Below are 47,649 nucleotides of genomic sequence, written 5' to 3'. Positions count from 1 at the left end.
CCCTCCCCCCCTCCACCCCCCCCCCCACCCCCCAACCCCACCCCCCCCCCCCCCCCCCCCCCCCCCCCCCCCCCCCCCCCCCCCCCCCCCCCCCCCCCCCCCCCCCCGCCCCGTTTCCGTACCCGGGGTGCTTCCCGTCCGCCGCCGCGGGTGCGGCTCCCCTGCGGGGCCGATCCCCTCCCCGCTCCTTCACCACTTCTGCCCTCAAGCGCCGGGCGGGCTGGGGTGGCCCTCAAGCGCCGGGCGGGCTGAAAACGGCCCTCGAACGCCGGGCGTGGGGCGGTCCTGAAGCGTGGGGTGGGCTGGGGCGGCCCTCAAGCGCCGGATGGGGCTGGGGTGGCCGCAAGCGCCGGGCGGGCTGAAAACGGCCCTCGAACGCCGGGCGGGCTGGGGTGGTCCTGAAGCGTGGGGTGGGTGAAGCGACCCTCGACGCCGGGCGGGCTGGAGCGGTGCTCGCGGGCTGGGGTGGGTCTCGGGCGTGGGGTGGGGGCGTCGGTAGGGTGGGGTTGCGCAGGGGGCGGTAGCGCAGAGGTCGTCGCGCCTTCTCTGCAAGAGGGAGGACGCCGGTTCGAATCCGGTCCGCTCCCCTGCGTGCAGGAAGCCGGAAAGCAGAACGGCGCCCCGGGATCCGGGGCGCCGTTCCGGCGTGTCGGCCGTTACGCCTTGCGGAGGCGGAAGGCGAGGGTCAGGGGCTCGTCCGTGAACGGCGACCCGTACGACCCGTCGGCCTCACCCTGCGCGAAGTCCGTGGCCAGGACCTCGTCCGCGATCAGCCCGGAGTGGTCGGTCAGGGCGGTGACGACTTCCGGGTCCGTGGCGGACCACCGCAGGGCGATCCGGTCCGCGACGTCGAGGCCCGAGTTCTTGCGGGCCTCCTGGATGAGGCGGATCGCATCGCGCGCCAGGCCCGCGAGCCGCAGCTCGGGGGTGATCTCCAGGTCCAGGGCGACGGTGGCGCCGGAGTCGGAGGCCACCGACCAGCCCTCGCGCGGGGTCTCCGTGATGATGACCTCCTCCGGGGTGAGGGTGACCGGCTCGCCGTTCACCTCCACCGTGGCCTCGCCCGAGCGCAGCGCGAGCGACAGGGCTGCCGCGTCCGCCGCGGCCACGGCCTTCGCCACGTCCTGGACGCCCTTGCCGAACCGCTTGCCGAGCGCCCGGAAGTTCGCCTTCGCCGTGGTGTCGACGAGCGAGCCGCCGACCTCCGACAGGGAGGCCAGCGAGCTGACGTTCAGCTCCTCGGTGATCTGGGCGTGCAGCTCGGTGGAGAGCGCGTCGAAGCCGGCCGCGGCGACCAGCGCCCGCGAGAGCGGCTGGCGGGTCTTGACCCCGGACTCGGCGCGCGTGGCGCGGCCCAGCTCGACGAGGCGGCGGACCAGCAGCATCTGCTGGGACAGCACGGGGTCCACGAGCGCCGCGTCCGCCTCCGGCCACGCCGACAGGTGCACGGACTCGGGCGCGTCCGGGGTGACCGCGACGACCATGTCCTGCCAGACCCGCTCCGCGATGAAGGGGGTGAGGGGCGCCATCAGGCGGGTGATCGTCTCGACCACGTCGTGGAGGGTGCGCAGCGCCGCCTTGTCGCCCTGCCAGAACCGGCGGCGCGACCGGCGCACGTACCAGTTGGACAGGTCGTCGACGAAGGCGGACAGCAGCTTGCCGGCGCGCTGGGTGTCGTACGCCTCCATGGCGTCCGTGACCTCGCCGACCAGCGCGTGCAGCTCGGAGAGCAGCCAGCGGTCCAGGACGGTGCGGTCGGCCGGCGCCGGGTCGGCGGCGGACGGCGCCCAGTTCGACGTACGGGCGTACAGGGCCTGGAAGGCGACCGTGTTCCAGTAGGTGAGGAGCGTCTTGCGGACGACCTCCTGGATGGTGCCGTGGCCGACGCGGCGGGCCGCCCACGGCGAGCCGCCGGCCGCCATGAACCAGCGCACCGCGTCGGCGCCGTGCTGGTCCATGAGCGGGATCGGCTGGAGGATGTTGCCCAGGTGCTTGGACATCTTGCGGCCGTCCTCGGCCAGGATGTGGCCCAGGCAGACGACGTTCTCGTAGGAGGACTTGTCGAAGACCAGGGTGCCGACCGCCATCAGGGTGTAGAACCACCCGCGGGTCTGGTCGATGGCCTCCGAGATGAACTGCGCCGGGTAGCGCTTCTCGAAGACTTCCTTGTTCTTGTACGGGTAGCCCCACTGCGCGAACGGCATCGAGCCCGAGTCGTACCAGGCGTCGATGACCTCGGGCACGCGGACCGCGGTGTGCGCGCAGCCCTCCGCGGTGCAGGGGAAGGTCACGTCGTCGATGTACGGGCGGTGCGGGTCCAGGGCCGAGTGGTCCTGGCCGGACAGCTCCGACAGCTCGGCGCGGGAGCCGACGCAGGTGAGGTGGTCGTCCTCGCAGCGCCAGATCGGCAGCGGGGTGCCCCAGTAGCGGTTGCGGGACAGCGCCCAGTCGATGTTGTTGTTCAGCCAGTCGCCGAAGCGGCCCTGCTTGACCGACTCGGGGAACCAGTTGGTCTTCTCGTTCTCCCGCAGCATCGCGTCCTTGACGGCGGTGGTGCGGATGTACCAGGACGGCTGCGCGTAGTAGAGCAGCGCGGTGTGGCAGCGCCAGCAGTGCGGGTAGCTGTGCTCGTAGGCGATGTGCTTGAAGAGCAGGCCGCGGGCGTCGAGGTCGGCGGTGAGCTTCTCGTCGGCCTTCTTGAAGAAGACGCCGCCGACGAGCGGGACCTCCTCGGCGAAGGTGCCGTCGGGCCGGACCGGGTTCACGACGGGCAGGCCGTACGCGCGGCAGACCGCGAGGTCGTCGGCACCGAAGGCGGGGGCCTGGTGGACCAGACCGGTGCCGTCCTCGGTGGTGACGTAGTCGGCGTTGACCACGAAGTGGGCGGGGGCGTCGAAGGGGACCAGCTCGAAGGGGCGCCGGTAGGTCCAGCGCTCCATCTCCTTGCCGGTGAAGGACTGGCCGGTGGCCTCCCAGCCCTCGCCGAGGGCCTTCTCCAGCAGCGGCTGGGCGACGACCAGCTTCTCCTCGCCGTCGGTCGCCACGACGTACGTGACGTCCGGGTGCGCGGCGACGGCGGTGTTGGAGACCAGGGTCCAGGGGGTCGTGGTCCACACGACCAGGGCGGCCTCGCCGGCGAGCGGGCCGGAGGTCAGCGGGAAGCGCACGTAGACGGAGGGGTCGACGACGGTCTCGTAGCCCTGGGCCAGCTCGTGGTCGGACAGGCCGGTGCCGCAGCGCGGGCACCAGGGGGCGACGCGGTGGTCCTGGACCAGCAGGCCCTTGTTGAAGATCTCCTTCAGCGACCACCACACGGACTCGACGTACTCGGGGTCCATGGTCCGGTAGGCGTCGTCCAGGTCGACCCAGTAGCCCATGCGGGTGGTGAGCTCGGCGAACGCGTCGGTGTGGCGGGTCACGGACTCGCGGCACTTGGCGTTGAACTCGGCGATGCCGTAGGCCTCGATGTCCTGCTTGCCGTTGAAGCCGAGCTCCTTCTCGACGGCGAGCTCGACGGGCAGGCCGTGGCAGTCCCAGCCGGCCTTGCGGGCCACGTGGTAGCCGCGCATGGTGCGGAAGCGGGGGAAGACGTCCTTGAAGACGCGGGCCTCGATGTGGTGCGCGCCGGGCATGCCGTTCGCGGTGGGCGGGCCCTCGTAGAAGACCCACTCCGGGCGGCCCTCGGACTGCTCCAGGGTCTTGGCGAAGGTCTTGTTCTCGCGCCAGAACTCGAGAACGGCGTGCTCGAGGGCGGGCAGGTCGACCTGGGCGGGTACCGGGCGGTACTGCGGCGGTGTGGTCATGAGGCTGAACTCTTCCTCCGGCGGTGTGGCGCTTCCGTCCGGAGGGACGAGAGCCGCCGCCCCCTCCGTCGAGGACACGCTCCCGCGGTACCACCCTCCTTGGCCACCGGACGGGTCCGGCGGCCCCCTCATTGGGGTGCGAAGCCGGTTCTACTTGCCGCCGGGGGCTCGTGCGGGCCCGTGGCGGCTTTCTTCCGGCGGCTCAGGGGTGATCCTTCACGTCGCGCTCGCCCCCGGGCTCTCACCGTCCCCGGGTCGCTCACGGCTGCGTCCGACGCTACTCGTCCCCGTCCATGCCTTTCGCTGGGGCCAGTGTACGGGGCGGGGGCGGCCGCGGCAGACCGGATTTTCCGGGCGGGGCGCGGTGGGGGCCCGGCCGGGGCCGGTGCCGGGGCCGCGGTCGGGGCGGCGGCGTGACCCGAACGGTCCGACGCGCCGGCACGGGACGAGGCGGCAGGTCGGGGGCGGATTACCCGGCCGTGGGCTGGGCACAACGGATGCAGGTCGACCGGGGCGGACGCGTGCCCCGTTGCCGAGGAGCGGGAGGCGATTTATCGTTCCGGCACGATTCGCGAGCAAGGTCACAGTATGTGAAGGGGCCGCGGCCATGGTGGCGAAAAAGACCGCCGGGAGCACTCCCGAGAAGGCTGTCGGAAAGGCCGCCGCGAAGGCTTCGGCGGCCAGGGGCGCGGCTTCGGCCCGGAAGGCGGACGGCGCGGTGGAGAAGGCCGACGGGGCGACCGCGAAGGCGGCCGGCAAGGCGTCGGTGAAGGCCTCCGTGCAGTCGGCGGACGCGAAGACCGCGGCCGGGACAGCGAAGGCGGACGCGAAGAAGGCCGGTGCGAAGAAGGCGGACACGAAGAAGGCGGACGCCAGGGCGCCCGTCAAGGAGGCGGCGGTGGAGCCGGCGGCGAAAGGAGCCGCCCGGACCGCCGTGAGGACCACCGCCCGCAAGACCGCGGCGGTCGCCAAGAAGGCCACGAAGACGACTGCGACGACCGCGAGGAAGGCCCCGGCCGCAGCGGCCGGGGCCCAGGGGGCGGCGCAGGCCGCGCAACAGACGGGAGCCCGGAAAGTGGTTGCCAGGAAGAGCACCGGCACGGCCAGGAAGACGGCCGGGGCCGCCACCAGCGGGCTGCCGAAGGCGAGGGCGACGGCCGCCCCCGGCGAGCTCGCCGTACGGCCCGGCGAGGACCCGTGGACCCCGGCGGAGGTCGCCGAGGCCCGGACCGAGCTGGAGACCGAGGCGGAGCGGCTGCGCGACGAGCTGCTGGCCTCGGAGGAGGCCATCACCGGCCTGATGCGGGATTCCGGCGACGGCGCGGGCGACGACCAGGCCGACACCGGGACCAAGAACATCACCCGCGAGTCCGAGATGGCCCTCGCCGCCAACGCCCGCGAGATGCTGGAGCAGACCGAGCGGGCCCTGGAGCGGCTGGACGCGGGCACCTACGGGCTCTGCGAGAGCTGCGGGCAGCCCATCGGCAAGGCCCGCATGCAGGCCTTCCCGCGGGCCACGCTCTGCGTGGACTGCAAGCAGAAACAGGAGCGCCGGCACTAGCCCGGACGTGCGGGTCCGCCCCGGTCCCCGGTCCGGCCCGGGGGGCGCGCCCGGGGCGACCCTGACGTACTCTCGTGTCTGGTCAGGGTCCAGGAACCTGACAGGGCTGTGTCATCGCAACCCGGTTCGCGCTAGTTCGAGGGACTCACGTGGCAGAGGCGGAGCGCATCATCGGTACGCCCGAGGTCGGGGACGAAGCCCAGCCCGAGCCCGCGGCGCCCAAGGGGCGCCGGCGGATCGCGGCGCTGCTGGTGGTGGCGGTCCTCGCGTACCTCGTGGACCTCGGCACCAAGATGGTCGTCGTGGCGAGGCTGGAGCACCAGCCGCCGATCCGGATCATCGGTGACCTGCTGAAGTTCGAGGCGGTCCGCAACCCGGGAGCGGCCTTCGGCTTCGGCGAGGCCTTCACGATCATCTTCACCGTGATCGCGGCCACCGTGATCGTCGTGATCGTCCGGCTCGCCCGCAAGCTCTACAGCCTGCCCTGGGCGATCGCGCTGGGCCTGCTGCTCGGCGGTGCGCTGGGCAACCTGACCGACCGGGTCTTCCGCTCGCCGGGCGTGTTCCGGGGCGCTGTGGTGGATTTCATCTCGCCCGCGCACTTCGCCGTCTTCAACCTCGCCGACACCGCCATCGTGTGCGGCGGCATCCTGATCGTGCTGCTCTCGTTCAAGGGCCTGGACCCGGACGGCACGGTCCACAAGGACTGAGGGCGGCAGCGGGCCGGACCCGGGGCCGCGCCGCGTCCGGCATACTCGACGGGTGAGCACGATTCCCGAGATCCGCACCCTGCCCGTTCCCGACGGCCTCGAAGGCGAGCGCGTCGACGCCGCCATTTCCCGCATGTTCGGGTTCTCCCGGACCAAGGCCGCCGAGCTCGCCGCCGCGGGGAAGGTCTCGGTCGACGGCAGCGTCGTCGGGAAGTCCGAGCGCGTGCACGGCGGTGCCTGGCTCGAAGTGGAGATGCCCGCCCCGCCCCGCCCGGTCGAGGTCGTCGCCGAGCCGGTGCCCGGCATGGAGATCGTCCACGACGACGACGACATCGTGGTCATCATGAAGCCCGTCGGCGTCGCCGCCCACCCGAGCCCCGGTTGGACCGGCACCACCGTCATCGGCGGCCTGGCCGCCGCCGGCTACCGGATCTCCACCTCCGGCGCCGCCGAGCGCCAGGGCATCGTGCACCGCCTCGACGTCGGCACCTCCGGTCTGATGGCCGTGGCCAAGTCGGAGCGCGCCTACACCTCGCTGAAGAACCAGTTCCGCGAGCGCGTCGTGGACAAGCGCTACCACGCGCTGGTCCAGGGCCACCCGGACCCGATGAGCGGCACCATCGACGCGCCCATCGGCCGGCACCCCAGCGCGGACTACAAGTGGGCCGTGATCCAGGACGGCAAGCCGTCGGTCACCCACTACGACCTGATCGAGGCCTTCCGGGCCGCGTCGCTGCTGGACATCAAGCTGGAGACGGGCCGCACGCACCAGATCCGCGTGCACATGTCCGCCCACCGGCACCCGTGCGTCGGCGACCTCACCTACGGCGCCGACCCGACGATCGCCAAGCGCCTGAAGCTGACCCGCCAGTGGCTGCACGCGGTGCGCCTCGGCTTCGAGCACCCGGCGGACGGGCAGTGGGTGGAGTTCGAGAGCAAGTACCCCGACGACCTCCAGCACGCGCTGGACGTCATCCGCGCCGAGAGCGAATGAGCGGGCGGCACACGGCCTTCACCGTCCGGCGGGCCGTCTCGCCTGAGGACCTGAAGGCCTGCTTCGCCGTGCGGACCGAGGTGTTCGTCGTCGAGCAGTCCGTGCCGGAATCGATCGAGTACGACGCGTACGACGCCGGGGCGGTCCACGTGCTGGCCGTGGCGCCGGACGGGACCCCGCTCGGCACCGGCCGGCTGCTGCACGGGCCGGCCGCCCTCGGCAAGACCGGGGACCCGGCGGTCGGCTCGCTCGGCCGGCTCGCGGTGACGGCCGCCGCCCGCGGGCTCGGCGTCGGGGCCGCTCTGGTCCGGGCGATCGAGGTGGAAGCGGCCGAGCTCGGGCTCCGCGCGGTCGACCTCGGGGCCCAGACGCACGCCCTGGGCTTCTACGAGCGGCTCGGATACGAGGCCTACGGGCCCGAGTTCGAGGAAGCGGGCATCCCGCACCGCTCGATGCGGCGCACCCTCCCGTAGCACACGGGCCGCCGCGCCCGACGGGCCCCCGCGCCTGACGGGTGCCGGGCGCCGGATGCGGCAGGGTGGGCGGGTGGAACAGCTCGCCCTGCTCTTCGTGCTGCTGCTCGGCGCGGTCGTCACCGTACCGCTGGGGGACCGGCTCGGCCTCCCCGCGCCCGTCCTGATGACGATCGCCGGGGTGGTGCTCGCGCTCGTCCCCGTCGTGCCGAACGTGGACATCCCGCCCGACTTCATCCTGCCGCTGGTGCTGCCCCCGCTGCTGTACGCCTCCGCGCAGCGCACCTCCTGGCGGCAGTTCGCCGCCAACGTCCGGCCCATCCTGCTGCTGGCCGTCGCCCTGGTGTTCGTCACGACCGCGGCCGTCGCCGCCGTCGCGCACGCCGTCGTCCCCGGGCTGCCGGTGGCCGCCGCGGTCGCGCTGGGCGCGCTCGTCGCCCCGCCCGATCCGGTCGCGGCCACCGCGGTCGCCGGATCGCTCGGGCTGCCCCGCCGCCTGGTGTCCATCCTGGAGGGCGAGGGGCTGTTCAACGACGTCACCGCGATCGTGCTCTACCACGTGGCCGTCGCCGCCGTCGTGAGCGGCAGCTTCTCCTGGCCGGACGCGGTGGGGGAGTTCGTCCTGTCCGCCGTGGTGGCCGTCGCCGTCGGCCTCGGCCTCGGTTGGGCGGCGAACGCGCTCATGGGGCGGCTCGGCGACGCCACCTTGCAGATCGGGCTGACGCTCCTGGTGCCGTTCGTGGCGTACGTGCTGGCCGAGGCGTTCATGGGGTCGGGGGTGCTGGCCGTGCTGACGACCGCCCTGTTCCTCGCCGAGTACGCGAACGACGCGGACGACGTGCTGGGGCGGCTGGCCGGGCACACCTTCTGGGAGGTCGTCGACACGCTCGTCACGGGCGTGGCGTTCGGACTGATCGGGCTCGAACTGCACCACGTGCTGGGCGTGGCGAGCGGCCGCGCCCTGCAGATGGCGGGCTGGGCCGCCGCGGTCGTGGCCGTGGTCGTCCTGGTGCGGCTGGTGTGGCTGCTGCCGGCCGCCTGGCTCGCGCAGCGGCTCCACACGCGGCGCGACTACGCCGAGGAGATCCCGCTCACCTGGCGGGAGAGCGTGGTGATGTGGTGGGCGGGGATGCGCGGGGTGGCCTCCGTGGCGCTCGCGCTGGCCCTTCCGTACACGGTGGACGGGGGCGGGCCCTTCCCCGCGCGGCAGGAGATCGTCTTCATCGCCTTCGCCGTGATCATGGTGACGCTGGTGTGCCAGGGGCTGACCCTGCCGTGGCTGGTGCGCCGCCTCGGCGTGGAGGCCGACACCGACGCCGAGCGGGAGATGCGGCGCCGGCTCGCGATCCGCGCGGCCAGGGCGGCGCGGCGGCGGCTGAAGGAGATCGAGGAGGTGGAGGAGCTGCCGGAGGACCTGATGGAGCAGCTCCAGCGGCGGGCGTACGACATGGGGGCCAGGATCAGCCCCGACATGGTGGACGAGGAGCGGCGGGAGGCGTACGTGCAGCGGGTCCAGCGGTTGCGGGACGTCCAGCGGATCCAGCGGGAGATGATGTCCGCGGCCCGGCACGAGGTGCTGGCCGCGCGCAGCGAGCCGGGTGCGGACCCGGAGGTGGTGGACCGGGTGCTGCGCCACCTGGACGTGCGCAGCCTGCGCACCCCGTAGCCGGCCCGCGTCCGCTCGGCCGGTCCGCGGATCCCGGCCGCTCAGCCGGATCCGGTCGTGCCGGGGCCGTCCACCGCGTCCGGGACGTCGGCGGCGTCGGCGGCGCCGTCGCCCCCGCGGGTGCGGGGCGGGGGCGGGGCCGGGGCCGGGGACGTCGCGATGCGGGGCAGGGCGTACGGGTGCCGGTCCGCCAGCCAGGCGATCATGCGCTCGCGGACCGCGCAGCGGACGGTCCAGATGTCGGAGGCGTTCCCGGCGGTGACGACGGCGCGGACCTGGATGGTGTGCGGTGTGGTGTCCGTCACGGCCAGGGCGGCGGTCCGGCCGTCCCATTCGGGCACCTCCTTCAGGATCTGCCGGAGCCGTTCGCGCATCGGCTCCAGCGGGGCGCTGTGGTCGAGGTGCCAGAACACGGTTCCGGTCATCTCGGCGCCGCCGCGCGACCAGTTCTCGTACGGCTTGCTCGTGAAGTACGACACGGGCATGGTGATCCGGCGCTCGTCCCAGGTGCGGACCACGAGGAAGGTGAGGGTGATCTCCTCGACGGTGCCCCACTCGCGGTCCACGACGACGGTGTCGCCGATGCGCACGGTGTCGCCGAAGGCGATCTGCAGTCCGGCGAAGAGGTTGCCGAGCGTGGACTGGGCGGCGATGCCGGCGACGATGCCGATGATGCCCGCCGAGGCCAGCAGGGACGCGCCGACCGTCCGCATCGCCGGGAAGGTCAGCAGCATGGCACCGGCCGCGATCACGACCACCGCCGCCGTGACCACCCGGTGGATGAGGGTCACCTGGGTGCGGACCCGGCGCACGCGCGCCTCGTCGGGGGTCCGCAGGGCGTAGCGGGCGTACGTGGCGTCCACGACCGCCGTCGCGATGCGCACCAGCAGCCAGGAGGCCGAGCCGATCAGTACGAGGGTGAGGGCGCGGCCGACGGCCCCGCCATGCGCGGGCAGGATCCGTGCCTCGCGGTAGGAGCCGTGGAGCAGGGTGGTGGCCAGGGTGAGCCGGAACGGGGTGCGGCAGTGGCGCAGCAGCCCCCACAGCGGGGTCTCGCCGTGGCGGGCGTCGGCGCGGCGCAGCAGCAGGTCCAGCAGCCAGCCGGCGAGGAGGGTGACGGCCAGCACGCCGCCGACGACCAGGGCCGGGCGCAGAACGGTGTCCGTGTCCATCCCTCGATCTTCGCAGGGAATCCCGACCCTCAAGTAGCGGGAGCTGACGCCCTTCACGCGGGCCGACGTGCCGCCGCGAAGCTCGAAGCCGCGCAACGGGCGCTGTCCCGTTTTCCCCGGGTCCGGCGGGACAAGCGCACCAAGGACCACCAGCGTGCCGTTGCGCGCGTCGCCGATCTGCACCGAAAGGTCCGCCGACAGCGCCTGGACCACGCCCACAAGACCGCCCTCGGGCTCGTCCGCGAACACGACGTGATCGCGTATGGGGACCTCAAGATCCGTCACATGAGCAAGGCCCCCGTGCCGAAACCCGACCCCGGTCGGCCGGGCAGATCTCTGCCCAACGGTGCGCGCGCGAAGGCCGGGCTGAACCGCTCGATCAACGATGCCGGATGGGGGGTGTTCCTCGCGGTCCTGAACGCCAGGGCTGAAAGCGCCGGACGGGAAATGATCGCCGTGGACCCCCGCAACACCTCCCGGACCTGTCCCGCATGCGGGCACGTCTCAGGGGAGAACCGGCCCACACGGGAGAAGTTCCACTGCGTTGGCTGCGGCCACCAGGCGCACGCGGACACGGTGGGCGCTCTGAACGTTCTACGGGCCGGGCTGGTCCGTCGCGAAGCCCAACCGGCATAGCGAGAAGCCCCCTCATCCATGAGGGGGAGGAGTCACGGACGTGTACCTCACCGCAACGACCGGGGGGAAACTGGCACGATGGTGGGCATGAACATCGTGCTCTTCCATTCGACGTACGGGCTGCGGCCCGCGGTGCACGCGGCGGCCGACCGGCTGCGCGCGGCCGGACACCGGGTCCAGGTGCCCGACCTCTTCGAGGGGCGCACCTTCGAGACCGTCGAGGAGGGCATGGAGTTCCGGGACGAGACCGGCCGGGACGAGCTGCTCCGGCGCGCGGTGCTGGCCGCCGCCCCGCACTCCGACGAGGGGCTCGTGTACGCGGGCTTCTCCTTCGGCGGCTCCCTCGCCCAGCACCTGGCGCTGGCCGACGAGAAGGCGCGCGGGCTGCTGCTCCTGCACGGCACGGCCGACCTGGAGGAGGACACCGCGGTCGACGACCTGCCGGTGCAACTGCACGTCGCGGACCCGGATCCGTTCGAGCCGCACGACTGGCTGACGGCCTGGTACCTGCGGATGCAGCGGGCGGGTGCGGACGTCGAGATCCACCGCTACCCGGGGGCCGGGCACCTGTTCACGGACCCGGACCTCGACGACTACGACGCGGAGGCCGCGGAGCAGACCTGGAGGGCGGCGCTCGCCTTCCTCGACAGCCTGTAGGAAGACGCCGCGCAAGACGCCGCGCAAGACGCCACGAGGGGCAGGGCACACGGCGTGCCCTGCCCCTCGTGCGTCAGTCGTGGCCGGTTCAGCCGCGGTAGGCGCTCCACATGCTCTGCATGCGGGCCACCTGGCCGGCGGTGAACTGGTACATGCAGGAGTCGTACGTGTAGTCCATGAAGTTGTGGATCGGGTCCTTGCCGGCCTTGGTGGTGCAGCTGTCGCGGCCGGTCGGGCACTCGTACGCGGCGGTCTTCTCGGCCGGCGTGTCGGAGACGGAGTCGCCGCTTCCGTTGCAGCCGCCCTGGAAGGTGTGGTAAAGGCCCATCCAGTGGCCGACCTCGTGGGTGGCGGTGTCACCCTCGTTGTAGTTGGCGGAGGAGCCGCCCGGCAGCGAGGAGTTGAGGAGGACGACGCCGTCCATCTTCGGCTGGGAGGCGTAGGAGCTGGGGAAGGTCGCCCAGCCGAGCAGGCCGCCGCCCAGGTTGGCCGTGTAGATGTTCAGCGCGTTGGCGCCGCCCTTGCGCAGGGCGTTCTTCATGTCCTTCTCGGCCTGGGTGCCGTCGGAGACGTTGTACCAGGAGGCGTTGTCCGTGTAGTCGGTGGACACCAGCTGGAACTGGTAGCCGGAGTTGACGTTGCCGCTGCCCTGGCCGCTGTACGCGGCGTTGAGGACGGCCAGCTGGCTGTTGATGTCCGTGGCGGACAGCTTGCCCTCGCTGCCGCTGTGGATGACGTGGACGTACACCGGGATGGTCGTCGCGGTGGTGGCCTCGGCGGCGCGCATCTGGCGCTGCGGGCCGAGCTGGGCGAGCTTCTTGGCCAGGTCCGCCTCCATGGACTTGACCTGGGCCTCCGTCACCTCGTTGGGCTCGGCGGCGTGCTCGTCCTTGGGGCGGGCGACGCGGGCGCCCGCGGGGGCCGAGGCGTCCTGGGCGCACTGCTCGGCGCCGGTCGGCGCGGCGGCGGCCAGGGTGGTGGGGGTGGAGACGGGGGCGAACGCCAGGGCTCCGGCCAGGACGGCGGGGGCCATGAGGCGGCGGCGGAGCATGGGGGATATGCGGGCGGAAGCGCGCACGTGGAACTCCTCGCAAGCGTGGTGGGGGGTGAGGGATTTCCTCACGCTGGCGCGAAGCTTATGTGTCCATGTCATGCATCTAGCAAGACCTGGAAGTAAAAGATTTGTTGCTTCTGTGCTTCAAGGGGCGCCTGGTCTGCACCAAGCGCCCCCTGCAACAATATTTTTGACGAATCGTCAGGAGATTCCGGTTACTGGACCGGAGCCCAGACCCGTTCCACCTTCTGAGTGCCGTTCAGCGTGCGGTACGAACGGGACCACCACGACGACGCGTCCTGCCTCCGCTTGTCGGAGACGACGTAGTAGTCCATCTGCGAACGCTCGTTCGTCACGTCCAGCACGCCGTAGCCGTGCGCGTCCATGTCGAGCCACTTCACGTGCCAGTTCGCGGCCTTGATGGCCGTCTCGGCCGCCAGCGAGACGGTGTCCGCCGGCACGTGCAGCAGGTCGTCGATGTTGTCGGAGGTCACCGACGTCACCACGAACTCGGTCGCGGCCGTCCCCGAGCCCGGGTACGTCGCCATGTTCATCGGGACCTCGGTGGCCCAGGCCATGTGGATGTCGCCGGTCAGGAACACCGTGTTCTTGATGTTCCGGTCCTTCAGGTGGCCCAGCAGTTCCTTGCGGTCGTCGGTGTAGCCGTCCCACTGGTCCACGTTGATGGCGATCCCGCCCTCGGGCAGGCCGAGGAGCTTCGCGAGCGGCCCGAGCAGGTGCGCCGGCAGGGAGCCGAAGGCGACCGGGGAGATCATCACCGAGGTGCCGACCAGCTTCCAGGTGGCGTTCGAGCTCGCCAGGCCCGACTTGAGCCAGTCCAGCTGGGCGCGGCCGGTGATGGTGCGCTCCGGGTCGTCCACCGCACCGCTGCCCACCTTGGCCTGCTGGGAGCGGAAGCTGCGCAGGTCCAGCAGGTGCAGGTCGGCGAGGGAGCCGAAGCGCAGGCGGCGGTAGACCGTGCCGGCGGTCGAGGGGCGCACCGGCATCCACTCGAAGTAGGCCTGCTTGGCGGCGGCCGCGCGGGCCGCCCAGTCGCCCTCGGTCCCCGGGGTGTGGTTCTCCGCGCCGCCCGACCAGGCGTCGTTGGCGAACTCGTGGTCGTCCCAGATGGCGACGATGGCGTGCGCGGCGTGCAGGGCCTGGAGGTCGACGTCCGTCTTGTACTTGCCGTGCCGGGCCCGGTAGTCGGCGAGGGTGGTGATCTCGTGCAGCGGCTCGTGCCGGCGTACGACGTACTTCTCCTCGGGGTAGCCCCCGCTCTGGTACTCGTAGATGTAGTCGCCGAGGTGGAGGATCGCGTGCAGGTCGCTGCGGGCGGCCAGGTGGCGGTAGGCCGAGAAGTAGCCGGCCTCCCAGTTGGCGCAGGAGACGACGCCGAAGCGGACGGAGGGGGTCGTCGCGTCGTGGCGGGGGGCGGTCAGGGTGCGCCCGACCGGCGAGACGGCGCTGCCGGCGGTGAACCGGTAGAAGTACGCGGTCTGCGGCTGGAGTCCGCGGACGTCCGCCTTGACCGTGTGGTCGGAGGCGGCGGTCGCGGTCACCGCGCCACTGGCGACGACCCGGGAGAACGCGCGGTCCTCGGCCACTTCCCAGCCGACCCGGGTGGCCGGGCCGACGCCGGAGCCGGGGACGGCCTCGGGGACGGGGGTGACGCGGGTCCACAGCAGGGTCCCGTCGGGCAGCGGGTCACCGGAGGCGACACCGTGCAGGAATGCGGGTCCGCCCGTGGCTGCGGAGGCGGGGGATATGCCCAGGGCGGCCGTTGCGAAGGGCGTGAGCGCCGCGGTGGCGGCTGCGGCCTTGACGACCGTACGGCGGCGGGGAGTTGCCGCGGTGGGGGAGGTGAGTTGGCTGGTCACGGGGCGTCATATTACTGACAGGTATAACCGTGGGTACAGCCCTGGGAAAGCAACGAGCGGACGAACTCTGGGAGTCCGCCCGCTCGTTGCGCGCCGGAGGTTACCGGCGGTTCGTGATCAGCCCGCGATGGCCTTGTCGACCGCCGCCGTGAACTCGTCCGGGGTCATCTTGATCTCGATCTTCTTGCCGTCCATCTTCAGCGACGGCGTGCCCTCCAGGCCCGCCTTGTCGAAGACCTTCGACATCTCGACCGCCCACCGGTTGTACGTGCCGTCCTCGACGGCCTTCTTGAACTCGGCGTTGCCCTTGAGCGCCGGGACCTGGTCGGCGACCTTCAGCAGGTACTCGTCCTTGCCGAACTTGTCGTCCCGCTCGTCCGGGTGGTTCTCCTGCGAGTACAGCGCCGCCTTGTACTCCGCGAACGCCTCGGGGCTGACGTTCAGGGCCGCGCCCAGCGCGCTCAGGGCGTTCTTCGAGCCGCTGCCGCCGAAGCCCTTGTCCAGGAAGGTGGCGCCGACGAACTGGAGCTTGTACTTGCCCGCCTCGACGTCCTTCTTGATCTGCGGGCCGACCTTCTGCTCGAACTGGGAGCAGATCGGGCAGCGGGCGTCCTCGTACAGCTCCAGCGTCTTCTTGGCGTCGGGCTTGCCCAGGACGACCGTCGTGCCGTTCTCGCCCGAGGTGTTCTTCGGGGAGACCAGTTCCGCCGTCGCGGCCTTCTCCCACTCGTCGGGCTGGTTGGCCTGGACGACGGCGTAGCCTATGCCGCCGGCCAGGGCCAGTACGGCGACGACGGCGCCGGCCACGACGACCTGGCGGCGGGCCTTGTCCTTCTTCGCCTGCTTCTCCCGCTCGATGCGCAGCCGCTCGCGGGCCGCCGCCTTGTTGGCCTGGTTGTTGCGTGCACTCATGGTGATCTCCGTGGGGTGTGACGGGTGATGAGGGGGTTCCGTACGGACGTCCTACGGACGTCACGCGCGCACGAGCGCGCCGTGTACGGGAGGCCCCCGCAGCCCCACGGAGTGGACGGGGAAACGGGTCCGGGCGGCCGGTCCCGCATGGCCCGGGCGCGGGCCGGGCCCGGCCGGGCGGCCGGAGCCCACCCCCGCCGAGGCCGCCGCCAGCCCCAGCGGCCGGAAGGCGAGCGCGGCCACCGCGCCCAGCAGCTGCCCCAGCGCCCGCTCGCCGTACCCCAGCCAGACCGCGGCCAGCAGCCCGACGCAGACGTGGGCGGCGAGCAGGAGCCACGGCGTCCACGCCCCGGCCGCGGCGGGCAGGACCGCGGAACGGCCGGCGGCACCGGACAGCTCGGCCAGCGGGCCGCCCAGCGGGGTCCCGGCGCACAGCTCGTGCAGGCCCAGCGCCCGCAGCGGGCCGGAGACCGGGCCGCCGGAGGGCCCGTAGCAGACGTGCTGGCCGGCGGTGAAGACGGTGTCGGCGGCCAGCTCCAGGGGGACCAGCAGCCCGGCGATCGGGCCGAAGCCCCGCTCCCGGCCCGCCAGCGCCCAGGCGATCAGGAACACGGAGGCGAAGGCCCCGGCGGCCGGGGCCGGCGGCAGCGGGACCCCCGCGATGAGGACGTGCGAGCCGGCCGACAGCAGCACGACGACCGCGCTGAACAGCGCGGCCCGCAGCCCCCTCAGCCCTGCTCCTGATATGTCCATCGCCGCGAGTGTGCCATGACTTTCTGTGAACGCAGGGCCCCGGGTCCGGGCGCGGCCCCTGCTACGGCCGGATCCGGCCGTTGCGGAACAGGTCCACGAAGAGCTGGTGGTCGGCGCGGGCCCGGGCCCCGTAGGCGTGCGCGAAGTCCACCAGGAGCTCGGCGAAGCCCTCCTCGTCGGTGGCGATCGCGGCGTCGATGGCCCGCTCCGTGGAGAAGGGGACGAGGCTGTGGCCGCTCTCCGCCTCGTCGGCCGAGGCGTGCATGGTCGCCGTGGCCCGGCCCAGGTCCGCGACCACGGCCGCGATCTCCTCCGGGTCGTCCAGGTCCGACCAGTCCAGGTCCACCGCGTACGGGGACACCTCGGCGACCAGCTGGCCGGCCCCGTCCAGCTCGGTCCAGCCCAGCCACGGGTCGGCGTGCGCCTGCAGGGCGCGCTGGGAGATCACCGTGCGGTGCCCCTCGTGGCGGAAGTACTCCCGCACCGCCCGGTCGGTGATGTGCCGGGACACGGCCGGGGTCTGCGCCTGCTTGAGGTAGATCACGACGTCGTTCTCCAGGGCGTCGCTGTGGCCCTCCAGCAGGATGTTGTACGAGGGCAGCCCCGCCGAGCCGATGCCGACGCCCCGGCGGCCCACCACGTCCTTGACCCGGTAGGAGTCAGGGCGCACCAGGGACTCGTCGGGCAGGGTCTCCAGGTAGGAGTCGAAGGCGGCCAGCACCTTGTACCGGGTCGCCGCGTCCAGCTCGATGGAGCCGCCGCCGGAGGTGAAGCGGCGCTCGTAGTCCCGGATCTCGGTCATGGAGTCCAGGAGGGAGAACCGGGTGCGGGAGCGGGCCGAGCGCAGGGCGGTCAGCAGCGGGCCCTGGGAGGTGTCCAGGGTGAAGGAGGGGAACTCCGACGTGTCGGAGGGCTTGGTGCCGGTGGCCAGGACGTGGATCCGCTCGCGGTAGGCGGCGGCGTAGATCCGCACCAGCTCGCCGATCTGGTCGTCGCTGAGCGCCTTGGTGTAGCCGATCAGGGCCACGGAGGCCGCGAAGCGCTTGAGGTCCCAGGTGAAGGGGCCGACGTACGCCTCGTCGAAGTCGTTCACGTTGAAGACGAGGCGGCCGGTGGAGTCCATGTAGGTGCCGAAGTTCTCGGCGTGCAGGTCGCCGTGGATCCACACCCGGCCGGTCCGGTCGTCCAGGTAGGGGCCGCCGTGCCGCTCGCGCTCCAGGTCGGCGTAGAAGAGGCACGCCGTGCCCCGGTAGAAGGCGAAAGCGGAAGCCGCCATCTTCCGGAATTTCACCTCGAAGGCGGCGGGGTCGGCGGCGAGCAGCTCGCCGAAGGCGGTGTCGAAGACATCCAGTATCTGTTCGGCGCGCTGTTCGCTCGCCGTCTCGGGGACCGCCATGGCGGGGTGCCTCCTGGTGCACGGGCTGGTACTGGTTCCGACCGACTGGACGCCGTGCGGGACCACCTGGTTCTGCAACGCCCGACCGTACAGTCAGGTGCCCGGAATGTGTCACCCGTGGGACGTAGGATTCGAAGTTGCCCCCCTACACCCGCCCCCGGAGGTCCCGCGCCGTGGCCAAGACGCCGTTCACGCACCTGCACGTCCACACCCAGTACTCGCTGCTGGACGGTGCCGCGCGGCTGAAGGACATGTTCGCGGCGTGCAACGAGATGGGCATGTCGCACATCGCCATGTCCGACCACGGCAACCTGCACGGCGCGTATGACTTCTTTCACTCCGCGCAGAAGGCCGGGATCACCCCGATCATCGGCATCGAGGCCTACGTGGCCCCCGAGTCCCGCCGCAACAAGCGGAGGATCCAGTGGGGCCAGCCGCACCAGAAGCGGGACGACGTCTCCGGCTCCGGCGGTTACACCCACAAGACGATCTGGGCGGCGAACGCCACGGGCCTGCACAACCTCTTCCGGCTGTCCTCCGACGCCTACGCCGAGGGCTGGCTCACGAAGTGGCCCCGCATGGACAAGGAGACCATCGCCCAGTGGTCGGAGGGCCTGATCGCCTCCACCGGCTGCCCCTCCGGCGAGGTGCAGACCCGGCTGCGCCTCGGCCAGTTCGACGAGGCGGTCAAGGCCGCCTCCGACTACAAGGACATCTTCGGCGAGGGCCGCTACTTCCTGGAGCTGATGGACCACGGTATCGAGATCGAGCGCCGGGTCCGCGACGGCCTGCTGGAGATCGGCAAGAAGCTCGGTATCCCGCCGCTGGTCACCAACGACTCCCACTACACGTACGCGCACGAGGCCGGCGCGCACGACGCCCTGCTGTGCATCCAGACCGGCAAGAACCTCTCCGACCCGGACCGCTTCCGGTTCGACGGCTCCGGCTACTACCTGAAGTCCACCGAGGAGATGTACGCCATCGACTCATCGGACGCCTGGCAGGAGGGCTGCGCCAACACCCGCCTGGTCGCGGAGCAGGTCGACACCGAGGGCATGTTCACATTCCGGAACCTGATGCCGAAGTTCGACATCCCGGAGGGCTACACCGAGGTCACCTGGTTCCGCGAGGAGACCATGAGGGGGATGCACCGCCGCTTCCCGGGCGGCATCCCGGACGACCGCATGAAGCAGGTCGAGTACGAGATGGACACGATCATCTCGATGGGCTTCCCCGGCTACTTCCTCGTGGTCGCCGACTTCATCATGTGGGCCAAGAACCAGGGCATCGCGGTCGGCCCCGGCCGAGGCTCCGCCGCCGGCTCGATCGTCGCCTACGCCATGGGCATCACCGACCTCGACCCGATCCCCCACGGCCTGATCTTCGAGCGCTTCCTCAACCCCGAGCGCGTCTCCATGCCCGACGTCGACATCGACTTCGACGAGCGTCGGCGCGTCGAGGTGATCCGGTACGTGACCGAGAAGTACGGCGCCGACAAGGTCGCCATGATCGGCACGTACGGCACCATCAAGGCCAAGAACGCGATCAAGGACTCCGCGCGCGTCCTGGGCTACCCGTACGCCATGGGCGACCGGCTCACCAAGGCCATGCCCGCCGACGTCCTCGGCAAGGGCATCCCGCTCTCCGGCATCCTCGACCCCTCGCACCCCCGCTACGGCGAGGCCGGCGAGATCCGCGGGATGTACGAGAACGAGCCGGACGTGAAGAAGGTCATCGACACCGCCCGCGGCGTCGAGGGCCTGGTCCGCCAGATGGGCGTGCACGCCGCCGGCGTCATCATGTCCAGCGAGAAGATCACCGACCACGTGCCCGTCTGGGTGCGGCACACGGACGGCGTCACCATCACCCAGTGGGACTACCCGAGCTGCGAGTCGCTCGGCCTGCTGAAGATGGACTTCCTGGGCCTGCGCAACCTCACGATCATGGACGACGCCGTCAAGATGGTGAAGGCCAACAAGGGGATCGACATCGACCTCCTGGCCCTCCCGCTCGACGACCCCAAGACCTTCGAACTGCTCCAGCGCGGCGACACCCTCGGCGTCTTCCAGTTCGACGGCGGCCCCATGCGCTCGCTGCTGCGCCTGATGAAGCCCGACAACTTCGAAGACATCTCCGCCGTGTCCGCGCTGTACCGCCCGGGCCCGATGGGCATGAACTCGCACACGAACTACGCGCTGCGCAAGAACAAGCAGCAGGAGATCACCCCGATCCACCCCGAGCTGGAGAAGCCGCTCGAAGAGGTGCTCGCGGTCACCTACGGCCTGATCGTCTACCAGGAGCAGGTGCAGAAGGCCGCCCAGATCATCGCCGGCTACTCGCTCGGCGAGGCCGACATCCTGCGCCGCGTCATGGGCAAGAAGAAGCCCGAGGAGCTGGCGAAGAACTTCACGATCTTCCAGGAGGGCGCCCGGAAGAACGGCTACACCGACCAGGCGATCCAGGCCCTCTGGGACGTTCTGGTCCCCTTCGCCGGCTACGCCTTCAACAAGGCCCACTCCGCCGCGTACGGCCTGGTCTCCTACTGGACCGCCTACCTCAAGGCCAACCACCCCGCCGAGTACATGGCGGGCCTGCTCACCTCGGTCAAGGACGACAAGGACAAGTCCGCCGTCTACCTGAACGAGTGCCGCCGCATGGGCATCAAGGTGCTCCCGCCGAACGTGAACGAGTCGGAGTCGAACTTCGCCGCCCAGGGCGACGACGTGATCCTCTTCGGCCTCACCGCCGTCCGCAACGTCGGCCAGAACGTCGTGGACTCGATCATCAAGACCCGCAAGGCCAAGGGGAAGTACAGCTCCTTCCCCGACTTCCTCGACAAGGTCGAGGCCGTGGTCTGCAACAAGCGCACCATCGAATCGCTGATCAAGGCCGGCGCCTTCGACGAGATGGGCCACACCCGCAAGGGCCTCGTCGCCCAGCACGAGCCGATGATCGACACCGTCGTCGCGGTCAAGCGCAAGGAGGCCGAGGGCCAGTTCGACCTGTTCGGCGCCATGGGCGACGAGGGCGGCGGCGACGAGCCCGGCTTCGGCCTCGACGTCGAGTTCTCCGACGTCGAGTGGGAGAAGTCCTACCTGCTCGCCCAGGAGCGCGAGATGCTCGGCCTGTACGTCTCCGACCACCCGCTCTTCGGCCTGGAGCACGTCCTGTCCGACAAGACGGACGCGGGCATCTCCCAGCTCACCGGCGGCGAGCACGCCGACGGCGCCGTCGTCACCATCGGCGGCATCATCTCGGGCCTCCAGCGGAAGATGACCAAGCAGGGCAACGCCTGGGCCATCGCCACCGTCGAGGACCTCGCCGGCTCCATCGAGTGCATGTTCTTCCCGGCCACCTACCAGCTCGTCTCCACCCAGCTGGTCGAGGACGCGGTCGTCTTCGTCAAGGGCCGCCTCGACAAGAGGGAGGACGTGCCCCGGCTGGTCGCCATGGAGCTGATGGTCCCCGACCTGTCCTCCGCCGGGACCAACGCCCCCGTCGTCCTCACCATCCCCACCCTCAAGGTCACCCCTCCGATGGTCACCCGGCTGGGCGAGATCCTCCGCCACCACAAGGGCAACACCGAGGTCCGGATCAAGCTCCAGGGGCCCCGGTCCACCACCGTCCTGCGCCTCGACCGGCACCGGGTCCAGCCCGACCCGGCGCTCTTCGGCGACCTCAAGGTGCTCCTCGGACCGTCCTGCCTGGCCGGCTGACGGCCGCCGGCCGGAGCGCGCGCCACCGGCGCACGACAGCAGAGGGCGCGCCCGGAACTCCTCCGGGCGCGCCCTCGCGCATCTGCCTCCGGCGCCCGCGGCGCCGGACGGCGGCGTCAGTTGTGGCCGAAGCGCTTCTGCTTGCCCTTGCGCGCCATATCCATCGGACTCGGCGACGAGGACGAGGACTCGGACGACGTCTCCTGCGTGCCCTTCGAGGACTCCGACGAGGAGCGCGTCTGCTGCTTCGGCTGCTTCTGGTTCTTGTTCTTGGCCATGGTGGAGCCTCCGTGAGGGTCTAGGGGCCAGGACCGCCTTCACACTCACACAGCACCACAAACCGCGCATTTTGGATCTTTCCCGGGCGTCGCCGACCGCCCGCGCCCCGAGAACCGTGAGATACGCCACGCCGATGATCCAGTTCCGGCCGTCAACACCCGTGTGGTCGGGCAGACTCGGGGAAAACCAGAGGATCCCCCCACGGAAGAGGTGGAACGCGTGGACCGCTGCGTCGTCCTGGTGGACGCCGGCTATCTGCTGGGCGCCGCCGCAAGCCTTCTCGCGGGGGAGCCCTCCCGCTCCCGCATCACCGTCGACCACGCCGCCCTCATCCACGGCCTGCGCGAGCGGGCCGAGGCCGACACCCAACAGCCCCTGCTGCGCATCTACTGGTTCGACGGTGCACCCGACCGGGTGCCCCAGCCCGAACACCGCCGACTGCGCGTCATGCCCCGCGTCACAGTGCGGCTGGGTGCCCTGACCCGTAGCGACGGCCGCTGGGCGCAGAAGGGCGTGGACGCCGCCATGCACGCCGAGCTCACCGAACTGGCCCGCAACCGCGCCTGCTCCGACGTCGTGCTCGTCACCGGCGACGGGGACCTCCTGCCCGGCCTGATGTCCGCCAAGGAGCACGGCGTCGCCGTCCACCTGTGGGCCGTCCAGGCCGCCGACGGCGACTACAACCAGTCCGAGGACCTCGTCGCCGAGGCCGACGAGCGCCGCGTCCTCGACCGCGCCTGGATCACCCGCGCCGTCCGAGCCAAGGACCTCGCCGGCCTGTGCTCCCCGCCGCCCGTGCCCCGCCCCGAGATCGCCGCGATCCTGTCCGCCCCGCTGCCCGAGGCCGCCCTTGCCGAGGCCGCCCGCAGCGCCGCCGCCAACGCCACCGCCCCGGCCGCCGCCACGGCCCCGGTCGTCCCCGAGGCCGGCGCCGCCCCCGTACCCGCACCCGCCGTCGGCGGCCGGGCCGTACCCACCCCCAAGGACCTCGCAGGCTCCCTGCGCGCGCCCGGCCACCAGCCCGGCCCCCCGCACGGGCACGCCGTCACCCCCTCCCCGGCCAGCGCCCTGCGCTGGTCCTCCGACCGGGGTTGGATCGACCGGCCCGGCCCGCTCGGCGAACCCGCCGAGACCGCCTCGCTGCCCACCCTCGCCCAGCTCACCAGCGCCGAACAGCGCTGGGCCGACCGCGAAGAGGACATCACCACCGTCGGCGGCGACCCCTTCGAGGTCGGCCAGGTCTTCGCCCGGCGCTGGATGGAACGCCTCCCGGAAACCGTCCACCTGCAGAAACTCGCCACCATGTACCCGCGCATCCCGCACCGCATCGACGGGGAGCTGCTGCGCTACGCCGCCCGGTTCGGCCTGCTCGCCCACAAGGACGACCAGATCGACGAACACGACCGCTACGCCATCCGCGCCGGGTTCTGGCGGGAGATCGACGTCCGCGCCGCGGCCGAGCGGGTACCGGGCGCACCGACCGCCGTGCCGGGCCTCCCGGCGACCCCGACGCCCGAGTAGGGCCCGGGGCCGCGTAGGCTGCTCCCTCGTGAGTACGGGCACAGCACCAGCGAAACCGCAGGGCAGCCGCAGCACGACGGCGGCCGCGGCGCCGCCGGCGGCCGACGGCGTCGTCTGCACGGTGCGTGACCTGGTCAAGACCTATCCCGCCGTACGCGGTCGGCGCGGGGCCCCCGCCCTGCCCCGGACCCGCGCCAACGACGGGATCTGCCTGGACGTCCGGCGCGGCGAGGTCTTCGGCCTGCTCGGCCCCAACGGCGCCGGCAAGTCCACCCTGGTCCGGCAGCTGACCGGCCTGCTGCGGCCCGACTCCGGCACCGTGACCCTGCTCGGCCACGACCTCGTACGCCACCCCGAACGCGCGGCCCGCCTCCTCGCCTACCTCGGCCAGGAGTCCACCGCCCTCGACGAGCTCACCGTCGCCCTCGCCGCCGAGACCACCGGGCGGCTGCGCGGCCTCGGCGCCCGCGAAGCCCGCGCCGCGCGGGACGACGTCCTGGAGGAGCTCGGGCTGACCCCGATCGCCGGGCGGCCCCTGAAGAAGCTGTCCGGCGGGCAGCGGCGGCTGGCCTGCTTCGCCGCTACCCTGGTCGGGGAGCGGCAGGTACTGGTCCTCGACGAACCCACCACCGGCATGGACCCCGTCGCCCGGCGGGCCGTGTGGTCGGCCGTGGACCGGCGGCGCGCCCGGCACGGCGCCACCGTCCTGCTCGTCACCCACAACGTCATCGAGGCCGAGACCGTCCTCGACCGGGTCGCCGTCATCGACCAGGGCCGGGTCATCGCCTGCGACACGCCCGCCGCCCTGAAGGCCCGCGTCTCCGACGAGGTCCGCCTGGAACTCGTGTGGCGGACCGCGCCGCCCCTGGACGTCCCCGAGGTCGCCGCGCTCGCCGCGACGGCCACCGAGTCGGGGCGCCGCTGGGTGCTGCGGCTCCCGCCCGACGAGGCCCGGGCCGCGGTGGCCGCGGTGACCGGCGGGCCGGCCTTCGCCGCCCTCGACGACTTCAAGCTGGCGACCCCGAGCCTGGAGGACGTCTACCTCGCGCTGGGCGGGCGCGCCACGAAGGGTCTGGTGAAGTCGTGACCACTGCCGACGCAGCCGCAGCCGCAGTCGTGCCGGCAGGCACCACCGCAACTGCCGCCGAGGCGGGCGCGCTGGCCCCCCGGGCCCGGTTCCTGCCCGCGCTGGCCGCCGTCTACCGGGCGCAGCTGTCCCGGGCCCGGGTGGCCCGGATCCCGCTGCTGTTCGTCGCCACCTTCCAGTCCGTCGGGATCATGGTCCTGATGCGGGGCGTGGTCGACGGCGGCACGGAGGCACAGGCCGTCGTGGCCGGCTCCTCGGTGCTGGTCGTCGCGTTCGTCGCGCTGAACCTGCTCGCCCAGTACTTCGGTCAGCTAAGGGCCGGCGGCGGGCTGGACCACTACGCCACGCTGCCCGTCCCGCCCGCCTCCGTGGTGCTGGGCGCGGCCGCCGCGTACGCCTCCTTCACCCTGCCCGGCACCCTGGTCACGGCCGTCTTCGGCTGCCTGCTGTTCGGGCTGCCCCTGGGCGGGCTGTGGATCCTGGCCGCGGTCGTCCCGCTGGCCGGGGCGGCCCTCGCCGGCCTCGGCGCGGCCCTCGGCCTGCTCGCCCCGCGGCAGGAGCTGGCCACGCTGGCCGGGCAGCTCGGCATGTCGGCGGCGCTGCTGCTGGGCGTGCTGCCCGCCGAGCGGATGCCCGACGTGATCGTGTGGGCGCGCGACCTGCTGCCGTCGACGTACGGGGTCGAGGCCTTCGCCCGCACCTTCGCACCGCACCCCGACTGGGCGCTCGTCGCCGCCGACCTCGCCGTGTGCGCGGCCGTGGGCGTGCTGTCGCTGTCCGTCGCCACCTGGGCCTACCGGCGGGCCGCCGTCCGCTGACGCCGGTTCCGCCCCGGCCCGGCACACCTGGCACGATGTGGGGGTGAGCGAACCCGTGACCACCCCGCCCCCCGTCGAACCGACGCCCGCCCGGCCGGCCGCACCCGGCGTCACCGCCGGGGACGTCCGAGACGGGGCCGCCGTCGCCCTCGTCGTGGGAGCCTCCGGGGCGTTGCTCGGGCTGCTGTGGGCGTGGCTGGCACCGCGGGCGCAGTACGTGTCCAACGGGCAGGCCGTCTTCCTGCGCAACACCGAGAGCGAGGCCCGGATAGGGGCCGACAGCACGTTCCTGCTGCTCTCCATCGGGATGGGCGTGCTCGCCGCCGTCCTCCTCTTCCTGTGGCGCCGCCGCGGCGGCGTCCCCCAGGTGATCGGGCTGGGCATCGGCTCCTGCGCCGCCGCCTGGCTGGGCTGGCACACCGGCGAATGGCTGGGCGGCTCCGGCGACGTGGCCGCCGCCGCGGCCGCGGCGGGCAAGGGCGTGCCGTTCGACGCGCCGCTGGAGCTCCTCGCGTACGGGGTGCTGCTGGCCTGGCCGATGACCGCGCTCCTCGTCCACCTCGGCCTGACGGCCCTGTGGAGCCCGTACGACCCGGAGCCCGACCACGACCCGGCCGACCCGGCCGTCGCCGGCGAGCCCGGTCCCGCCGCCGTCTACCCGCCGCCGCACGTCCACGCCGACCCGGCGCACCAGGAGCCCCCGCGGTCCTGACGGCCGGGGCGAGTAGCCGTCAGCAGTCCTTCGGGCCGGTCAGGGCCAGCGCCGTGAACTCGGGCGACCAGTCCAGGTCCCAGCGCTGCGCGTGCCGCCAACCGTCCCGCAGGCCCTCGACGACCTCGTCGGGGTAGCCGCGGCGGCAGCCGTCCGGCTGCCGCTCCCACACCTGCACCACCACGTAGACCACCCCGGTGCGTGGCTTCACCCAGCGGCGGGCGCCGGTCATGAAGCGGCACAGGTCCAGGTACGGCAGCACCAGCCGGCACGCCAGCACGTCCACGCTGCCCGGCACCAGAGCCGGCGGCCGGGTGTCGGTGAGGAAGTCGTGGACCTCGAAGCCCAGCCGCTCCTCGCCGGCCCAGGCCTCGCGGGCCCGCTCCACGGCGACCGGCGACCAGTCGTAGCCGGTCGTGTGCAGGCCTTCGCGGGCCAGCGCCGTCGTCAGCACCCCCCAGCCGCTGCCCACGTCCACGGCGGTCTTCATCCCCGTGCCCAGGACGTGCCGTCGGATGCCCGCCAGTTCCGCCTTCGTGAACGGCAGGTTCTCGTGCGGGTCCGGGTTGCTGTAGAAGCGGTCCCAGGCCATGCGCTTGGCCAGCGCATCGAGCGGGTCGGCCGGCACCCGGTGGGCCATGCCCGGCTCCGCGGTCGGCATCACCGGTTTCCGCCCCGGTCCGTGTTCCGGTTCCGGCCCGGGTCGATCGCCGAGAGGTACTCGCGGCCCGCGGCGGCGAACACGTTCTCGGTCACCGCCTCCAGCTCCTCCAGGAGCCTTCGCCGCCGCAGCTCCTGCTGCGGTGTCCGTACCGGGAGGGCGGTCGGCTCCGCCGCTCCGGTGTGCTCCACGTCCATCCCCATCTCCTTCGGTCGAGCCGTTCACCTGCCGGTCTCCGACAGCGCCAGCGCAAGGAAGTGGCCGCGGGCGGCCATGTCCTTGAGGAACCGCGCGTACTCGGCGAGATTCGGGCTGATGTGCTCGAACGCCGGCGCCAGCAGCCCGTCCGCGAAGCCGGAGCGCAGCAGCCGCCGTGCTGCCGACAGACCCGGCCGGTACTCCAGGAGCGCGGGCCCGCCCACGTCCAGGCACGTCTCGTCACGCACCAGGTAGTGCCGGGAGCGGGCGACGAGCTCCAGCGCCTCGAACTGGGCGTCCGCCGCGTGCGCGGGTGCCTGCACGTAGCGGACGACGCGCAGCACCCGCCCGTTCTCCCGGGCGAGGGCGGCGGCGGCCCGTACCCCGTCCGTGCGAACTCCCCACAGTCGTGAGAGCGGATCGGCCCGGGTGGCGTTCTCACGGTCCGTCCAGTCGTCGGGCTGCTGCTCGGTCATGGCCGTCACGGGGCGCTCCTCAACAGGCAGGGGAGATGGCAGCCGCCCAGGAACCGGGGCGTGTACGGCGGATGGACACCGGCTTCCCGGGCGGCCCGACTACCGTCCTACCAACTGGAGTTCACGTGCAACCGACTGTGACCAGTCGATTGCTCAGGGAAGTGAATTGGTATATGACGGGATACGCACAGGGGCCCGCATGAGGTCAACAGCAGGCGCGGTGAGACGAACAGGGCCCGTGAGGAAGCGCGCGGGGGCTGTCACCATCAGAGGAGGCGGCCCAAATCGGAGGGGAGGACACCCATGGCGGCACACGTAGGGTCGACGTTCCTACGCATCATGCTTGGAGCCGAACTCACCCGCTTACGTGACCAAGCCGGGTTGACGGGAGACCAGGCCGCAAAGGCGATCGGGCTCCGTTCGGCCTCGATGATCAGCAAGGTCGAGTCCGGGCAGAGCGGGTTCGAGCGCATAGAGCAGCTCAACAAGCTCCTCGAAGCCTACGGAGTGGATCTCGACGGCACGGAGATGCTCACCGACTGGTACCGGAACGCGAAGGGTCAGGACTGGTGGAGTCCCAAGTCCTCCACCTTGCCGTCCGGTATGAACCTGTACCTTGCGCACGAGTCCGGCGCGAAACGCGTGCGGGCATGGTGCCTCGGAGTCGTGCTCGGCCTGCTCCAGACCGAGGACTACGTCCTCCATCTGATGCGGTCGGCGCAGGCTGCCGACGAGCGCACCACGGAATTCGTGGAGAACGCCGTGGCGGTCCGCATGGAGCGGAAGAAGAGGATCACCGAGGAAGGCATGGAACTCGTCTGCATCCTGGACGAGTCGGCCCTCACCAACTGGGTTGGCAACCGAGAGGTGATGCGAGCCCAGTACCTGGAGTTGGCGGAGCTCACCGAGCTGCCCAACGTGGCAGTGCGGATCATCCCCGCCCGGGTACCGGCGTACCGGGTGCTGGGCGGCAGCTTCCACATCCTCCACTTCGATCGGAAGGAGCTTCCTCTCCCGGTCGTCTGCAACAGCACGACCGGCACCGTTCAGTTCATGTCCAAGGAGCGCATCGTCAAGCAATACGAGCGGCGCTTCGAGCACCTCGCACAGGGCGCTCTGCCCATCCACGAGACGCCCGACTTCCTGGCACGACTGGCACGAGAGGTTTGATCACCATGAGCACCAGCACCGGGCGCCCGTACGGCGAATGGTTCAAGTCTTCCTACAGCGGCGACCCCGACGGCAACTGCCTGGAGGCGTGCCCGCAGCCGGGCGCGGTCTTCGTCCGTGACTCCAAGCGCAACGAGGAGCCCGGGGCGCCGGTTCTCGGCTTCACCACGGCGGCGTGGTCGGCGTTCGCCGCGCATGTCGGCCTCGACCGCTGACCTCGGGGCGGGTGGCCTCCTCGCCCTTACCGAGGAGGCCACCCGCACGGACCGGCCCGCCGTACGGCACCGGCCCGGCTAGGCGCGGGCGATCGGGGCCAGGGTGGCCGCCGTCAGTGCGGCCAGCGTGGCGGGCGCCAGCTCGACCTCCAGCCCGCGCCGCCCGGCCGACACGCAGATGGTCGGGTGCCCCTCGGCCGAGGAGTCCACGACGGTCCGCAGCCGCTTGCGCTGCCCCAGCGGGGAGATCCCGCCCACCACGTACCCGGTGGTGCGCTCGGCCAGCGACGGATCCGCCATCACCGCCTTCTTCGCGCCGACGGCGGAGGCCAGGGCCTTCAGGTCGAGGCTGCCCGACACCGGGACCACCGCCACCGTCAGGACCCCGTCCGCGTCCGTGACGAGCGTCTTGAAGACCTGGTCCGGGCTCACGCCCATCGCCTCGGCCGCCTCCTGCCCGTACGAGGGGTGCGCCGGATCGTGCTCGTAGGCGTGGGTGGTGAAGTCCGCTCCGGCCGCGGTGAGCGCGACGATCGCCGGGGTCGCCGCGGACGCGGCCTTCTTCTTCGCCATCAGGCAGGGCTCCCGATCGGTTCTCGCTGTGCTTGGTCAGTTGGGGCTGGTCGGCATCCGCGTCAGGTCCACCGCGGGCAGCGACGGCAGGTGCCGGATCAGCGCCGTCTCCGCGCGCAGCAGCTTCAGCTCCTCCGCCAGCCGCGTCGCCGTGTCCGGTGCCTGCAGCAGCCGCTGCTTCGTCGGGGTGTCCAGCACCGCGGCCGCCGCCACCAGGTACGACACCACCGACGGCTCGTCGGGCAGCTCCGCCGCCGAGGCCAGCGACCGCTCCCGGGCCCCGGCCAGCCGCTTCTGGTACGTCCGGAACGCCCGAAGCACCCCCTCCGCCAGCGCGCCCGCGCCCTCGCCCGCCTCCTCCGCCAGCTCCTCCAGCTCGGCCACGAGGAACGGGCCCGAGGCGTCCACCGACAGCAGGCGCACCCGGGTCGTGCCCGTCGCCAGGACCTCGAAGCTGCCGTCCTGCCGCTCCCGGATCGTGGCCGCGTCGGCGATGCAGCCCACCCGGTGGAACGCCTGCACCGGGTCCGGGCCGAAGCCCGCGGTCGGGCCGCGCTCGGGCAGGGCCGTCTGGTCCGGCATGCCGGGGGCGGTCGGTGCGACCTCCCGGCCGTCGCGGATCGCGACGACCGCGAAGCGGCGCGGCTCGTCCTCGCCCGTCTTCAGCAGCTCCCGCATCATGGCGCGATAACGCTCCTCGAAAACGTTCAGGGGCAGCACCAGTCCGGGGAAAAGCACCGAGTTCAGCGGGAAGAGGGGCAGGCGAACGGTGGTCACGAGGCACAGGGTAGTGGCCGGGGGGAGGGCCCTGTCACCTCGGTTCTGCCTGGTCCGTCAGCCACGGCGGAGCAGCCGCGAGGCTCCTGCCGCCACCGTCGTCGCCAAGATCCACCCCAGCAGGACCAGTACTGCCGAGCCCCACTGCCAGTAGCCCTTCATCATCCACTGGCCCTGCTGGCCCAGGTCGATGACCGGAAGGAGCAGGTCCAGGGCGTAGAGCAGCGCGTTCCACTCGGGGTGCTCGTCCGGCTTGATCGCCGCCGGGGTGATCTGCGCGAACAGCAGCGCGCCCGCCGCCCACAGCAGCACCATCCACAGCGCGGCCCGGCCCGGCCGGTACCCGTAGGCCACCGTCCAGTCCTGCAGGTACCCCCAGGCCTTCGCCGCCGGCGGCAGCGTCGCCCGCCGCCGGCGCTGCTTGGCCAGCAGCACCTCCCGCGCATCGGCGTCCTCGCCGCTGGCCCGCAGCACGGCGGCCAGCCGCTCGTAGGGTTCCGGCGAGTACTCCCGGGTGGCCGCCGCCACCCACTCCAGCCGCCGCGCCAGCGGGAAGTGGCCGCGGGGCGCGAGGTTCTCGTAGACGAAGCCCTCGATCGACACCCCGCCGGGGTCGGGCCAGCTGGTGGAGGCGTCCACCAGCTTCACCACCTTGGCCCCGGACAGCACCACCCGTCCCCGCTCCGGCTTCTCGCCCACGAACCGCAGCTCCGGCGTCTGGATCCGACGCAGCGACACCTCCTGCTCCTCGGCCAGCAGGAACCGGGCCCCGTACAGGTCCACCGCGTCCCCGAAGCGGCCGTCGTCCAGGCGAAGCCCGCCCCGGCACTCGAAGCGCCGGGCCCGCTGCCCGCGCGCCGGGGTCTGGCCCAGGCCGTACGGGGGAGTGGAGGAACCGGAGTCACCGGGCACGTAGTCCACCGCTATCGAGGTCAGGTACAGCGTCCGCTCCACCGTCAGCTGCGGGGCGTTCAGTGCCCGCCGTCCGTACGGGTTGCGCAGCCGGGCCCCGCGCAGGTTCATCGACCCGCCGACCTTCGAGCCGCGCAGGCTCAGCTCCCCGTACGTCTCCAGCAGCTCGCCCTGGAAGTCCTGCGCCACCGCCATGCCGTCCGCGGCGACGGCCCGCCCCCGGTTGTCCCGCTGCACCACCGCCTGGCTGATCAGCAGGTCCGTGCCGATCTGCGCGTCGGTCAGCCGTATGCCCCGCGCCACCCGGCAGCGCGGCAGGTGCAGGTCGCCCTCGGTGTGCAGGCGGGAGGCGTCCAACCGGGGGATCGCGCAGTTGACCAGCCGCAGCGTGCCGAACCGGGCCTCGGACAGCTGCACCTCGCTGTCGAAGCGGCAGGACTGGAGTTCGACGTACGGCTCCACCGTGCCGCCCGACAGGTCCAACCGGCCCGAGATCCGCACCCCGCGCAGCTTCAGCGACGCCACCCGGCCCGGCACCGGCGGCGGCCCGTGGAGCAGCAGCAGCGACACCACGTCGGCGCGGACACTGCGCCGGGCGTCCCAGGTCCGGTCGCCGTGCGGGTCGTCCAGCTCGGCCGCCCGGGCGCTCAGATCGCACACGCTGCCCGTGCGGAACGCCCGCCACATCAGGCGCTCGGCATCGCCGAGGTCCGCCGGCTCCTCGTCGGCGCGCGGTGCCTCGGCCATGCGGTCCCCCTCCGCCGTACATCCGTGTACCGGGAACGTTAAGGGGAGGCGGTGACAGCCGGGGCGTGTATCAGCCAGTGATACGGGCGGACGGCCGTGGGAGCCGGTCTGAGAGAATTGGGAGGTGATCTCTCGTATCGATCTGCGCGGCAACGCCCTCCCCGAGGGCGCAGCCCTGCGCGACCTGCTTCCCCGTGCCGAGTTCGACGTGGAAGCCGCCCTGGAGAAGGTGCGGCCCATCTGCGAGGACGTCCATCATCGTGGCACCGCGGCGCTGATCGAGTACGCGCAGAAGTTCGACGGCGTGCAGCTGGAACAGGTCAGGGTGCCCGCCGAGGCCCTCGCCAAGGCCCTCGACGAGCTCGACCCGGCCGTCCGCGCCGCCCTCGAGGAGTCGATCCGCCGCGCCCGGACCGTCCACCGCGAGCAGCGCCGCACCGAGCACACCACCCAGGTGGTCCCCGGCGGCACCGTGACCGAGAAGTGGGTTCCGGTGGAGCGCGTCGGCCTGTACGCACCCGGCGGCCGCTCGGTGTACCCGTCCTCCGTCGTGATGAACGTCGTCCCGGCCCAGGAGGCGGGCGTGGAGTCCATCGCCCTGGCCTCCCCGCCGCAGGCCGAGTTCGACGGCCTGCCGCACCCGACGATCCTCGCCGCCTGCGCCCTGCTCGGCGTGGACGAGGTGTACGCGGTGGGCGGCGCCGTCGCCGTCGCGATGTTCGCGTACGGCACGGAGGACTGCCTGCCGGTCAACATGGTCACCGGCCCCGGCAACATCTGGGTCGCCGCCGCCAAGCGCTACTTCACCGGGAAGATCGGCATCGACACCGAGGCCGGCCCGACCGAGATCGCCGTCCTCGCCGACTCCACCGCCGACCCGGTGCACGTCGCCGCCGACCTGATCAGCCAGGCCGAGCACGACCCGCTGGCCGCCGCGGTCCTCGTCACCGACTCCGAGGACCTCGCGGCCGCCGTCGAGAAGGAACTGGAGCCGCAGGTCGCGGCCACCAAGCACGTCGAGGACCGGATCCGCCCGGCGCTCGCCGGCAAGCAGTCCGCGATCGTGCTGGTCGACAGCCTGGAGGACGGTCTGAGGGTCGTCGACGCGTACGGCGCCGAGCACCTGGAGATCCAGACCGCCGACGCCGCCGCCTGGGCCGCCCGCGTCCGCAACGCCGGCGCGATCTTCGTCGGCCCGTGGGCCCCCGTCTCGCTCGGCGACTACTGCGCCGGATCGAACCACGTCCTGCCCACCGGCGGCTGCGCCTGCCACTCCTCCGGCCTGTCCGTCCAGTCCTTCCTGCGCGGCATCCACATCGTCGACTACACGCGCGACGCGCTCGCCGAGGTCACCCACCACGTGGTGACGCTGGCCGAGGCCGAGGACCTGCCCGCGCACGGCGCCGCCCTCAAGGCGCGCTTCGGGTGGAAGGTCCCCGTCCAGTGAGCACGTACGACAGCACCGACAGCGCTGACAGCACCGACGGCACCGACCGGGTCGTCGGCATCGACGACCTCCCCATCCGCGACGAGCTGCGCGGCAAGACGCCCTACGGGGCCCCGCAGCTCGACGTACCCGTCCAGCTGAACACCAACGAGAACCCGTACGAGCTCCCCGAGGAGCTGGTGCGGCGGATCGCCGAGCGCGTCGCCGAGGCGGCCCGCACCCTCAACCGCTACCCCGACCGGGACGCCGTCGAGCTGCGGACCGCGCTGGCCGCCTACCTCACCCGGACCGGCGGGCACCGGGTCGCCCTGGAGAACGTCTGGGCCGCCAACGGTTCCAACGAGGTCATCCAGCAGCTGCTGCAGACCTTCGGCGGACCCGGCCGCACCGCGATCGGCTTCGAGCCCTCGTACTCGATGCACGCGCTGATCGCCCGCGGCACCGGCACAGGCTGGATCTCCGGCCCGCGCCGCGACGACTTCACCATCGACGTGGCGGCCGCCGAGCAGGCCATCGCCGAGAACGCACCCGACGTCGTCTTCATCACCTCGCCCAACAACCCCACGGGCACCGCGGTCGAGGCGGAGACCGTCCTCGCCCTCTACGAGGCCGCGCAGGCGGCCAAGCCGTCCCTGGTGATCGTGGACGAGGCCTACGTCGAGTTCTCCCACCGGGACTCCCTCCTCCCGCTGATCGAGGGCCGCCCGAACCTGGTGGTCTCCCGGACCATGTCCAAGGCCTTCGGCGCCGCCGGACTGCGCCTGGGCTACCTCGCCGCGCACCCGGCCGTCGTCGACGCCGTGCAGCTGGTGCGCCTGCCGTACCACCTGTCGGCCGTCACCCAGGCCACCGCCCTCGCGGCCCTGGAGCACACCGACACCCTGCTCGGCTACGTCGAGCAGCTCAAGGCCGAGCGGGACCGCCTCGTCGCCGAACTCCGGGCGATCGGCTACGAGGTCACCGAGTCCGACGCGAACTTCATCCAGTTCGGGAAGTTCGCGGACTCCCACACCGCCTGGCAGCAGATCCTCGACCGGGGCGTCCTGGTCCGGGACAACGGCGTGCCGGGATGGCTGCGGGTCACCGCGGGCACCCCGGTCGAGAACGACGCGTTCCTGGAAGCGGTTCGCGCACTGAAGAAGGAGCAGCACGCATGAGCCGCATCGGACGGGTCGAACGGACCACGAAGGAGACCTCCGTCCTCGTCGAGATAGACCTCGACGGCACCGGGCAGGTCGACGTCTCCACCGGCGTCGGCTTCTACGACCACATGCTCGACCAGCTCGGCCGCCACGGCATGTTCGACCTCACCGTCAAGACCGACGGCGACCTGCACATCGACAGCCACCACACCATCGAGGACACCGCCCTCGCCCTCGGCGCCGCCTTCAAGCAGGCCCTCGGCGACAAGGTGGGCATCTACCGCTTCGGCAACTGCACCGTCCCGCTGGACGAGTCCCTCGCCCAGGTGACCGTGGACCTGTCGGGCCGCCCCTACCTCGTGCACACCGAGCCCGAGAACATGGCCCCGATGATCGGCGCGTACGACACGACGATGACCCGGCACATCCTGGAGTCCTTCGTCGCCCAGGCGCAGATCGCCCTCCACGTCCACGTCCCGTACGGCCGCAACGCCCACCACATCGTGGAGTGCCAGTTCAAGGCCCTGGCCCGGGCCCTGCGCTACGCCAGCGAGCTCGACCCGCGCGCGGCCGCCGCGGGCATCCTGCCCTCGACGAAGGGCGCCCTCTAGCCGTGACCGGCCTCAGCACCGTCCTCATCGTCGTCGGCCTGTTCCTGGCCGGCGGCGTCTACTCCTTCCAGAAGCAGCAGATGCCCAAGTCGGTCGTCGTCCTGCTCGCCATCGGCTCCGCGATGTGTCTCGCCGCCGGAGTCCTGCGGATCCAAGGAATCTGGACATGAGCGCATCCCGTCCCACCAAATCGGTCGTCGTCCTCGACTACGGCTTCGGGAACGTCCGCTCCGCCGAGCGGGCCCTCGCCCGCGTCGGCGCGGACGTCGAGATCACCCGCGACTACGACAAGGCCATGGACGCCGACGGCCTCCTCGTGCCCGGCGTCGGCGCCTTCTCCGCCTGCATGCAGGGCCTGAAGTCCGTCCGCGGCGACTGGATCATCGGCCGCCGGCTCTCCGGCGGCCGCCCCGTCATGGGCATCTGCGTCGGCATGCAGATCCTTTTCGAGCGCGGCATCGAGCACGGCGTCGAGACTTCAGGTCTCGACGAGTGGCCCGGCACCGTCGGCCCGCTCAAGGCCCCCGTCGTGCCCCACATGGGCTGGAACACCGTCGAGGCCCCCGCCGACAGCCAGGCCTTCGCCGGCCTGGACGCCGACGCCCGGTTCTACTTCGTGCACTCCTACGCGGCCCACGACTGGAGTCTGGAGGTCACCAACGCGCGGATCGCCAGCCCCAGGGTCACCTGGGCCACCCACGGCGAGCGCTTCGTCGCGGCGGTGGAGAACGGGGCCCTGTGGGCCACCCAGTTCCACCCCGAGAAGTCCGGCGACGCCGGAGCCCAGCTCCTCACCAACTGGATCGAGACCCTGTGATGACCGAGCCCGCAGCACAGCCGCTGGAACTCCTCCCCGCGGTCGACGTCCGCGACGGCCAGGCCGTCCGCCTCGTGCACGGCGAGTCCGGCAGCGAGACCTCCTACGGCTCCCCGCTGGAGGCGGCCCTCGCCTGGCAGCGCGCCGGCGCCGAGTGGCTGCACCTGGTCGACCTGGACGCCGCCTTCGGCACCGGCGACAACCGGGCCCTGGTCGCCGAGATCACCCGCGCCATGGACATCAAGGTCGAGCTCTCCGGCGGCATCCGCGACGACGCCACCCTGGAGGCGGCCCTCGCCACCGGCTGCACCCGCGTCAACCTCGGCACCGCCGCCCTGGAGACCCCCGAGTGGGCCGCCAAGGCCATCGCCGAGTACGGCGACCGGATCGCCATCGGCCTCGACGTCCGCGGCACCACCCTCAAGGGCCGCGGCTGGACCAGCGACGGCGGGGACCTCTACGAGACCCTCGCCCGCCTGGACGCCGAGGGCTGCGCCCGCTACGTCGTCACCGACATCGGCCGCGACGGCACCCTGACCGGCCCCAACCTGGAACTCCTGCGGAACGTCTGCGCGGCCACCGACCGGCCCGTCGTGGCCTCCGGCGGCATCTCCTCGCTGGACGACCTGCGGGCGCTGGCCGAGCTGGTGCCGCTGGGCGTCGAGGGCGCCATCGTCGGCAAGGCCCTGTACGCGAAGGCCTTCACCCTGGAAGAGGCGCTGCGGGTGGTGGCCGGCGCATGAGCGGAACCGACGCGGTCCGCCGGTACTCCTCCGGCGGTCCCTGGGAGGACGCCGTGGGCTACTCCCGCGCGGTCGAACTGCCCAACGGGCTGGTGCTGGTCTCCGGCTGCACCTCGGTCGTCGACGGCAAGGTCGTCGCCGGCGGACCGTACGAGCAGGCGGTCAACGCCTTCCGCGTCGCCATCGACGCACTGGGGCAGGCGGGCCTGGGCGCCGAGCACGTCGTCCGCACCCGCATGTACCTGACCCATGCGCGGGACGTGGACGAGGTCGGCCGGGCCCACAAGGAGCTCTTCGACGACGTCCGCCCCGCCGCATCCATGATCATCGTGTCCGGCTTCATCGACCCCAGCCTGGTCGTCGAAGTCGAGGTCGAAGCCTTCCGAGGGGAGTCCTGATGTCACTCGCCGTACGGGTGATCCCCTGCCTTGACGTGGACAACGGCCGCGTCGTCAAGGGCGTCAACTTCCAGAACCTGCGCGACGCCGGCGACCCCGTCGAGATGGCCAGGCTGTACGACGCCGAGGGCGCCGACGAGCTGACCTTCCTCGACATCACCGCCTCGTCCGGCAACCGCGAGACCACCTACGACGTGGTGCGGCGGACCGCCGAGCAGGTCTTCATCCCGCTCACCGTCGGCGGCGGCGTCCGCACCGCGGATGACGTGGACAAGCTGCTGCGGGCCGGCGCGGACAAGGTCGGCGTCAACACCGCCGCCATCGCGCGGCCCGAGCTGATCCAGGAGATCGCCGAGCGCTTCGGCCGGCAGGTCCTCGTCCTGTCCGTCGACGCCCGGCGCACCGCGTCCGGCTCCTTCGAGGTGACCACGCACGGCGGCCGCCGGGGCACCGGCCTCGACGCCGTCGAGTGGGCCCACCGCGCCGCCGAACTGGGCGCCGGCGAGATCCTGCTGAACTCGATGGACGCCGACGGCACCAAGGACGGCTACGACACCGAGATGATCGCAGCCGTCCGCAAGCACGTCAGCGTCCCGGTGATCGCCTCGGGCGGCGCCGGCAGGCTGGAGCACTTCCCGCCGGCCGTCGACGCCGGAGCCGATGCGGTTCTCGCCGCCTCGGTCTTCCACTTCGGCGACCTCCGCATCGCCGAGGTCAAGGCCACCCTCCGCGAGGCCGGCCACCCCGTCCGCTGACCGCCGTCCGGCTGCCGCTGCTGCTGCCGCTGCGCGGAGCCGTTCCCCGCGCCTTCCCGAAACCGTGGGCTCCGCCCCCGGACCCCCGCGCCTCAAACGCCGGCGGGGCTGGATTTTCCGGCCCGCGCGGCGTTTGAGCGCACCGGGTCCGGGCGGAGCCCGGTTTCGGGAAGCGGTGGTCGGCAGCCGGGGGCGGCCGAGGCTGGCCACAGCACTAGAGGCCCAGTTGGGCCGTGGTGAGGCGGGCGAGGGCCTCCTTCTCGCCGTCCAGTTCCACCGCGGCGGCGGACTGCCGCCCGAAGCAGAACAGCGTCAGCTCACCCGGCTCGCCCGTCACCGTCACCACAGGCGTGCCCTTGTGGGCCACGGCCGTCTGGCCGTTCGGCCGGCGCAGCACCAGCCCCACCGGCGAGCGGCGGCCCGTCAGCCGGGACAGCTTCTCCAGCCGGGACCACAGCGCGTCCGAGAAGACCGGGTCCAGCTCGCGCGGCGACCAGTCCGGCTGGGCCCGCCGGACGTCCTCGGCGTGGACGTAGAACTCCACCGCGTTCGCCGCCTCGTCGATCTGCTTCAGCGCGTACGGGGACAGCTTGGGCGGCCCCGTCCGGATCAGCTGGATCAGCTCCTCGTACGGCTTGGCCGCGTACTCGGCCATCGCCCTGGCCAGCCGGTCCTTCAGCACGTTCAGCAGCAGGCCGCCCGCCGCGTCCGGGCGCCGCTCCCGCACCACCACGTGGGCCGCGAGGTCCCTGGTCAGCCAGCCCTCGCACAACGTGGGCGCCGACGGCCCGGCCGCCTCCAACAAGTCCGCCAGCAGCAGGCGTTCACGCTTGGCATGCATCGACATGCGGGCAAGCCTACGGCCGGAACCCGTCCGTCCGCCTTCCCATCAGGCGGACGGTGATCCATAACCGCCCGTCCGGCGCGGCACAATGGCCCGCATGAGTACCTCCTCCCTCGACCCCGCCATCGCCGCCCGGCTCAAGCGCTCCGCCGACGGCCTGGTCCCGGCCATCGCCCAGCAGTACGACACCGGTGAGGTGCTCATGCTCGGGTGGATGGACGACGAGGCGCTGCACCGCACCCTGACCACCGGCCGCTGCACCTACTGGTCGCGCAGCCGGCAGGAGTACTGGGTCAAGGGGGACACGTCCGGCCATGTCCAGCACGTGAAGTCCGTCGCGCTCGACTGCGACGCCGACACCGTGCTCGTCAAGGTCGACCAGGTCGGCGCCGCCTGCCACACGGGCGCCCGTACGTGCTTCGACGCCGATGTCCTTCCGCTGGCCGCCGACCAGGCAGACAGGTAATCCCATCCATGGATCTCGAACAGTTCCGCAAGCTCGCCGCCGACCGCCGGGTGATCCCCGTGAGCCGCAAGCTGCTGGCCGACGGGGACACCCCCGTCGCCCTCTACCGCAAGCTCGCCGCCGAACGCCCGGGCACCTTCCTGCTGGAGTCCGCCGAGAACGGCCGCTCCTGGTCGCGCTACTCCTTCGTCGGCGTCCGCAGCGACGCCACCCTCACCGTCCGCGACGGGCAGGCCCACTGGATCGGCACCCCGCCCGTGGGCGTCCCCACCGGCGGCGACCCGCTGGAGGCCCTGCGCGCCACCGTCCAGGCCCTGCACACCCCGCGCGACCTCGCCACCGGAATGCCGCCCTTCACCGGCGGCATGGTCGGCTACCTGGGCTACGACATCGTGCGCCGCCTGGAGCGCATCGGCGACCACGGCACCGACGACCTCCGGCTGCCCGAGCTGACCATGCTCCTCACCTCCGACCTGGCGGTCCTCGACCACTGGGACGGCACCGTCCAGCTCATCGCCAACGCGATCAACCACAACGACCTCGACACGGGCGTCGACGAGGCGTACGCCGACGCCGTCGCCCGCCTCGACGCCATGGAGGCCGACCTCGCCCGGCCCGCCCCGTACACGCCGGCCCCGCTGCCCGCCTCCGAGCTGCCCGAGTTCTCCGCCCTGTGGGGCGGCGAGAAGTACCAGGCCGCCGTCGAGGACATCAAGGAGCGGATCCGGGCCGGCGAGGCCTTCCAGGTGGTGCCCTCGCAGCGGTTCGAGACGCCCTGCCGGGCCTCCGCGCTGGACGTGTACCGGGTCCTGCGGGCCACCAACCCGTCCCCGTACATGTACCTCTTCCGCTTCGAGAACGGCTTCGACGTCGTCGGCTCCAGCCCCGAGGCCCTGGTCAAGGTCGAGGACGGCCGGGCCATGGTGCACCCCATCGCGGGCACCCGCCACCGCGGCGCCACCCCGCAGGAGGACCACGAGCTCGCCGAGGAGCTGCTGGCCGACCCCAAGGAGCGGGCCGAGCACCTGATGCTCGTCGACCTGGGCCGCAACGACCTGGGCCGGGTCTGCGAACCGGGCTCCGTCGAGGTCGTCGACTTCATGAGCATCGAGCGGTACTCGCACGTCATGCACATCGTGTCCACCGTCACCGGGCGCGTCGCCGAGGGCCGGACCGCCTTCGACGTGCTCACCGCCTGCTTCCCGGCCGGCACCCTGTCCGGCGCGCCCAAGCCGCGCGCCATGCAGATCATCGAGGAGCTGGAGCCCTCGCGCCGCGGCCTGTACGGCGGCTGCGTCGGCTACCTCGACTTCGCCGGGGACTCCGACACCGCCATCGCCATCCGCACCGCCCTGCTCCGCGACGGCACCGCGTACGTGCAGGCCGGCGCGGGCGTGGTCGCCGACTCGGTGCCGGAGCTGGAGGACGACGAGTGCCGCAACAAGGCGTCCGCCGTGCTGCGCGCGGTGGCCGCGGCGAACCGCCTCCACGGCTCCTGAGGCGGTAGGGGATAGTGGGGTACGTGAGTGCCGTACCCCCACCCCGAAACGACACCGGCGCCCCGGAGCGCTCCGAGGCCCCCTCGGGCCGCGGAGGCCGCCGCAGCGTGGCCGCCGCCCTGCTGCTCGGCGCGCTCGGCGCCACCGTCGTCCTGCTCGGCTCCGGCCGGGTGTGGGCCCGGGGCACCGCAGCCGTCGGCGGCGGCTCGCTCCCGGTGACCGCCGACGGGCAGGCCGTCACCGGTCTGCCCGCCGCCCTCGCCATCGTCGGCCTCGCCGCCCTGGTCGCGGTGTTCGCCGTACGCGGCACGGGCCGGCTGCTGGTCTCCGCCCTGCTGGCCCTGAGCGGCCTCGGCGCGGCCGTCGCCGCGGTCCTGGCCGCCGACGACCGGCAGGCCCTGGACGCGCAGGCCGCCCGGGCCACCGCCGACACGGCGGCGCAGGTGGGCGCCCTGGCGCACACCGTCTGGCCGTACGTCACCGCCGTCGGCGGCGTCCTGATCCTGGCCGCCGGGCTGTTGGCCCTGCGCCACGGCCGCACCTGGCCCGCGATGGGCGGCCGGTACGAGCGCGACGGCGGCGCCCGTACCCGCAGGCCCGCGGCAGTGGACCCGGACCGGCCCGAGGACCTGTGGAAGGCCCTGGACCGCGGCGAGGACCCCACCCGCTGACCACCCACCGCACCCGGTGCGGGACAATGAGCACCGAGCGTGCGGGACAGCACGTGCGACAGAGCAAAACGAGGAGCAACTCATGGCGGGCAGCAACCACGGACACACCCCGGCCGCCTGGACCGGTGTCGTCATCGCCTTCATCGGTTTCTGCGTCGCCGGCGCCTTCATGGTGCTGGCGAACCCGGTCGGGTTCTGGGCCGGTATGGCCGTCGTCGCGCTGGGCGGTGTCGTGGGCCTGGCGATGCGGGCCGCGGGCATGGGTGCTCCGAAGCCCGCCCACGACGACCTCGCCAAGGTCATCGCCGCCTCCAAGGCCTGACGCTCCGGGGCCCTCGCCCCGCAGCGGACACGCAAAGGCGCGGCCCGGTCGGGCTGCGCCTTTTGCCATGACCGAGGAGAATCAGCGCGTGGACGCCCCCCGCACCTCCCCAGCGCCCTTCACCGGGCCCGTGCCGCCGGTCCCCGCCGCGCCCGCCTCCCGGGCCCGCAGGCTGGCCTCCCCGGCGCTCTGGCTGGGCTCGGCCGCCGCGGCATTTGCGTACGTGGGCGCCGTGGATCCCAATGAACCCGGCCACTATCCGCTCTGCCCGCTTTTCCGCATCACCGGAATCCTGTGTCCCGGATGCGGCGGACTGCGCAGTGCCCATGCGTTCGCCCACGGCGATCTGATCACAGCTTTCGGGCAAAATGCCTTGGCCGTGATCGGCTACTTCGTCTTCGCCGCGGTCATGGTCGGATGGCTCGTCCGGGCCTGGCGTGGCGCTCCGACCCCGCGTTTTGCCCTGCCCGCACCGTATTGGTGGGTCCTGGGCGGGGTCGCGCTGGTCTTCGCCGTCGTCCGGAACCTGCCGTTCGGATCCGCGTTGGCCCCGTGAGGCCTATATGAATCCGAGATTCCGAATGTCCAGGTAATGGACATCCGTCAAGTGCGTGCGGAGAGCGACGCCCGGGGCGGATACCATTTGATTGCTGACCTTGCAGTCGTACGTGTCTGTGAGGCGGCCGACCGTCATCGACCCGGAAGGGGGCCGCTCGCGTGAGTGTGCTCGACGAGATCATCGAAGGGGTCCGCGAAGACCTTGCCGAACGGCAGGCCCGCGTGAGCCTCGACGAGCTCAAGGAGCGTGCCGCCAAGGCGCCCCAGGCCAAGGACGGCGTCGCGGCCCTGCGCGGCGACGGCGTCAAGGTGATCTGTGAGGTCAAGCGCTCCAGCCCTTCCAAGGGCGCGCTGGCCGCGATCGCCGACCCCGCCGGACTCGCCGCCGACTACGAGGCGGGCGGTGCGGCGGTCATCTCCGTCCTCACCGAGCAGCGCCGTTTCGGCGGCTCGCTGGCCGACCTGGAGGCCGTCCGCGCACGCGTGGACATCCCGATCCTCCGCAAGGACTTCATCGTCACGGCGTACCAGCTGTGGGAGGCCCGCGCCTACGGCGCCGACCTCGTGCTGCTGATCGTCGCGGCCCTGGAGCAGGAGGCCCTCGTCTCCCTCATCGAGCGGGCCGAGTCCATCGGCCTCACCCCGCTCGTCGAGGTCCACGACGAGGAGGAGATCGAGCGCGCGGTCGCGGCCGGCGCGAAGATCATCGGCGTGAACGCCCGTAACCTCAAGGACCTCACCGTCGACCGCGCCACCTTCGAGCGCGTCGTCGGAGAGATCCCCGCCCACATCGTCAAGGTCGCCGAGTCCGGCATCCGCGGCCCGCACGACCTGATCGCCTACGCCAACGAGGGCGCGGACGCCGTCCTCGTCGGCGAGTCCCTGGTGACCGGACGCGACCCGAAGGCGGCCGTGGCCGACCTCGTCGCCGCCGGCGCCCACCCCGCCCTGCGCCACGGCCGGAGCTGACCCGACCCATGCCCACCCACCGCCCCTCCGTCAGCACGCGCCCGGGCCACGGCCCGGCCGTAGACGTGCCGACGGCGCACGCGCCCCTGGCGCGCGGCTGCCGCCCCCGCGGCTGCCGCGCCCCGGCCCGGCGCGTCCACGGGCGGCGGGTGCGGTACGTGATCGGCTCCGAACCCGGCCAGGTCAACGGCATGCGATGGCGTCGCGGAGACGCGCTGTAGCGGACTCCTCCCGCCCGGCAGGTACACCTGCCGCGGGCCGGTTCCGCACGGCCCCCGCCCCCACGGGCCGGCCCACCGGCCGCCCCGGGGCCGCGGGCCCCCGCACCGTACCCGCCCGCACCCCGCCCGGGGTGTGGTGTGCGCGGCACGGGCGGGCGGCGCACTACGGTGACCACCACCCGCCGCACCACGCATCCCGTAGGAGTGACTGGGCATGTCCAGCGCCAGCGAGTTCTTCATCCCGGACCCGGAGGGTCACGTCCCCAACGCCGAGGGCTACTTCGGCGACTTCGGCGGCAAGTTCATCCCGGAGGCGCTCGTCGCCGCCGTGGACGAGGTGGCCGTCGAGTACCAGAAGGCCAAGGACGACCCGGCCTTCTCGGCCGAGCTGAACGACCTCATGGTCAACTACACCGGCCGCCCGAGCGCCCTCACCGAGGTGCCCCGCTTCGCCGAGCACGCCGGCGGCGCCCGGATCTTCCTCAAGCGCGAGGACCTCAACCACACCGGCTCCCACAAGATCAACAACGTGCTGGGCCAGGCGCTGCTCACCAAGCGCATGGGCAAGACCCGCGTCATCGCCGAGACCGGCGCCGGCCAGCACGGCGTGGCCACCGCCACCGCCTGCGCCCTCTTCGGCCTCGACTGCACCATCTACATGGGCGAGGTCGACACCCAGCGCCAGGCCCTGAACGTGGCCCGCATGCGCATGCTCGGCGCCGAGGTCATCGCCGTGAAGTCCGGCTCGCGCACCCTCAAGGACGCCATCAACGAGGCCTTCCGCGACTGGGTCGCCAACGTCGACCGCACCCACTACCTCTTCGGCACCGTCGCCGGCCCGCACCCCTTCCCGGCCATGGTCCGCGACTTCCACCGCGTCATCGGCGTCGAGGCCCGCCGCCAGATCATCGAGCGCGCCGGCCGGCTCCCCGACGCCGTCGCCGCCTGCGTCGGCGGCGGCTCCAACGCCATCGGCCTCTTCCACGCCTTCATCCCCGACACCGAGGTCCGCCTGGTCGGCTTCGAGCCCGCCGGGCACGGCGTCGAGACCGGCGAGCACGCGGCCACCCTCACCGCCGGCGAGCCCGGCATCCTGCACGGCTCCCGCTCCTACGTCCTCCAGGACGAGGAGGGCCAGATCACCGAGCCGTACTCCATCTCGGCCGGCCTCGACTACCCCGGCATCGGCCCGGAGCACTCCTTCCTCAAGGACACCGGCCGCGGCGAGTACCGCGCGGTCACCGACGACGCCGCGATGCAGGCCCTGCGCCTGCTCTCGCGCACCGAGGGCATCATCCCGGCCATCGAATCGGCCCACGCCCTCGCCGGCGCCCTGGACCTCGGCCGCGAGCTGGGCCAGGACGGCCTGATCGTGGTCAACCTGTCCGGCCGCGGCGACAAGGACATGGACACCGCCGCCCGCTACTTCGGGCTGTACGACAACGCCGAGGGGGAGTCGAAGTGAGCAACGAGAAGACCGGCCGCATCCAGCTGCTGAGCGACACCCTCGCCAAGGCGAAGGCCGAGGACCGCGCCGCCCTCGTCGCCTACCTCCCGGCGGGCTTCCCGACCGTCGACGGCGGCATCGAGGCCGTCAAGGCCGTCATCGAGGGCGGCGCCGACATCGTCGAGGTCGGCCTCCCGCACAGCGACCCCGTCCTCGACGGCGCGGTCATCCAGACGGCCGACGACATCGCCCTGCGCGGCGGCGTCAAGATCGCCGACGTGCTGCGCACCGTGCGCGAGGCGCACGAGGCGACCGGGGCCCCGGTGCTGGTGATGACGTACTGGAACCCGATCGACCGCTACGGCGTGGAGCGGTTCGCCGCCGAGCTCGCCGCGGCGGGCGGCGCCGGCTGCATCCTGCCGGACCTGCCGGTCCAGGAGTCCGCGCTGTGGCGCGAGCACGCCGACGAGCACGGGCTGGCCACCGTCTTCGTCGTCGCCCCCAGCAGCAAGGACGAGCGGCTGGCGACCATCACGGCCGCCGGTTCCGGCTTCGTCTACGCCGCCTCCCTGATGGGCGTCACCGGTACCCGCGAGTCGGTCGGCAACGAGGCCCAGGAGCTGGTCCGCCGCACCCGCACGACCACCGAGCTCCCGGTGTGCGTCGGTCTCGGCGTCTCCAACGCCGTCCAGGCCAAGGAGGTCGCCGGCTTCGCCGACGGGGTGATCGTCGGCTCGGCGTTCGTGAAGCTGCTGCTGGACGCGCCGGACCTGCCGGCCGGGCTGGCGGCCGTACGGTCGCTGGCGGGCGAACTTGCGGAAGGCGTACGCAGGAGCTGACCCGGGCAGGGCCGCGCAGGGGTTCTGTAGCCCGATCGGGTGGATCTGGGAGCAGGGGGGCACGGGAGTGCCTCCCTGCTTCGTTTGGCCGACCGTGAGCGAGAAGAACGACGGTGCAGACCGCCAAGCGAAACGATCGGCCCGGGAGCGGCTCCAAGCGGAGCGCGAGCGGGAGAAGCAGAAGGACAAGCGCCGGCGGACGCTCGTCGTGGTGGGGGCGGTCGTCGGCGTACTGGCCCTGGCGGCCGTCGTCGGCCTGATCGCGGCCAACGCCGGCAAGGGCGGCAAGGAGGCGGCCGGCCCGGTGGCGGCCCCCTCCGGCGCTGCCGGCAAGGACGCCCTGGCCGTTCCGACCGGCAGCAGCGAGGCCAAGTCCACGCTGACCGTGTGGGAGGACTTCCGCTGTCCCGCCTGCAAGGCCTTCGAGGTCAACTACAAGGACACCGTCCACGAGCTGGAGGCTAAGGGCCTGCTCAAGGGCGAGTACCACCTGGTCACCCTGATCGACGGGAACATGGGCGGCACCGGCTCCCTGAAGGCCGCCAACGCCGCCGCGTGCGCGCAGGACGCCGGGAAGTTCACCGAGTACCACGACGTGCTGTTCCAGAACCAGCCGCAGGAGACCGACGACGCCTACGGCAAGAACGCCAAGCTGATCGAGCTCGCCGGCAAGGTCGAAGGGCTGGACACCCCCGCCTTCCGCCAGTGCGTCGAGGAGGGGACGCACAACAGCTGGGTGGCCAAGTCGCACGAGGCGTTCCGGGCCGGGAACTTCCGGGGCACCCCCACCATTCAGCTGAACGGCAAGGACATTTTCGCCGACCAGGCCAATCCGCTCACCCCGCAGAAGCTGAAGGAGCAGGTGGAGGCCGCGGCCAAGGGCACCGCCACCACCGGTGGCGGGAAGGCCTCGGGGTCCCCGTCGGCCTCGGCTTCCGGGTCCTCGGCCTCTCCGGGACCGCGGGCGAAGGGGACGGGCGGACAGGGCTGAGCCCAGCCGATGGAACGAGACGCTCCGGTCCGGGAGCGCCGTGCACACGAGGTGTCGATTTGATGGCAGCTTGCCGGGCGGGTTGCGGTCAGCACCGCCCGGCAAGGTAGCGTCGGACCTGCCATGGAACTTGCCTACATCCCCAGTCCGTCGACCGGCGTGGTCCACCTCGGACCGATCCCGCTGCGCGGCTACGCGTTCTGCATCATCATCGGTGTCTTCGTCGCCGTCTGGCTCGGTAACAAGCGCTGGATCGCACGCGGCGGAAAGCCGGGCACGGTCGCGGACATCGCCGTGTGGGCGGTTCCGTTCGGCCTGGTCGGCGGCCGCCTCTACCACGTGATCACCGACTACCAGCTGTACTTCGGCGAAGGCCGCAACTGGGTCGACGCCTTCAAGATCTGGGAGGGCGGCCTCGGCATCTGGGGCGCGATCGCCCTCGGCGCCCTCGGCGCCTGGATCGGCTGCCGCCTGCGCGGCATCCCGCTTCCGGCCTGGGCCGACGCCCTGGCCCCCGGCATCGCCCTGGCCCAGGCCATCGGCCGGTGGGGCAACTGGTTCAACCAGGAGCTCTACGGGCGCGCCACCGACCTGCCGTGGGCGGTGAAGATCAGCGACGGCGCCAACCGGGTCGCCGGCACCTACCATCCGACCTTCCTGTACGAGTCGCTGTGGTGCCTCGGCGTCGCCGGGCTCGTGCTGTGGGCCGACAAGCGGTTCAAGCTCGGCCACGGCCGCGCCTTCGCCCTGTACGTGGCCGCGTACTGCGTCGGGCGCAGCTGGATCGAGTACATGCGGGTCGACGAGGCCCACCACATCCTCGGCGTACGGCTCAACGTCTGGACCTCCATCGGCGTCTTCCTGCTGGCCGTGACCTACTTCGTGCTCTCCGCGAAGCTGCGTCCGGGCCGCGAGACGGTCGTCGAGCCCGACCGCGGCCCGGACGGGGACGCCGCCGCGAAGGCGGGGGACGCGAAGGCCGAGGACACCGGGGCCGCCGGTGCGAAGGCCGCGGACGCGAAGGCTGCGGACGCGAAGGCTGCCGACGCGAAGACCGGGGACGCGAAGACCGCCGACGCGAAGGCCGGGGACGACAAGGCCGCCGGGGACGACAAGGCCGCCGGGGCCGAGGCGGCCGCGGTCGCGGAGCCCGCGGCCGGCGGCGCCGAGCCGGCCGGGGCAGCGGCTCCGGCCGCGAACACCGCCGAGGCCCAGCCCGGGGCCAAGAAGCTCTGACCCTGTCCCGGCCCGGGCCGGGAGGGACAGCACACCGCCGAGAGGGGGGGGGACACATCAAGGGGTGGGCATCCCTGCCCCCCCCCCCTTTTGTCGTGTCCCCCCCCCAGAGCCCCACCATGAGGGGGAGGGGGAACCGGCCGG

At 72.3% G+C, this 47,649-nt stretch carries 47 protein-coding genes, 1 tRNA gene and 1 pseudogene; 34 read left to right on the top strand and 15 right to left on the bottom strand.

Translation table 11 applies throughout. The features are described 5' to 3' along the window. Positions 1-514: 514 nt before the first annotated feature. Positions 515-587, top strand: a tRNA-Ala gene (locus tag ACZ4VL_RS30525). Positions 588-656: 69 nt separating this feature from the next. On the opposite strand, the gene ileS is transcribed toward ACZ4VL_RS30525, so the two are convergent. After that, the gene (ileS, locus tag ACZ4VL_RS30520; RefSeq protein ID WP_468206280.1) at positions 657-3,803 is read right to left on the bottom strand and encodes an isoleucine--tRNA ligase; all 3,147 of its coding nucleotides are present in this window, start codon (positions 3,801-3,803) and stop codon (positions 657-659) included. A 607-nt stretch (positions 3,804-4,410) separates the two neighbouring features. Between ileS and ACZ4VL_RS30515 the strand changes: the two genes are divergently transcribed. From ACZ4VL_RS30515 to ACZ4VL_RS30495, 5 genes are all read left to right on the top strand, one after another. Next, positions 4,411-5,364, top strand: a complete 954-nt coding sequence (locus ACZ4VL_RS30515) for a TraR/DksA family transcriptional regulator (protein ID WP_468206277.1) — start codon at positions 4,411-4,413, stop codon at positions 5,362-5,364. A 149-nt stretch (positions 5,365-5,513) separates the two neighbouring features. Further along, positions 5,514-6,074 (top strand): signal peptidase II, encoded by a 561-nt coding sequence (lspA, locus tag ACZ4VL_RS30510; RefSeq protein ID WP_468206275.1) that lies wholly within the window; start codon positions 5,514-5,516, stop codon positions 6,072-6,074. A 52-nt stretch (positions 6,075-6,126) separates the two neighbouring features. Further along, the gene (locus tag ACZ4VL_RS30505) at positions 6,127-7,068 is read left to right on the top strand and encodes an RluA family pseudouridine synthase (protein WP_361088195.1); all 942 of its coding nucleotides are present in this window, start codon (positions 6,127-6,129) and stop codon (positions 7,066-7,068) included. Further along, the gene (locus ACZ4VL_RS30500) at positions 7,065-7,541 is read left to right on the top strand and encodes a GNAT family N-acetyltransferase (protein WP_468206272.1); all 477 of its coding nucleotides are present in this window, start codon (positions 7,065-7,067) and stop codon (positions 7,539-7,541) included. Before ACZ4VL_RS30505 ends, ACZ4VL_RS30500 begins: the two co-directional genes overlap by 4 nt. A 73-nt stretch (positions 7,542-7,614) precedes the next feature. Further along, a complete protein-coding gene (locus tag ACZ4VL_RS30495) occupies positions 7,615-9,207 on the top strand; it encodes a Na+/H+ antiporter (RefSeq protein WP_468206270.1) in 1,593 nt (530 codons plus the stop codon). A gap of 41 nt (positions 9,208-9,248) precedes the next feature. Here ACZ4VL_RS30495 and ACZ4VL_RS30490 read toward each other — a convergent pair whose 3' ends face one another. Further along, complete coding sequence (locus ACZ4VL_RS30490; protein ID WP_468206267.1) at positions 9,249-10,379, bottom strand: mechanosensitive ion channel family protein; 1,131 nt, start codon at positions 10,377-10,379, stop codon at positions 9,249-9,251. A 60-nt stretch (positions 10,380-10,439) separates the two neighbouring features. Here ACZ4VL_RS30490 and ACZ4VL_RS30485 point away from each other — a divergent pair. Together ACZ4VL_RS30485 and ACZ4VL_RS30480 are read left to right on the top strand one after the other, a co-directional pair. Further along, positions 10,440-11,015, top strand: a pseudogene (locus ACZ4VL_RS30485) (RNA-guided endonuclease InsQ/TnpB family protein); the annotation flags it as partial. Positions 11,016-11,102: 87 nt separating this feature from the next. After that, on the top strand, positions 11,103-11,672 hold the full coding sequence (locus ACZ4VL_RS30480; protein ID WP_468206265.1) for a dienelactone hydrolase family protein: 570 nt from the start codon (positions 11,103-11,105) through the stop codon (positions 11,670-11,672). An 88-nt stretch (positions 11,673-11,760) separates the two neighbouring features. Here ACZ4VL_RS30480 and ACZ4VL_RS30475 read toward each other — a convergent pair whose 3' ends face one another. From ACZ4VL_RS30475 to ACZ4VL_RS30455, 5 genes are all read right to left on the bottom strand, one after another. Further along, complete coding sequence (locus ACZ4VL_RS30475) at positions 11,761-12,705, bottom strand: zinc metalloprotease (RefSeq protein WP_468206285.1); 945 nt, start codon at positions 12,703-12,705, stop codon at positions 11,761-11,763. A gap of 236 nt (positions 12,706-12,941) precedes the next feature. Further along, positions 12,942-14,606, bottom strand: coding sequence for an alkaline phosphatase D family protein (locus ACZ4VL_RS30470; RefSeq protein WP_468206262.1), 1,665 nt, complete (start codon positions 14,604-14,606; stop codon positions 12,942-12,944). A gap of 117 nt (positions 14,607-14,723) precedes the next feature. Beyond that, positions 14,724-15,518 carry a DsbA family protein gene (locus ACZ4VL_RS30465; RefSeq protein ID WP_468206259.1) on the bottom strand — a complete coding sequence of 265 codons (795 nt, stop codon included), beginning with the start codon at positions 15,516-15,518 and terminating at the stop codon, positions 14,724-14,726. Between the two features lie 60 nt (positions 15,519-15,578). Next, positions 15,579-16,271, bottom strand: coding sequence for a hypothetical protein (locus tag ACZ4VL_RS30460; protein ID WP_468206257.1), 693 nt, complete (start codon positions 16,269-16,271; stop codon positions 15,579-15,581). Between the two features lie 61 nt (positions 16,272-16,332). After that, entirely contained in the window at positions 16,333-17,667 is a 1,335-nt protein-coding gene (locus ACZ4VL_RS30455) for a DUF2252 domain-containing protein (protein WP_468206254.1), read from the bottom strand. A 173-nt stretch (positions 17,668-17,840) separates the two neighbouring features. Here ACZ4VL_RS30455 and dnaE point away from each other — a divergent pair, with 173 nt between their 5' ends. Then, positions 17,841-21,383 (top strand): DNA polymerase III subunit alpha, encoded by a 3,543-nt coding sequence (gene dnaE / locus ACZ4VL_RS30450; RefSeq protein WP_468206252.1) that lies wholly within the window; start codon positions 17,841-17,843, stop codon positions 21,381-21,383. Positions 21,384-21,499: 116 nt separating this feature from the next. Here dnaE and ACZ4VL_RS30445 read toward each other — a convergent pair whose 3' ends face one another. Next, complete coding sequence (locus ACZ4VL_RS30445; RefSeq protein ID WP_468206250.1) at positions 21,500-21,661, bottom strand: hypothetical protein; 162 nt, start codon at positions 21,659-21,661, stop codon at positions 21,500-21,502. Between the two features lie 211 nt (positions 21,662-21,872). Here ACZ4VL_RS30445 and ACZ4VL_RS30440 point away from each other — a divergent pair, with 211 nt between their 5' ends. The 4 genes from ACZ4VL_RS30440 (at position 21,873) to ACZ4VL_RS30425 (ending at position 25,800) form a co-directional block, all read left to right on the top strand. Further along, entirely contained in the window at positions 21,873-23,183 is a 1,311-nt protein-coding gene (locus tag ACZ4VL_RS30440) for an NYN domain-containing protein (RefSeq protein WP_468206247.1), read from the top strand. Positions 23,184-23,304: 121 nt separating this feature from the next. Further along, the gene (locus ACZ4VL_RS30435; protein ID WP_468206283.1) at positions 23,305-24,270 is read left to right on the top strand and encodes an ABC transporter ATP-binding protein; all 966 of its coding nucleotides are present in this window, start codon (positions 23,305-23,307) and stop codon (positions 24,268-24,270) included. Further along, a complete protein-coding gene (locus ACZ4VL_RS30430; protein ID WP_468206244.1) occupies positions 24,267-25,088 on the top strand; it encodes an ABC transporter permease in 822 nt (273 codons plus the stop codon). The genes ACZ4VL_RS30435 and ACZ4VL_RS30430 overlap by 4 nt, the downstream gene beginning before the upstream one ends. Positions 25,089-25,131: 43 nt before the next feature. Next, positions 25,132-25,800, top strand: a complete 669-nt coding sequence (locus tag ACZ4VL_RS30425; RefSeq protein WP_468206241.1) for a hypothetical protein — start codon at positions 25,132-25,134, stop codon at positions 25,798-25,800. Between the two features lie 19 nt (positions 25,801-25,819). Here the strand turns inward: ACZ4VL_RS30425 and ACZ4VL_RS30420 are convergent, their stop codons facing one another. From ACZ4VL_RS30420 to ACZ4VL_RS30410, 3 genes are read right to left on the bottom strand one after another with little or no spacing between them, the layout of a single operon-like run. Continuing rightward, positions 25,820-26,461 carry a class I SAM-dependent methyltransferase gene (locus tag ACZ4VL_RS30420; protein ID WP_468206238.1) on the bottom strand — a complete coding sequence of 214 codons (642 nt, stop codon included), beginning with the start codon at positions 26,459-26,461 and terminating at the stop codon, positions 25,820-25,822. Beyond that, positions 26,461-26,658 (bottom strand): hypothetical protein, encoded by a 198-nt coding sequence (locus ACZ4VL_RS30415; RefSeq protein WP_468206235.1) that lies wholly within the window; start codon positions 26,656-26,658, stop codon positions 26,461-26,463. Before ACZ4VL_RS30415 ends, ACZ4VL_RS30420 begins: the two co-directional genes overlap by 1 nt. A 24-nt stretch (positions 26,659-26,682) precedes the next feature. Continuing rightward, complete coding sequence (locus tag ACZ4VL_RS30410; protein WP_468206232.1) at positions 26,683-27,144, bottom strand: recombinase family protein; 462 nt, start codon at positions 27,142-27,144, stop codon at positions 26,683-26,685. Positions 27,145-27,438: 294 nt separating this feature from the next. Here ACZ4VL_RS30410 and ACZ4VL_RS30405 point away from each other — a divergent pair, with 294 nt between their 5' ends. Together ACZ4VL_RS30405 and ACZ4VL_RS30400 are read left to right on the top strand one after the other, a co-directional pair. Next, positions 27,439-28,305: a helix-turn-helix domain-containing protein gene (locus ACZ4VL_RS30405; RefSeq protein WP_468206230.1), complete on the top strand. Its 867-nt coding sequence runs from the start codon at positions 27,439-27,441 to the stop codon at positions 28,303-28,305. A gap of 5 nt (positions 28,306-28,310) precedes the next feature. Next, the gene (locus ACZ4VL_RS30400) at positions 28,311-28,520 is read left to right on the top strand and encodes a DUF397 domain-containing protein (RefSeq protein WP_468206227.1); all 210 of its coding nucleotides are present in this window, start codon (positions 28,311-28,313) and stop codon (positions 28,518-28,520) included. Between the two features lie 78 nt (positions 28,521-28,598). Here ACZ4VL_RS30400 and ybaK read toward each other — a convergent pair whose 3' ends face one another. The 3 genes from ybaK to ACZ4VL_RS30385 are packed head-to-tail and all read right to left on the bottom strand — an operon-like array spanning position 28,599 to position 31,529. Then, positions 28,599-29,093 carry a Cys-tRNA(Pro) deacylase gene (ybaK, locus tag ACZ4VL_RS30395; RefSeq protein ID WP_385820711.1) on the bottom strand — a complete coding sequence of 165 codons (495 nt, stop codon included), beginning with the start codon at positions 29,091-29,093 and terminating at the stop codon, positions 28,599-28,601. A gap of 36 nt (positions 29,094-29,129) precedes the next feature. Continuing rightward, positions 29,130-29,870: an LON peptidase substrate-binding domain-containing protein gene (locus ACZ4VL_RS30390; RefSeq protein WP_468206225.1), complete on the bottom strand. Its 741-nt coding sequence runs from the start codon at positions 29,868-29,870 to the stop codon at positions 29,130-29,132. 57 nt (positions 29,871-29,927) lie between these two features. Continuing rightward, positions 29,928-31,529, bottom strand: coding sequence for an oxidoreductase (locus ACZ4VL_RS30385; protein WP_468206223.1), 1,602 nt, complete (start codon positions 31,527-31,529; stop codon positions 29,928-29,930). Positions 31,530-31,653: 124 nt separating this feature from the next. Here ACZ4VL_RS30385 and hisD point away from each other — a divergent pair, with 124 nt between their 5' ends. Genes hisD through hisF form a run of 8 tightly spaced genes read left to right on the top strand, consistent with a single transcriptional unit; the run spans position 31,654 to position 37,442 of the window. Beyond that, positions 31,654-32,976, top strand: coding sequence for a histidinol dehydrogenase (hisD, locus tag ACZ4VL_RS30380; protein ID WP_468206222.1), 1,323 nt, complete (start codon positions 31,654-31,656; stop codon positions 32,974-32,976). Then, a complete protein-coding gene (locus ACZ4VL_RS30375) occupies positions 32,973-34,133 on the top strand; it encodes a histidinol-phosphate transaminase (protein WP_468206220.1) in 1,161 nt (386 codons plus the stop codon). The genes hisD and ACZ4VL_RS30375 overlap by 4 nt, the downstream gene beginning before the upstream one ends. Further along, positions 34,130-34,729 carry an imidazoleglycerol-phosphate dehydratase HisB gene (gene hisB / locus ACZ4VL_RS30370; protein ID WP_468206218.1) on the top strand — a complete coding sequence of 200 codons (600 nt, stop codon included), beginning with the start codon at positions 34,130-34,132 and terminating at the stop codon, positions 34,727-34,729. Before ACZ4VL_RS30375 ends, hisB begins: the two co-directional genes overlap by 4 nt. Before the next feature lie 2 nt (positions 34,730-34,731). After that, positions 34,732-34,899: a hypothetical protein gene (locus tag ACZ4VL_RS30365; RefSeq protein WP_361088141.1), complete on the top strand. Its 168-nt coding sequence runs from the start codon at positions 34,732-34,734 to the stop codon at positions 34,897-34,899. Next, a complete protein-coding gene (gene hisH / locus ACZ4VL_RS30360; RefSeq protein ID WP_468206215.1) occupies positions 34,896-35,546 on the top strand; it encodes an imidazole glycerol phosphate synthase subunit HisH in 651 nt (216 codons plus the stop codon). The genes ACZ4VL_RS30365 and hisH overlap by 4 nt, the downstream gene beginning before the upstream one ends. Next, on the top strand, positions 35,546-36,289 hold the full coding sequence (gene priA / locus ACZ4VL_RS30355) for a bifunctional 1-(5-phosphoribosyl)-5-((5-phosphoribosylamino)methylideneamino)imidazole-4-carboxamide isomerase/phosphoribosylanthranilate isomerase PriA (protein WP_361088136.1): 744 nt from the start codon (positions 35,546-35,548) through the stop codon (positions 36,287-36,289). Before hisH ends, priA begins: the two co-directional genes overlap by 1 nt. Beyond that, positions 36,286-36,687 carry a RidA family protein gene (locus ACZ4VL_RS30350; RefSeq protein WP_468206212.1) on the top strand — a complete coding sequence of 134 codons (402 nt, stop codon included), beginning with the start codon at positions 36,286-36,288 and terminating at the stop codon, positions 36,685-36,687. The genes priA and ACZ4VL_RS30350 overlap by 4 nt, the downstream gene beginning before the upstream one ends. Continuing rightward, positions 36,687-37,442: an imidazole glycerol phosphate synthase subunit HisF gene (gene hisF / locus ACZ4VL_RS30345; RefSeq protein WP_361088131.1), complete on the top strand. Its 756-nt coding sequence runs from the start codon at positions 36,687-36,689 to the stop codon at positions 37,440-37,442. The genes ACZ4VL_RS30350 and hisF overlap by 1 nt, the downstream gene beginning before the upstream one ends. A gap of 214 nt (positions 37,443-37,656) precedes the next feature. Here hisF and ACZ4VL_RS30340 read toward each other — a convergent pair whose 3' ends face one another. Continuing rightward, complete coding sequence (locus tag ACZ4VL_RS30340; protein WP_468206209.1) at positions 37,657-38,289, bottom strand: TIGR03085 family metal-binding protein; 633 nt, start codon at positions 38,287-38,289, stop codon at positions 37,657-37,659. An 85-nt stretch (positions 38,290-38,374) separates the two neighbouring features. On the opposite strand from ACZ4VL_RS30340, the gene hisI reads away from it, so the two are divergent. From hisI to lgt, 11 genes are all read left to right on the top strand, one after another. Then, on the top strand, positions 38,375-38,752 hold the full coding sequence (gene hisI, locus ACZ4VL_RS30335; RefSeq protein ID WP_360635151.1) for a phosphoribosyl-AMP cyclohydrolase: 378 nt from the start codon (positions 38,375-38,377) through the stop codon (positions 38,750-38,752). An 8-nt stretch (positions 38,753-38,760) separates the two neighbouring features. Further along, positions 38,761-40,251, top strand: a complete 1,491-nt coding sequence (locus ACZ4VL_RS30330) for an anthranilate synthase component I (protein ID WP_468206206.1) — start codon at positions 38,761-38,763, stop codon at positions 40,249-40,251. A gap of 14 nt (positions 40,252-40,265) precedes the next feature. Then, on the top strand, positions 40,266-40,922 hold the full coding sequence (locus ACZ4VL_RS30325; RefSeq protein ID WP_468206203.1) for a TIGR02234 family membrane protein: 657 nt from the start codon (positions 40,266-40,268) through the stop codon (positions 40,920-40,922). A gap of 82 nt (positions 40,923-41,004) precedes the next feature. Further along, positions 41,005-41,244: an HGxxPAAW family protein gene (locus ACZ4VL_RS30320; protein ID WP_361088119.1), complete on the top strand. Its 240-nt coding sequence runs from the start codon at positions 41,005-41,007 to the stop codon at positions 41,242-41,244. 67 nt (positions 41,245-41,311) lie between these two features. Further along, the gene (locus ACZ4VL_RS30315; RefSeq protein WP_468206200.1) at positions 41,312-41,800 is read left to right on the top strand and encodes a DUF2752 domain-containing protein; all 489 of its coding nucleotides are present in this window, start codon (positions 41,312-41,314) and stop codon (positions 41,798-41,800) included. Positions 41,801-41,961: 161 nt separating this feature from the next. Beyond that, positions 41,962-42,771: an indole-3-glycerol phosphate synthase TrpC gene (trpC, locus tag ACZ4VL_RS30310; RefSeq protein ID WP_468206198.1), complete on the top strand. Its 810-nt coding sequence runs from the start codon at positions 41,962-41,964 to the stop codon at positions 42,769-42,771. Positions 42,772-42,779: 8 nt separating this feature from the next. Beyond that, positions 42,780-42,992 carry a tryptophan biosynthesis modulator TrpM gene (gene trpM / locus ACZ4VL_RS30305; protein ID WP_468206195.1) on the top strand — a complete coding sequence of 71 codons (213 nt, stop codon included), beginning with the start codon at positions 42,780-42,782 and terminating at the stop codon, positions 42,990-42,992. Positions 42,993-43,206: 214 nt separating this feature from the next. Beyond that, a complete protein-coding gene (gene trpB / locus ACZ4VL_RS30300) occupies positions 43,207-44,457 on the top strand; it encodes a tryptophan synthase subunit beta (RefSeq protein ID WP_468206193.1) in 1,251 nt (416 codons plus the stop codon). After that, positions 44,454-45,278: a tryptophan synthase subunit alpha gene (gene trpA, locus ACZ4VL_RS30295; RefSeq protein WP_361088105.1), complete on the top strand. Its 825-nt coding sequence runs from the start codon at positions 44,454-44,456 to the stop codon at positions 45,276-45,278. Before trpB ends, trpA begins: the two co-directional genes overlap by 4 nt. A gap of 94 nt (positions 45,279-45,372) precedes the next feature. Then, positions 45,373-46,269, top strand: a complete 897-nt coding sequence (locus tag ACZ4VL_RS30290; RefSeq protein ID WP_468206191.1) for a DsbA family protein — start codon at positions 45,373-45,375, stop codon at positions 46,267-46,269. A 123-nt stretch (positions 46,270-46,392) separates the two neighbouring features. After that, positions 46,393-47,505, top strand: coding sequence for a prolipoprotein diacylglyceryl transferase (gene lgt, locus ACZ4VL_RS30285; protein ID WP_468206188.1), 1,113 nt, complete (start codon positions 46,393-46,395; stop codon positions 47,503-47,505). Positions 47,506-47,649 lie beyond the last annotated feature (144 nt).

It is taken from the genome of Streptomyces sp. NPDC029014, assembly GCF_055564695.1.
Note: the sequence above shows the minus strand (reverse complement) of the source record. Positions and strands in the feature narration are given on the sequence as shown.

What these genes read in the sequence shown, in the direction of transcription:
- priA (WP_361088136.1), top strand. Translation starts at nt 35,546, where the DNA reads ATGACCGAGCCCGCAGCACAGCCGCTGGAACTCCTCCCCGCGGTCGAC.
- ileS (WP_468206280.1), bottom strand. Translation starts at nt 3,803, where the DNA reads ATGACCACACCGCCGCAGTACCGCCCGGTACCCGCCCAGGTCGACCTG.
- ACZ4VL_RS30340 (WP_468206209.1), bottom strand. Translation starts at nt 38,289, where the DNA reads ATGTCGATGCATGCCAAGCGTGAACGCCTGCTGCTGGCGGACTTGTTG.
- trpB (WP_468206193.1), top strand. Translation starts at nt 43,207, where the DNA reads ATGTCCAGCGCCAGCGAGTTCTTCATCCCGGACCCGGAGGGTCACGTC.
- ACZ4VL_RS30480 (WP_468206265.1), top strand. Translation starts at nt 11,103, where the DNA reads ATGAACATCGTGCTCTTCCATTCGACGTACGGGCTGCGGCCCGCGGTG.
- ACZ4VL_RS30445 (WP_468206250.1), bottom strand. Translation starts at nt 21,661, where the DNA reads ATGGCCAAGAACAAGAACCAGAAGCAGCCGAAGCAGCAGACGCGCTCC.
- ACZ4VL_RS30455 (WP_468206254.1), bottom strand. Translation starts at nt 17,667, where the DNA reads ATGGCGGTCCCCGAGACGGCGAGCGAACAGCGCGCCGAACAGATACTG.
- lgt (WP_468206188.1), top strand. Translation starts at nt 46,393, where the DNA reads ATGGAACTTGCCTACATCCCCAGTCCGTCGACCGGCGTGGTCCACCTC.
- ACZ4VL_RS30330 (WP_468206206.1), top strand. Translation starts at nt 38,761, where the DNA reads ATGGATCTCGAACAGTTCCGCAAGCTCGCCGCCGACCGCCGGGTGATC.
- ACZ4VL_RS30420 (WP_468206238.1), bottom strand. Translation starts at nt 26,461, where the DNA reads ATGCCGACCGCGGAGCCGGGCATGGCCCACCGGGTGCCGGCCGACCCG.
- ACZ4VL_RS30490 (WP_468206267.1), bottom strand. Translation starts at nt 10,379, where the DNA reads ATGGACACGGACACCGTTCTGCGCCCGGCCCTGGTCGTCGGCGGCGTG.
- ACZ4VL_RS30315 (WP_468206200.1), top strand. Translation starts at nt 41,312, where the DNA reads ATGACCGAGGAGAATCAGCGCGTGGACGCCCCCCGCACCTCCCCAGCG.
- ACZ4VL_RS30515 (WP_468206277.1), top strand. Translation starts at nt 4,411, where the DNA reads ATGGTGGCGAAAAAGACCGCCGGGAGCACTCCCGAGAAGGCTGTCGGA.
- ACZ4VL_RS30400 (WP_468206227.1), top strand. Translation starts at nt 28,311, where the DNA reads ATGAGCACCAGCACCGGGCGCCCGTACGGCGAATGGTTCAAGTCTTCC.
- hisB (WP_468206218.1), top strand. Translation starts at nt 34,130, where the DNA reads ATGAGCCGCATCGGACGGGTCGAACGGACCACGAAGGAGACCTCCGTC.
- trpM (WP_468206195.1), top strand. Translation starts at nt 42,780, where the DNA reads ATGCCCACCCACCGCCCCTCCGTCAGCACGCGCCCGGGCCACGGCCCG.
- ACZ4VL_RS30460 (WP_468206257.1), bottom strand. Translation starts at nt 16,271, where the DNA reads ATGGACATATCAGGAGCAGGGCTGAGGGGGCTGCGGGCCGCGCTGTTC.
- ACZ4VL_RS30475 (WP_468206285.1), bottom strand. Translation starts at nt 12,705, where the DNA reads ATGGCCCCCGCCGTCCTGGCCGGAGCCCTGGCGTTCGCCCCCGTCTCC.
- ACZ4VL_RS30350 (WP_468206212.1), top strand. Translation starts at nt 36,286, where the DNA reads ATGAGCGGAACCGACGCGGTCCGCCGGTACTCCTCCGGCGGTCCCTGG.
- ACZ4VL_RS30415 (WP_468206235.1), bottom strand. Translation starts at nt 26,658, where the DNA reads ATGGACGTGGAGCACACCGGAGCGGCGGAGCCGACCGCCCTCCCGGTA.
- ACZ4VL_RS30405 (WP_468206230.1), top strand. Translation starts at nt 27,439, where the DNA reads ATGGCGGCACACGTAGGGTCGACGTTCCTACGCATCATGCTTGGAGCC.
- hisF (WP_361088131.1), top strand. Translation starts at nt 36,687, where the DNA reads ATGTCACTCGCCGTACGGGTGATCCCCTGCCTTGACGTGGACAACGGC.
- ACZ4VL_RS30465 (WP_468206259.1), bottom strand. Translation starts at nt 15,518, where the DNA reads ATGAGTGCACGCAACAACCAGGCCAACAAGGCGGCGGCCCGCGAGCGG.
- ACZ4VL_RS30500 (WP_468206272.1), top strand. Translation starts at nt 7,065, where the DNA reads ATGAGCGGGCGGCACACGGCCTTCACCGTCCGGCGGGCCGTCTCGCCT.
- ACZ4VL_RS30320 (WP_361088119.1), top strand. Translation starts at nt 41,005, where the DNA reads ATGGCGGGCAGCAACCACGGACACACCCCGGCCGCCTGGACCGGTGTC.
- ACZ4VL_RS30385 (WP_468206223.1), bottom strand. Translation starts at nt 31,529, where the DNA reads ATGGCCGAGGCACCGCGCGCCGACGAGGAGCCGGCGGACCTCGGCGAT.
- hisI (WP_360635151.1), top strand. Translation starts at nt 38,375, where the DNA reads ATGGCCCGCATGAGTACCTCCTCCCTCGACCCCGCCATCGCCGCCCGG.
- hisH (WP_468206215.1), top strand. Translation starts at nt 34,896, where the DNA reads ATGAGCGCATCCCGTCCCACCAAATCGGTCGTCGTCCTCGACTACGGC.
- ybaK (WP_385820711.1), bottom strand. Translation starts at nt 29,093, where the DNA reads ATGGCGAAGAAGAAGGCCGCGTCCGCGGCGACCCCGGCGATCGTCGCG.